At 71.8% G+C, this 57671-nt stretch carries 47 protein-coding genes and 1 pseudogene (2 of these 48 cut by a window edge); 15 read left to right on the top strand and 33 right to left on the bottom strand.

Annotation, left to right across the window (positions count from 1 at the left end):
- From eccE to ACIQM3_RS07120, 9 genes are all read left to right on the top strand, one after another.
- A protein-coding gene (gene eccE / locus ACIQM3_RS07160; RefSeq protein WP_401619813.1) for a type VII secretion protein EccE crosses the window boundary here: on the top strand, positions 1–146 show its end. Its footprint begins 1195 nt before the window's first position; 146 of the gene's 1341 nt are visible here — the last part of the coding sequence; its start codon lies beyond the left edge, outside the window; its stop codon occupies positions 144–146.
- Positions 143–853, top strand: a complete 711-nt coding sequence (locus ACIQM3_RS07155) for a hypothetical protein (RefSeq protein ID WP_401514930.1) — start codon at positions 143–145, stop codon at positions 851–853. Before eccE ends, ACIQM3_RS07155 begins: the two co-directional genes overlap by 4 nt.
- A gap of 82 nt (positions 854–935) precedes the next feature.
- Complete coding sequence (locus ACIQM3_RS07150) at positions 936–1169, top strand: DUF397 domain-containing protein (protein ID WP_104791893.1); 234 nt, start codon at positions 936–938, stop codon at positions 1167–1169.
- A 353-nt stretch (positions 1170–1522) separates the two neighbouring features.
- Positions 1523–4546, top strand: a complete 3024-nt coding sequence (locus ACIQM3_RS07145; protein ID WP_401619809.1) for an SCO5717 family growth-regulating ATPase — start codon at positions 1523–1525, stop codon at positions 4544–4546.
- A gap of 197 nt (positions 4547–4743) precedes the next feature.
- Entirely contained in the window at positions 4744–6618 is a 1875-nt protein-coding gene (locus tag ACIQM3_RS07140; protein WP_401619806.1) for an ABC transporter substrate-binding protein, read from the top strand.
- Positions 6619–6621: 3 nt separating this feature from the next.
- Positions 6622–7713, top strand: coding sequence for an ABC transporter permease (locus tag ACIQM3_RS07135; RefSeq protein ID WP_401619804.1), 1092 nt, complete (start codon positions 6622–6624; stop codon positions 7711–7713).
- On the top strand, positions 7710–8630 hold the full coding sequence (locus tag ACIQM3_RS07130) for an ABC transporter permease (protein WP_401619801.1): 921 nt from the start codon (positions 7710–7712) through the stop codon (positions 8628–8630). Before ACIQM3_RS07135 ends, ACIQM3_RS07130 begins: the two co-directional genes overlap by 4 nt.
- Positions 8627–9688 carry an ABC transporter ATP-binding protein gene (locus ACIQM3_RS07125; RefSeq protein WP_401619799.1) on the top strand — a complete coding sequence of 354 codons (1062 nt, stop codon included), beginning with the start codon at positions 8627–8629 and terminating at the stop codon, positions 9686–9688. Before ACIQM3_RS07130 ends, ACIQM3_RS07125 begins: the two co-directional genes overlap by 4 nt.
- Positions 9685–10686 (top strand): oligopeptide/dipeptide ABC transporter ATP-binding protein, encoded by a 1002-nt coding sequence (locus ACIQM3_RS07120; RefSeq protein WP_401619796.1) that lies wholly within the window; start codon positions 9685–9687, stop codon positions 10684–10686. The genes ACIQM3_RS07125 and ACIQM3_RS07120 overlap by 4 nt, the downstream gene beginning before the upstream one ends.
- On the opposite strand, the gene ACIQM3_RS07115 is transcribed toward ACIQM3_RS07120, so the two are convergent.
- From ACIQM3_RS07115 to rimP, 10 genes are all read right to left on the bottom strand, one after another.
- Positions 10683–11795: an XdhC family protein gene (locus ACIQM3_RS07115; RefSeq protein WP_401619793.1), complete on the bottom strand. Its 1113-nt coding sequence runs from the start codon at positions 11793–11795 to the stop codon at positions 10683–10685. The two genes, ACIQM3_RS07120 and ACIQM3_RS07115, sit on opposite strands and share 4 nt — an antisense overlap.
- Positions 11796–11874: 79 nt before the next feature.
- The gene (locus ACIQM3_RS07110; protein ID WP_401619790.1) at positions 11875–12828 is read right to left on the bottom strand and encodes a bifunctional riboflavin kinase/FAD synthetase; all 954 of its coding nucleotides are present in this window, start codon (positions 12826–12828) and stop codon (positions 11875–11877) included.
- Positions 12829–12871: 43 nt separating this feature from the next.
- A complete protein-coding gene (locus tag ACIQM3_RS07105; protein WP_401619787.1) occupies positions 12872–16429 on the bottom strand; it encodes a trypsin-like peptidase domain-containing protein in 3558 nt (1185 codons plus the stop codon).
- Between the two features lie 271 nt (positions 16430–16700).
- Positions 16701–17597, bottom strand: a complete 897-nt coding sequence (gene truB / locus ACIQM3_RS07100; RefSeq protein ID WP_401619785.1) for a tRNA pseudouridine(55) synthase TruB — start codon at positions 17595–17597, stop codon at positions 16701–16703.
- A complete protein-coding gene (gene rbfA, locus ACIQM3_RS07095) occupies positions 17594–18052 on the bottom strand; it encodes a 30S ribosome-binding factor RbfA (RefSeq protein ID WP_104789492.1) in 459 nt (152 codons plus the stop codon). Before rbfA ends, truB begins: the two co-directional genes overlap by 4 nt.
- 25 nt (positions 18053–18077) lie before the next feature.
- Complete coding sequence (locus tag ACIQM3_RS07090; protein WP_401619781.1) at positions 18078–18374, bottom strand: DUF503 domain-containing protein; 297 nt, start codon at positions 18372–18374, stop codon at positions 18078–18080.
- A 201-nt stretch (positions 18375–18575) separates the two neighbouring features.
- Positions 18576–21707 (bottom strand): translation initiation factor IF-2, encoded by a 3132-nt coding sequence (gene infB, locus ACIQM3_RS07085; protein WP_401619778.1) that lies wholly within the window; start codon positions 21705–21707, stop codon positions 18576–18578.
- 148 nt (positions 21708–21855) lie between these two features.
- Positions 21856–22134 (bottom strand): YlxR family protein, encoded by a 279-nt coding sequence (locus ACIQM3_RS07080; RefSeq protein WP_078598304.1) that lies wholly within the window; start codon positions 22132–22134, stop codon positions 21856–21858.
- A 199-nt stretch (positions 22135–22333) separates the two neighbouring features.
- Positions 22334–23374: a transcription termination factor NusA gene (gene nusA / locus ACIQM3_RS07075; protein WP_362937801.1), complete on the bottom strand. Its 1041-nt coding sequence runs from the start codon at positions 23372–23374 to the stop codon at positions 22334–22336.
- A 2-nt stretch (positions 23375–23376) separates the two neighbouring features.
- Positions 23377–23874, bottom strand: a complete 498-nt coding sequence (gene rimP, locus ACIQM3_RS07070; protein ID WP_401619774.1) for a ribosome maturation factor RimP — start codon at positions 23872–23874, stop codon at positions 23377–23379.
- 171 nt (positions 23875–24045) lie between these two features.
- Between rimP and ACIQM3_RS07065 the strand changes: the two genes are divergently transcribed.
- Genes ACIQM3_RS07065 through ACIQM3_RS07055 form a run of 3 tightly spaced genes read left to right on the top strand, consistent with a single transcriptional unit; the run spans position 24046 to position 26021 of the window.
- Positions 24046–24570, top strand: a complete 525-nt coding sequence (locus ACIQM3_RS07065; RefSeq protein ID WP_401619771.1) for a hypothetical protein — start codon at positions 24046–24048, stop codon at positions 24568–24570.
- A gap of 5 nt (positions 24571–24575) precedes the next feature.
- Complete coding sequence (locus tag ACIQM3_RS07060; protein ID WP_401620054.1) at positions 24576–25070, top strand: ferritin-like domain-containing protein; 495 nt, start codon at positions 24576–24578, stop codon at positions 25068–25070.
- Between the two features lie 36 nt (positions 25071–25106).
- Positions 25107–26021 (top strand): aminoglycoside phosphotransferase family protein, encoded by a 915-nt coding sequence (locus ACIQM3_RS07055; protein ID WP_401619768.1) that lies wholly within the window; start codon positions 25107–25109, stop codon positions 26019–26021.
- 130 nt (positions 26022–26151) lie between these two features.
- Here ACIQM3_RS07055 and ACIQM3_RS07050 read toward each other — a convergent pair whose 3' ends face one another.
- The 15 genes and pseudogenes from ACIQM3_RS07050 to ACIQM3_RS06980 form a co-directional block, all read right to left on the bottom strand.
- Positions 26152–27852, bottom strand: coding sequence for a proline--tRNA ligase (locus ACIQM3_RS07050; RefSeq protein ID WP_401619765.1), 1701 nt, complete (start codon positions 27850–27852; stop codon positions 26152–26154).
- Positions 27853–27924: 72 nt separating this feature from the next.
- Entirely contained in the window at positions 27925–28500 is a 576-nt protein-coding gene (locus ACIQM3_RS07045; protein ID WP_401619763.1) for a GNAT family N-acetyltransferase, read from the bottom strand.
- A gap of 29 nt (positions 28501–28529) precedes the next feature.
- Positions 28530–29375, bottom strand: a complete 846-nt coding sequence (locus tag ACIQM3_RS07040; protein ID WP_401619760.1) for a GNAT family N-acetyltransferase — start codon at positions 29373–29375, stop codon at positions 28530–28532.
- A gap of 142 nt (positions 29376–29517) precedes the next feature.
- A complete protein-coding gene (gene ispG, locus ACIQM3_RS07035) occupies positions 29518–30675 on the bottom strand; it encodes a flavodoxin-dependent (E)-4-hydroxy-3-methylbut-2-enyl-diphosphate synthase (protein ID WP_401619757.1) in 1158 nt (385 codons plus the stop codon).
- 181 nt (positions 30676–30856) lie between these two features.
- On the bottom strand, positions 30857–32167 hold the full coding sequence (locus tag ACIQM3_RS07030) for a M50 family metallopeptidase (RefSeq protein ID WP_401619754.1): 1311 nt from the start codon (positions 32165–32167) through the stop codon (positions 30857–30859).
- Complete coding sequence (dxr, locus tag ACIQM3_RS07025; protein WP_401619751.1) at positions 32164–33426, bottom strand: 1-deoxy-D-xylulose-5-phosphate reductoisomerase; 1263 nt, start codon at positions 33424–33426, stop codon at positions 32164–32166. The genes ACIQM3_RS07030 and dxr overlap by 4 nt, the downstream gene beginning before the upstream one ends.
- Positions 33427–33478: 52 nt before the next feature.
- The gene (locus ACIQM3_RS07020) at positions 33479–34240 is read right to left on the bottom strand and encodes a hypothetical protein (RefSeq protein WP_401619748.1); all 762 of its coding nucleotides are present in this window, start codon (positions 34238–34240) and stop codon (positions 33479–33481) included.
- A 78-nt stretch (positions 34241–34318) separates the two neighbouring features.
- Complete coding sequence (locus ACIQM3_RS07015) at positions 34319–34813, bottom strand: nucleotidyltransferase domain-containing protein (protein ID WP_401619746.1); 495 nt, start codon at positions 34811–34813, stop codon at positions 34319–34321.
- A gap of 41 nt (positions 34814–34854) precedes the next feature.
- Entirely contained in the window at positions 34855–36093 is a 1239-nt protein-coding gene (aroA, locus tag ACIQM3_RS07010; RefSeq protein WP_401619743.1) for a 3-phosphoshikimate 1-carboxyvinyltransferase, read from the bottom strand.
- A gap of 79 nt (positions 36094–36172) precedes the next feature.
- Positions 36173–38155: an acyl-CoA dehydrogenase family protein gene (locus ACIQM3_RS07005; RefSeq protein ID WP_401619740.1), complete on the bottom strand. Its 1983-nt coding sequence runs from the start codon at positions 38153–38155 to the stop codon at positions 36173–36175.
- 347 nt (positions 38156–38502) lie between these two features.
- Positions 38503–38667, bottom strand: a complete 165-nt coding sequence (locus ACIQM3_RS07000; RefSeq protein WP_401619738.1) for a hypothetical protein — start codon at positions 38665–38667, stop codon at positions 38503–38505.
- Between the two features lie 164 nt (positions 38668–38831).
- Positions 38832–39227: pseudogene (locus ACIQM3_RS06995) on the bottom strand (HNH endonuclease); the annotation flags it as partial.
- Positions 39228–39446: 219 nt separating this feature from the next.
- Positions 39447–40892, bottom strand: a complete 1446-nt coding sequence (locus tag ACIQM3_RS06990; protein ID WP_401619735.1) for an aldehyde dehydrogenase family protein — start codon at positions 40890–40892, stop codon at positions 39447–39449.
- A 156-nt stretch (positions 40893–41048) separates the two neighbouring features.
- Complete coding sequence (locus ACIQM3_RS06985; protein WP_401619732.1) at positions 41049–42626, bottom strand: PucR family transcriptional regulator; 1578 nt, start codon at positions 42624–42626, stop codon at positions 41049–41051.
- A gap of 154 nt (positions 42627–42780) precedes the next feature.
- Complete coding sequence (locus ACIQM3_RS06980; RefSeq protein WP_401619729.1) at positions 42781–45150, bottom strand: ATP/GTP-binding protein; 2370 nt, start codon at positions 45148–45150, stop codon at positions 42781–42783.
- A 243-nt stretch (positions 45151–45393) separates the two neighbouring features.
- Between ACIQM3_RS06980 and gabT the strand changes: the two genes are divergently transcribed.
- Positions 45394–46734 (top strand): 4-aminobutyrate--2-oxoglutarate transaminase, encoded by a 1341-nt coding sequence (gene gabT, locus ACIQM3_RS06975; protein ID WP_401619726.1) that lies wholly within the window; start codon positions 45394–45396, stop codon positions 46732–46734.
- A 399-nt stretch (positions 46735–47133) separates the two neighbouring features.
- Complete coding sequence (locus tag ACIQM3_RS06970; protein ID WP_401619723.1) at positions 47134–47670, top strand: phosphatase PAP2 family protein; 537 nt, start codon at positions 47134–47136, stop codon at positions 47668–47670.
- On the opposite strand, the gene ACIQM3_RS06965 is transcribed toward ACIQM3_RS06970, so the two are convergent.
- From ACIQM3_RS06965 to ACIQM3_RS06930, 8 genes are all read right to left on the bottom strand, one after another.
- Positions 47655–49487, bottom strand: coding sequence for a chitinase (locus ACIQM3_RS06965; RefSeq protein ID WP_401619720.1), 1833 nt, complete (start codon positions 49485–49487; stop codon positions 47655–47657). The genes ACIQM3_RS06970 and ACIQM3_RS06965 overlap by 16 nt on opposite strands.
- A gap of 81 nt (positions 49488–49568) precedes the next feature.
- Positions 49569–50030, bottom strand: coding sequence for a hypothetical protein (locus ACIQM3_RS06960; RefSeq protein ID WP_401619717.1), 462 nt, complete (start codon positions 50028–50030; stop codon positions 49569–49571).
- A 176-nt stretch (positions 50031–50206) separates the two neighbouring features.
- Positions 50207–51622, bottom strand: coding sequence for an NAD(P)/FAD-dependent oxidoreductase (locus ACIQM3_RS06955; RefSeq protein WP_401619715.1), 1416 nt, complete (start codon positions 51620–51622; stop codon positions 50207–50209).
- 20 nt (positions 51623–51642) lie between these two features.
- Entirely contained in the window at positions 51643–52446 is an 804-nt protein-coding gene (locus tag ACIQM3_RS06950; RefSeq protein WP_401619712.1) for an ABC transporter permease, read from the bottom strand.
- On the bottom strand, positions 52446–53369 hold the full coding sequence (locus tag ACIQM3_RS06945; RefSeq protein ID WP_401619709.1) for an ABC transporter permease: 924 nt from the start codon (positions 53367–53369) through the stop codon (positions 52446–52448). Before ACIQM3_RS06945 ends, ACIQM3_RS06950 begins: the two co-directional genes overlap by 1 nt.
- Positions 53366–54517, bottom strand: coding sequence for an ABC transporter ATP-binding protein (locus ACIQM3_RS06940; RefSeq protein WP_401619706.1), 1152 nt, complete (start codon positions 54515–54517; stop codon positions 53366–53368). Before ACIQM3_RS06940 ends, ACIQM3_RS06945 begins: the two co-directional genes overlap by 4 nt.
- Positions 54518–54567: 50 nt before the next feature.
- Complete coding sequence (locus ACIQM3_RS06935; protein WP_401619703.1) at positions 54568–55815, bottom strand: spermidine/putrescine ABC transporter substrate-binding protein; 1248 nt, start codon at positions 55813–55815, stop codon at positions 54568–54570.
- Between the two features lie 48 nt (positions 55816–55863).
- Positions 55864–57378 (bottom strand): gamma-aminobutyraldehyde dehydrogenase, encoded by a 1515-nt coding sequence (locus tag ACIQM3_RS06930; protein WP_401619700.1) that lies wholly within the window; start codon positions 57376–57378, stop codon positions 55864–55866.
- 217 nt (positions 57379–57595) lie between these two features.
- Here ACIQM3_RS06930 and ACIQM3_RS06925 point away from each other — a divergent pair, with 217 nt between their 5' ends.
- Positions 57596–57671, top strand: partial view of an NADAR family protein gene (locus tag ACIQM3_RS06925; RefSeq protein ID WP_401620051.1) — the 5' end (the start) only. Its footprint extends 464 nt past the window's final position; only the first 76 of its 540 coding nucleotides appear in the window; the start codon lies at positions 57596–57598; its stop codon lies beyond the right edge, outside the window.

The following is a 57671-nucleotide window of genomic DNA, read 5'->3' as shown; positions in this document are numbered from 1 at the left end:
TCACCGGCGGCTCCGACACCGAACTGGTCGGGGTACGACGGACATTGGAGCAAGCCGCCCGGCACGCGGAGGTCGGTCTCGTACGGCTGGACCGCGAGCAGCTGCCGGGTGTCCTGGCCACGCTCCCGCTGGGAGGCGCGCAGTGACGAAGCACATCGCTCCGAGGCGAGGGCTGCTGGGGCCGCGCCATGCCGGTCACACCCTGGCCGCGGACCATCTGGGCGCGCTGTCGTTGCCGGTGGGGGACGACGGCGTGATCATCGGGGACGACGCCGAGGGGCGCCCGCAGATGATCGGGTTCCACCGGCCGGCGCCTTACGACGTCCTGCTGATCGGCGGTCTGTGGACCGCGCAGGTCCTGGCGCTGCGCGCGGCCGGTACGGGTGCACGCGTGGCGGTCGAGACGGGCCGCACCCAGGCGTGGACCACACTGGCGCAGGCCGCGGGTGCCGGTCTCGAGTGCGTCTCGCTCCATGACGTGGGGCGGGTCCCGCCGACCGGTGCGACCGTGGGCAGCCCTGTGGTGGTGGTGCGCGACTGCGGAATGCGTCCGCCCCGCGGCCGGGTGGTGTCCTCGCCGTGGCAGTCGGTGCTGACGCTGCTGCCCTATCTGAGCCCCGTGGCACCCCGGTTGATGCGGGCGGCGACCCTGGTGGGTGTTCAGCGGGTGTCGCCGGAAGAGGCACAGCAGATCGGCCGGATCCTGGGGCTCGCGCGGGCCGAGAGCGAGGCACTGCCCACCCTGGCGGACGGTGTCACCCTCTGGGTGGCGGGCCGTGAGCGCCACTGGGTGATGACCAGCGCGACGGACGTGGAGACCGGATTGCTGGGCACCGCTCGCAGGATGGACTGAATCCCTCCCGTTCGCGCCCCGGACCGGCCGCTTTTCAGGATCATGGCGGGGAACCAGACAGTTCGACCGAAGGGACGTGCGCATGGGCACCCAGCAGGAAAAGGACGAGCTCTACGCTCTCGACATCTCGGATGTGGAGTGGCTGAGCGCACCCGGTACCGAGAACGTCGAGGAACGGGTCGAGATCGCCCACCTCCCGGGGGGCGCGGTCGCGATGCGGTCGTCGCTGGACCCGGGGACCGTACTGCGCTACACGGAGGCCGAGTGGCGCGCGTTCGTGCTGGGCGCCCGGGACGGCGAGTTCGACCTCAAGTAGGCGACCGCGAGGTGAGGGGGCGGCGGTCGGGACCGCCGCCCCCTCACCGTGGCCGCCCCGCCCGCTCCGCCCTGTCCGCCCCGCCCCGATGCGCGGGACCTGGCCCGTTCCTCCGTGTTCTGCCACGCTCGTTCCGTGCGGGAGCCACGCGTGACCTACGGGACAGCGGTCGCGAGCGGTACGGCCTGCCGTACCGCGCCCCATGGCGATTAGGGTGGGTGGGGGCGCGGCAGAGGAACCTGCGGGCAGGCACTGCGCGTCGCAAGGGGGAGAGCCGGGCGGACCGGACATAACGGGAACGGTCGCCCCCACCCACCACGGCACAAGGGTGCTCGACCACACCAGGAGGCAAAGTGAACGGCGATCGGGACGAGATCAGCGGGGGATGGAACACGCCCGTCGACGAGTCGTCCGACGCGGATCCCGCCGAGATGACGGGTGAGTTCACCATCGACTACACCCCGCCCGCCTGGTACACACAGAACGCGCCGGGTGACTCTTCGGGAGGAGCGGGGTCGCACCTGGCGCCGCCTCCGCCGCCGCAGGGGGCGCCCTTGTCCGTACCGGGGCTGCCCGCTTCCGGCGGATTCGAGCCCGGCTGGCCGCCGGTTCCGGCCGCGCCGTCCGAAGCGTCGTCGGCCGCCTCGTCCGAGCCGCCCTCACCTTCCTACGAGCCCGCTCCTCCGGCGCCGGCTTCCCCCGCGGCGGGCTCCGAGGAGCCTGACTCCGGGAGCGGCGCGGACGGCCCCTTCGGTGGCGGTGATGTGGAGAGCGGCGCCACCATGCGCTTCTCGCCCGCCGCTCTGAAGCAGGAGATCGCCGAGCGCGAGGCGGCCAGGGCCAAGACGGAGACGCAGGCGGAGGCCGGGTCCACGGCCCCGACTTCCGCCGGGCCCACGCCTCCTGCCGCCCCGTCGGAGCCCGAAGGCGCGGGCCCGGCCGGCCCGGTGGGTGAGCAGGAATCCGCAGGATCCGGGGAAGACGCTGCGGAGACGGGCGCCCCGGAGCCGGACGCGTCGAAGGCCTCCGTACGGGAAACCGACGGCGAGCCCGGGACGGGCGAGGAGCGAGCCGACGGGCAGACCGATGAGCCGGCGGACTCCGTGACGGATGCCGGCCCCCAGGACACACCGCCGGCCGGTACACCGTCGGACGGCACACCGCCCGGAGGCGCGTCGCCCACCGCCGCATCGCCCACCGCCGCATCGCCCACCGACGCGCCACCCGCCGACGCATCGCCCACCGACGCTCCGCCCACGAACGCGCCGTCCGTCGACGGGCCTCAGGGTGCCGTGCCGCCGAACGCACCGGCCCCGTGGTCGCCCGCGCCACCCGCGCAGGGCGCCCTCCCGCCGCTGCCGCCCGCCTTCCAGCCGGCCGCACCGCAGCCGAGCGCGCCTCAGCCCGCGCCGCAGTGGCCCGCACAGCAGCCGCCCGCTCCGGCCGCCGGGCCGGCGGGTGGCTACGGCTTCCCACAGGCTCCTCCGCCGCCCCCGCCCGCACAGTCGGCCCCGCCGGCTCCCCAGCAGCACGCTCAGCCCAACACGCCCGCGCCCCAGGGTGGTTACGGTTTCCCGCAGGCACCGCAGCAGGGCGGTTACGGGTTCCCCCAGGCACCGCAGCAGGGCGGTTACGGCTTCCCCCAGGCACCGCAGCAGCAGTATCCCGCCCAGGGCGCGCCCCAACTGCCCCCGGGCGCGCAGCCCCAGGGCGGCTACGGCTTCCCGGCTCCGCAGGGCGGCCAGCCCCCGCAGTTCCCCGCGCAGGGTGCTCCGCTCCCCCCGCAGGCCCCTCAGCAACCGGCGCAAGGCACGCCGAACCTGCCTGCACAGCAGCAGCAGCAGCCCGAGGCCTACCAGCCCCAGCCTCCCGCTCCCCAGGCCCCGCCGGTCGACCCGCGCACCGGCGCCGCCTGGCCGACGCCGGTCACGCATGACCAGCGCGAGCGCTCCGTGCCGGGCGCCCCGCTCGGCTACACGGCCGCGGTGGAGCTGTCGTCGGACCGGCTGGTCCGGGGCAAGCAGAAGGCGAAGAGCAGCCGCACGCCGTCCGCCGCCTCCCGCTTCAAGCTGGGCGGGAAGAAGGAGGAGATCGAGCGGCAGCGCAAGCTGGAGCTGATCCGTACGCCGGTGCTGTCGTGCTACCGGATCGCGGTCATCAGCCTCAAGGGCGGCGTGGGCAAGACCACGACGACCACCGCGCTCGGCTCGACCCTGGCCACCGAGCGGCAGGACAAGATCCTCGCCATCGACGCCAACCCGGACGCCGGCACACTCGGGCGGCGGGTGCGCCGGGAGACCGGGGCGACCATCCGCGACCTGGTCCAGGCGATCCCGTACCTCAACTCGTACATGGACATCCGCCGCTTCACCTCGCAGGCCCCCTCCGGCCTGGAGATCCTCGCCAACGACGTGGACCCGGCGGTCTCCACGACCTTCAACGACGAGGACTACCGCCGGGCGATCGACGTCCTGGGCAAGCAGTACCCGATCATCCTCACCGACTCGGGCACGGGCCTGCTCTACAGCGCGATGCGCGGTGTACTGGACCTCGCCGACCAGCTGATCATCATCTCGACGCCGTCCGTCGACGGCGCATCGAGCGCGTCGACCACGCTGGACTGGCTGTCGGCGCACGGCTACGCGGAACTGGTGCAGCGCTCCCTGACGGTCATCTCCGGTGTCCGCGAGACCGGCAAGATGATCAAGGTCGACGACATCGTGCAGCACTTCGAGACGCGCTGCCGCGGCGTCGTGGTCGTACCGTTCGACGAACACCTGTCGGCGGGCGCCGAGGTGGACCTCGACATGATGCGGCCGAAGACCCGGGAGGCCTACTTCAACCTCTCCGCGCTCGTCGCCGAGGACTTCCAGCGCGCCCAGCAGCAGCAGGGGCTGTGGACGGCCGACGGCAGCGCTCCGCCGCCGCAGTTCGCCCCGCCCATGCCCGGCTGGCAGACGCCCGGTCAGCAGGTGCCCGGCCAGCAGCCGTACGCACCCCAGCCCGGTCAGCCGTACCCGGGGCAGCAGCAGTACCCCGGACAGCCGTACCCCGGGCAGCCGCAGCAGCCGTATCCACCCCAGCAGCCGTACGGCGGGCAGCAGCCGTACGGAGGACAGCAGCCTCCGCCCCAGCAGGCCGCCGCGCCGCCGCAGGCGTACCCGCCGCACGCCGGCCCGGGTGCGCAGAACAACAGCTGGCAGCAGGCGCTGCCCCCGCAGGCGCAGCCCGGTGCGGGGCAGGCCGGACCGCCTCCGCCGCCCGCGCAAGACGATGGCCAGGCACATCAGTCCGGACAGCCCGAACTGCAAGGCCCCGTTCCGCCCGCGGGCTGGCAGCAGCACCCCCCGCAGCCGCCGCCGGCCCCTCAGCAGTAAGGCAGTAGAGGTCTAAACCAATGAGGGCCCGCACCGTTCACACGGTGCGGGCCCTCATCGCATTCCCGCAGACCACACGCGGTTTGGCGGACCGTTGACGCGACTCGACCGCCGCTGATAAACCTTCGCTTCACCAGCTGGCGAACCAGAGATCTGCCCGCCTTCACCGTGCGAGTCATGACGCGAGGTCCACGTCCATGGTCACAAGATTCCCACCACGCCCGTCCCGCCCACGCGGCCGACTGCGTATCCTCCTCGCCTCCGGAGCCGCCGCCCTGGCGCTGGCCGCCGGATCGGTCGTCCCCGGAAACCCGCTCGCCCCCGCCCCGCAGCAGGCGCAGGCCGCCGAAGGCAAGTCGACGCTCACGGTCGCGGTCGCGCAGAGCGTCGACTCCCTGAGCCCGTTCCTCGCTCAGCGGCTCGTCTCCACGAGCATCAGCCGGCTGATGTACGACTTCCTGACCAACTACGACGCCAAGGACAACCACACGATCCCCGGGCTCGCCACCGAGTGGGAGTCGTCGGCGGACAAGCTGACGTGGACGTACACCATCCGGAACGACTCGAAGTGGTCGGACGGCGAGAAGGCCACCGCCGAGGACGCGGCGTGGACCTTCAACAAGATGATGACGGACGAGGGTGCCGCGACCTCGAACGGCAGCTTCGTCTCCAACTTCAAAAAGGTGACCGCGCCCAGCCCGGACAAGCTGGTCATAGAGCTGAAGCAGCCTCAGGCCACGATGACGGCGCTGGACGTGCCCATCGTTCCCAAGCACGTCTGGGAGAAGGTCGGCGACTTCTCGAAGTTCAACAACGACACGAAGTTCCCGATCGTCGGCAACGGGCCGTTCATCCTGACGGACTACAAGGTCGACAGCTATGTGAAGCTCAAGGCCAACAAGGACTTCTGGCGAGGCTCACCCAAGTTCGACGAGCTCGTCTTCCGGTACTACAAGGACCAGGACGCAGCGGTCGCCGCCCTCCGAAAGGGTGAAGTTTCCTTCGTCGCCGGAAGCCCGAGTCTGACCCCCGCGCAGGCCGCGTCGCTGAAGTCCGCCGACAACATCAAGGTGAACGACGCCCCCGGCCGGCGCTTCTACGCACTGGCCACCAACCCCGGCGCGCAGACGAAGGACGGCAAGAAGTTCGGCGACGGGCACGCGGCGCTCCAGGACCAGAAGGTCCGTCAGGCGCTCTTCATGTCCGTGGACCGCACGGCCATCATCGACAAGGTCTTCCAGGGCTACGCCGTGGAGGGCGAGGGCTACATCCCGCCCCGCTTCGGCTCCTACTTCTGGAAGCCGACGGCCGAGCAGAAGCTCGCCTACGACCCGGCGAAGGCGGGCGCCCTCCTCGACGAGGCGGGCTACAGGAAGAACAGCGCGGGCAAGCGGACCGGCAAGGACGGCAAGCCGCTCGACTTCCGCATCCTGTGCCACGCCACGGACCCGAACGACAAGGCGATCGGCAAGTACCTCCAGGAGTGGTGGGGCGAGCTCGGCGTCGGTCTGAAGGTCGACTGCCGGGACAACGTCTCCGACCCCTGGTACGCCGGTGAGTACGACCTCGCCTTCGACGGCTGGTCCGTCAACCCGGACCCCGACTTCGTCATGTCGATCCACACCTGCGCCGCGCTGCCGGCCAAGGCGAAGGAAACCGCGCAGACCGACAACTTCATCTGCGACAAGCAGTACGACGAGCTCTACGCGAAGCAGACGGCGGAGTACGACCCCGCCAAACGGGCCGACCTCGTGAAGCAGATGGAGTCGCGGCTGTACGACACGGGGTACATGAATGTCATGGCGTACCCGAATGCCGTCGAGGCCTACCGCACCGACCAGATCAAGTCCATCACGACCATGCCCTCGGACGCGGGCAACATCTACGGTCAGGACGGTTACTGGAGCTGGTGGTCGGCGGTCCCGGCCGCCGGTGCGTCGGGCGACTCGTCCGGCGACAGCGGCAGCTCCACCGGAGTTCTCGTCGGTGTCGGTATCGCTGTAGTCGTCCTCGCCGGTGGCGGGCTGCTGTTCGCCATGCGTCGTCGTTCCACCGCGGAAGACCGTGAATAGTCCATGAGCACAGAAAGCACTCCCGCGCTCGTGAAGGGCGCGGCGGGCGTGGACGCTGTGCAGACCGACGGCCCGGCTCCGGCCGGGCCGTCGGCCCGCAGTCCACGCGCCCGCAGCACGACCGCCTATCTCCGCTATGCGGCGGGCAAGCTGGCCGGTGCGGCCGTCTCGCTGTTCGCCGTGCTCGTCACCAGCTTCTTCCTGTTCCGTCTGATCCCCGGCGACCCGGTCAAGCAGATGACCGGCGGCCGGCAGGTGTCGACCGAACAGATCGCCGCGATGCGCAAGGAATTCGGCCTGGACCTGCCGCTGTGGCAGCAGTTCACCGAATACTGCGGCAACGCCCTGACCGGGGACTTCGGCACGTCGTACCAGTTCCGTGCTCCCGTCATGGACAAGATCAGCGAGGCGCTCCCCGCGACGCTGCTGCTCACCGGCACCGCCTTCGTGATCTACACGGCGATCGGCATCTGGCTGGGCGCCAGGTCCGCCTGGCGCAACGGCTCGGCCGGCGACCGCTTCCACACCGCCTTCGCGCTGACGCTGTACTCGGTGCCCTCGTTCTGGCTCGGGCTGCTCCTGATCATCACCCTGTCGGTCGGCATCGGGCCCATTCCCGGCATGTTCCCGACCGGGGGCATGGAGTCCGGCAGTGAGAGCGGCTTCGCGTACGTCCTCGACGTGGCCCACCACCTCGTGCTGCCGGTCATCACCCTCGTCGCCGTCGAGTACGCGCGCACCCTGCTGGTGATGCGCTCCTCGCTGCTCGACGAGATGGGCAGCGACTATCTGACGACGGCCCGCGCGAAGGGGCTCCGCGACGACCTCGTGCGCCGCCGGCACGCCGTCCCGAACGCGATGCTGCCGACGGTGACCCTGCTCTTCGTCAACCTGGGCAACACGGTGGCGGGCGCCATCCTGGTGGAGACGGTGTTCTCCTGGCCCGGCCTGGGCGGCCTCTTCTACCAGGCGCTGAGCGTGCCCGATCTGCCGCTGGTGCAGGCGCTGTTCTTCATCTTCGCCGCCGCGGTGATCCTGATGAACACGCTCGCCGATGTGATCTATCCGCTCCTCGATCCCCGGGTGGGCCGATGACGACCACGACCGACGCCGCGCCGACCCTCGGCCCGCGCGCGCTGACCTGGACCCGCCGGCGCCATGCGGCGGCCCGCTTCTGGCGGCAGTACCGGAGCCACCGTGCGGGCCTGGCCGGCCTCGCCGTGCTCGCGCTGATCGCCCTGACCGCGCTGGCTGCCCCGCTGCTGGTCGGCACGGACTCGCTGAGCGTGACTGCCGCGCCGGGCGGACCGCTGGAGGCACCGAGCGCGGAGTTCCCCCTCGGCACCGACCAGTTCGGCCGCAGTCTGCTCGCCCTGCTGGTGTGGGGGACGCGGGTCTCGCTGACCGTCGGCCTGCTCGCCGCCTTCCTCTCGGTGGCCATCGGGACCCTGGTGGGCATCACGGCCGGCCACTTCAAGGGCTGGTACGGCAACGTCGTCATGCGGATCACGGACTGGTTCCTCGTGATGCCGACCCTGGTGCTCGCCATCGCGCTCGCCACCGTGCTCTCGCGGTCCCTCTGGACGACGGTCCTCGCCATCGGCGTGACGACCTGGCCGACGACCGCGCGGCTCGTGCGGGCGCAGACGCTGTCCGTGGAGTCCCGTCCGTACATCGAGCGCTCCAAGGCGCTCGGGGGCGGGCACGGCCACATCATGTCCCGCCATGTGCTGCCCAATGTGATGCCGCTGGTGCTCGCACAGACCACGCTGGTGATCTCCACCGCCATCCTCACCGAGGCGACCCTCGCCTTCCTCGGGCTCGGCGATCCCACGATCGTCTCCTGGGGCGGGCTGCTCCAGGACGCCCGTGAGGCCGGAGCGGTCAGCTCCGGCAACTGGTGGTACCTCGCTCCGCCCGGACTCGCCATCGCGGTCGTCGCCCTCGCGTTCACGCTGTGCGGCCGCACCATCGAGACCGTGCTCAACCCCAAGCTGGGGGTGTCCCGTTGACCGCCGTGAAGACCGAGAGCGTTCCGAAGCCGGAGACCGGGCAGCCGCTGCTCGACGTCCGGAACCTGCATGTCACCTACGGCTCCGGGGCCTCGGCCGTCCCCGCCGTACGGGGAGTCGACCTGCGGGTCGAGGCGGGCCAGAAGCTGGGCATCGCCGGGGAGTCCGGCTGCGGGAAGTCGACGCTCGCGCTGGCGCTCCTGCGGCTGCTACCCGCCTCCGCGACCCTGAGCGGCGAGATCCTGCTGGACGGCGAGGACATCCTCACCATGAAGTGGGGGCGGCTGCGCGCCGTGCGCTGGGCGGGGGCGTCGATCGTCTTCCAGGGCGCGATGCACTCGCTGAACGCCGTGCACCGCATCGGGGACCAGATCGCCGAACCGATCCTGCTGCACGGCAAGGGAACCCCGGCTGCCGCACACAGGCGCGCAGGTGAGCTGCTGGAACAGGTGGGACTCCCGGCCGCACGCGCGGACGCCTACCCGCACGAGCTGTCCGGCGGTCAGCGCCAGCGCGTGATGATCGCCATGGCGCTGGCCTGCGACCCGCGGCTGATCATCGCCGACGAGCCCACCACGGCCCTCGACGTGATGATCCAGGCGCAGATCCTGCGGCTGATCGAACAGCTCGTCAGCGACCAGGACCTGGGTCTGATCATGATCAGCCACGATCTGGCGGTGCTCTCCGACACCTGCGACCGGCTGTCGGTGATGTACGCGGGCCGGGTGGTCGAGGAGGGCCCCGCCAAGAAGGTCTACGAGAACGCCCGTCACCCCTACAGCAGCGCCCTGTCGGCCGCCTTCCCGCGGATCGGCGACCTCTCGTCGCGGCACGCGCCGCGCGGCCTGCCGGGAGATCCGCCGGACCCGTCGGCGCTGCCCTCCGGCTGTACGTTCCATCCGCGCTGCGCTGCCGCTCTGGACTCCTGTGCCACCGAGGACCAGGAGCTGCGGCCGGCCGGCCCGTCCCGGCGGGCGGCCTGTGTGCTGGTGGAAGCGGAAGCCACCGCGACGCCCGGTCCGCACGGCGGTACCGAGGAAGCAAGGAGCACCTCATGACGACCACTCCCCCGGCTCCCCTGCTCAGCGCGCAGGCGCTGAAGGTCGCGTTCCCCGGGCGGCGCGGGGCGGCGACCGCGCGGGCGGTCGACGGGGTGGACCTCGACATCCGTCCCGGTGAGATCGTCGCCCTGGTCGGCGAATCGGGCTGCGGGAAGACGACGCTGGCCCGGTCGTTGCTCGGCCTGGTGCCGCCCACGGCGGGCCGCGTCACGTTCGGCGGCGAGCCGCTCGACTACGGGGGCCGGGCGCTCAAGGCGTACCGCAAGCGGGTGCAGCTGGTGCTCCAGGACCCCAGCGGTTCCCTCAACCCCCGCCACACGGTGTACGACGCGGTGGCGGAGGGCCTGCGCATCCACGGCTACGCGGGCGACGAGCGGGAGGCCGTGTCCGGGGCGCTGGCGCGGGCGGGGCTGCGGCCCCCGGAGCGGTTCTTCCTGCGCTATCCGCACGAGCTGTCCGGCGGTCAGCGCCAGCGCGTCGTGATCGCGGGCGCACTGGTCCTGGAGCCGGAGCTGATCGTCGCGGACGAGCCCGTGGCCTCGCTGGACGCCTCCGTACGCGGCGAGATCCTCGCGCTCCTGCTGCGGCTGCGCGACGAACTGGGACTCTCCGCGCTGGTGGTGACGCATGATCTGGGGCTGGCGTGGAACATCGCGGACCGCGTGGCGGTCATGTATCTCGGCCGGATCGTGGAGACGGGTGACGTCGAGCAGATCCTCACGGCTCCCCGGCACCCGTACACCCAGGCGCTGCTGTCGGTACTGCCGGAGGCGGACGGTGAGCCGGTGCTGCTGACGGGTGAACCCCCGGACCCCTCGAAGGTCCCGTCCGGCTGCCGCTTCCACGCCCGGTGCCAGATCCTCGCCTCGGGCGAGGCGGCACGCGCCGGCGTCGCGGACGCGTGCCGCACGAAGGATCTGCCGGTGCTGGAGGGAGACGGCAGGACCCAGGTGGCCTGCCACTGGGCGGCCGCGGGGGCGGGCGTCGTCTCCTAGGCGCCGCCGCGGTCGTGGTGGATCGCGCCGGCCAGCTCCCCCAGGGGACGGCCGGTGCCGCCCCAGCGGTGCTGGATGATCTCGGCGGCGATGGAGACGGCCGTCTCCTCGGGCGTACGGGCTCCGAGGTCGAGGCCGACGGGTGAGGCGAGGCGGGCCAGTTCCGCCTCGCCCACACCCGCCTCCCGCAGCCGGGCGATCCGGTCGGCGTGGGTGCGCCGGCTGCCCATCACACCGATGTACGCGGCGGGTGTGCGCAGCGCGGCGGCGAGCAGGGGCACGTCGAACTTCGGGTCGTGGGTCAGGACGCAGACGACGGTGCGCGCGTCCACCGGCGTCGACTCCAGGTAGGTGTGCGGCCAGGCGCAGACGACCTCGTCCGCCGTGGGGAAGCGCTCACGGGTGGCGAAGGCCGGACGGGCGTCGCACACCGTCACCCGGTAGCCGAGGAACGCCCCGATCCTCGCGGTGGCCGCCGCGTGGTCGATGGCCCCGAAGACGAGCATGCGGGGCGCGGGGGCGTACGTCTGGACGAAGACGGTGACGTCCTGCATCCGGCGCTCGCCGTGCGCGCCGTACAAGACGCTGCCGGTGGCTCCCTGGGCGAGCAGCCCTCGCGCGTCGTCGGTGACGGCGGCGTCGAGCCCTTCGTCGCCGAGCGAACCGCTGACACGGCCGGTCAGGACAACCCGGCGGGCGCCGGGCCGCGCCGCTCCTGACACCACGGTGGCGAGCGAGACGGGCTCCCCGGCGGCGACGGTGCCGACGAGTTCCCGCAGTCCGTCCCGGTCGGCCGCCGTGACGAAGGGCTGCACCAGGATGTCGATCGTGCCGCCGCAGGTCAGCCCGACGCCGAAGGCCTCGTCGTCGCTGATGCCGTAGGTCCGCAGCTCCGTCCGGCCGGTGGTGAGCGTCTCGGTGGCGACCTCGTACACATCGCTCTCCACGCACCCGCCGGAGACGCTGCCCGCCACCGCGCCCGTCGCGGACACCGCCATGAGGGCGCCGGGGGCCCGTGGCGCGCTGCCCCGCACCGCGACGACCGTGGCCAGGGCGAAGGGCGTACCGGCCGTGTGCCAGTCGCGCAGTTCCGACAGCAGTTCACGCATGGGCGGACGTCCTCCCGGGCTCGACGGGCTCCTGCCACCGACCATGCCCCGGTGCCGGCGTCCGCACCACAGGAAGGCGTCAGGCCCGCTCGTACGCCGCGATCAGCTCGCTGGAACGCTTCACGTCGGCGGCCATCGCCACGAGCAGGTCGTCGATCGACTCGAACTTCAGCATGCCGCGTACGTAGGCCAGGAAGTCCACCGCGACGTGCAGCCCGTACAGGTCGAGGCCGACGCGGTCGATCGCGTACGCCTCGACGGTCCGCTCCGTGCCGTCGAACTGCGGGTTCGTGCCCACGGAGATCGCGGCGGGCATCGCCTCGCCGTTCACCGTGAGCCAGCCGGCGTAGACGCCGTCGGCGGGGATCGCGGTGTGCGGCAGGGTCTCCACGTTCGCCGTGGGGAAGCCGAGCTCGCGGCCCCGCTGGGCGCCGCGCACCACGACGCCCTCGACGCGGTGCGGGCGGCCGAGGATCTCGGCGGCCCCCGCGACGTCGCCCTCGGCGACCAGGCGGCGGGTGAGCGTGGAGGAGAACGGCTCGCCGCCGCCCGCGTCACCGCTCACGTAGAGGTCGATGACCTCGACCTGGAAGTCGTACGTCGGACCGAGTTCGGCGAGGAAGGTGACGTTGCCCGCCGCCCGGTGTCCGAAGCGGAAGTTGGGGCCTTCGATGACCAGCTTCGCGTGCAGCTTGTCGACGAGCACCTTCACGACGAAGTCCGCGGGCGAGAGCTTGGAGAACTCGGAGGTGAACGGCAGGATCATCACCGCGTCCACCCCCAGCCCGGCCATGAGCTCGGCGCGCCGCTGGTGCGGTGCGAGCAGCGGCGGGTGCGTGCCGGGGCGGACGACCTCGCTGGGGTGCGGGTCGAAGGTGACGACGACGGAGGGCACACCGAGCTCGCGCGCCCGCTCCACGGCACGGCCGATGATCAGCTGGTGCCCGCGGTGCACCCCGTCGTAGGAGCCGATGGTGACGACGCTGCGCCCCCAGCCCTCAGGGATGTCCTCCAAGCCACGCCAGCAGTGCACTCTGACCGCTCCTCGCCCGAACCTGTGTACGTGTGTGTGTCCATTACGCAGGTCTAAGACTGCCATGCTCACGTCCCGCGGCCTGCATCGGCATAGGGATCCCGGGCCGCGAACCGTCCAGCGCCTCCATCGTGCGCCGGGCGCCGGGGCCCACGACGGCGGCCCACTCCTGCGGGGCGTCCGCCAGCCAGCGGCCGACGAGGGCCGCGAATCCGGGAACGTCCCGGGCGAGTTCGACCAGGCCGCGGTCGAAGCGGGCCGCGCCCTCGGGCGTCCGTACGAGGAGCATCCCGGTGCGGTGCACCAGCGCCCGTGTGCGGGCCTCGGGGCGGCGGCCGGAGCCGGCCGCCGCCGCCCTCAGCAGGGCGTCGAGGACCTCCGGGTCCCTCCCCTTCTCCTGTTCGAACTCCAGCAGGACCTCCAGCAGCTCCGCCCGCAGCGGCCTCGACGCGGCGCTGCCCGTGGCGGCGAGCACCCGGGCCAGCGCGGCGCGTACGGACGGGGGTACGGGGCGGTCCCGCAGCAGCCCGGCCATCAGGGGCAGCAGGAGTGCCCGGGCGGCAGGACTGTGCTCCAGCCGGAGATCCACATAGGCGGCGGCCTGCGCCCCGGAGTCCTCGCCGTCGCCCCGGCTGTCGATGTAACGGCGTACGAGACCCGGGGCGTGCAGCGCCAGGGCCGGGGTGTCCAGGGCGGCCAGTTCCCGCAGGACACCGTCGGCCGCCTCCCCGGGGAGCGACAGGCGGGCGCGCAGCGCGGCCAGGACCGGCTCGGGGTACTCGGGGAACGCCTCCGTGAGCAGGCCCACCGGCAGCCGGGGGTCTCCGGCGGCGAAGAGCCTCAGGGCCTGCGGCAGGTACCGCCCCCCTGTGCCCGGGTCCCGTACGAGGACGGTGAGCGCCTGGGCGTGCAGGGGTGTGTCGTCCGGCCGGGCCAGCAGGGTGAGCGCCGCCCCGCGCAGCAGGGTGCGGTCAGAGGCGGTCAGGGCGCGGGCGGCGGTGAGCGTGGCGTGGACCGCCGCGGCTGCGCGCCGCTCGGGCCGCTGTTCGTCGCGCGCCCACCGGTCGACGGCCCGGCAGAGGGCGGTCGGTTCGTCCTCGGCGAGAGCGGTGAGCAGTTCGGCGGCGCGCGGGTGCCGGGTGTCGACGAGCGCATCGGTCAGGTCGTCGACGGCGAGGTCCCGACGGGCGTAGAGGAGTGCCTGCGCGGCGGCGGCCACGGTGAGCCGCATCGGCAGGCCCTCCTCGGCGGACAGGGGGCTCTCGTCGGTGAACCAGCGGCACAGCAGTGCCTGCACGGTCCTGGGGTGGGCGGCCAGGCGCCGGGAGACGGCGTCCAGATACCGTTCGCCGCCGTCCGTGCGGGGGGCGCCGTCGGCGGGCAGGAGGCGGCGCAGGAGATCGATCCGGTCGGCTTCGGGCAGCCGGATCCGGCGCCAGAACCACGGCCCGAATTCCGCGTAGGGCCCGAGCGCGGCCGGACCGCCGCCGGACAGGGAGCGCCGGGTGATCCGTCCGGCGAGCACCCGCAGCACCCCGAGGCAGGGCCGGGCGTCGGGGACCCTGAGCAGGCTCTCCCGGAGCAGGTGCACGGCCCACCAGGCGGCGTCGGTGAGCCGCTCCTCCGCGCCCGGGCCGGACGGCAGGCGGTCCATCGCCTCGATCAGGTCGGCCATGCGGTGGGCCAGGGCCGCGTGCCCCTGCCGCCGTTCCAGCAGGAGCATCGCCTGGAGCACGGGGCCGATGCGATGGCGCGGCACAGGAAGGTTGTGGGGTTCCGCCGGGTCCTGCGGGGCGGGCGCGGGCTCTGTGGTGGCCCCGTCCGCGTGCCAGCGGTGGACCAGCGAGTGCAGCGCCGCGTCCAGGTCGAGGTGCGCGCCCTGCACCCAGTCGCCCAGCTCCTCGTGGGCGAAGCGGTACCCCGCGCCCGCCGGGACCAGCAGGCCCTCGGTGAGTACGGCCGAGGCCCAGCCCGTGCGCCAGGGGAAGATCTCCTCGAACGCCGCCCGGTCCAGCTCGCCCTGGCCCGGGCCGAGACAGCGTCTGGCCGCCTCGTGGACCTGGCCGGCCACCTTCGCCGCCAGTCTGCGGACCGCCGTGCCCCTGAGCCGCGGCTCGGCCTGGGCCCCGATCCGGACGGCGATCCGGACGCAGGCGAGGTCCAGATGGGCGGCGAAGACCTCCTCCGTGCCTGGCCTGCCGGGCACGTCGGGGGGCAGTGCCGCCCGCACCTCGGCGAGCAGGCGCAGCGTGAGCGGATGCCGGTCGTGGCCGGGAGCGATCGTGCCGGGCGGGATGCCGTACCGCTCCGCCGCCCGCTCGGCCTGTTCCGCCGTGAGGTCGCCGAGCCGGACCGCGGGCGGCAGGCCTCCGGCGGGCCGCTCCGGGCGGTGCAGTGCCCCCGGGGGGTAGAGCGCGCCTGCGGTCTCCCAGTGCTCGGGGCGGCAGGCGACGACCATCCGCACCTCGTGGGCCGGCAGCCACTCGGCCGTCGCCACGGCCCACCCGGCGAGCCGGTGGGCCAGCAGGGGCGGCATCTCCTCCGGGCCGTCCACGACGACCAGGAGCGGGTTCCCGGAGGCCGCGGCGAGGCGGGCCACCCGCTCGGGGGTGGCCGTCTCCATGTCGCCCCTGCCCCCGGCAGCGGTGATGATCCTGCCGGAGCGCTGCAGCGCCCTGGTCATGGCGTCGGTGACCGAGGTGTCGTCGGCCAGCAGATCGGCCCCGCGCAGCCAGAGCGTCAGCGCGGGCACGGGCCCGCGGGCACGGCGGTCGGCCAGGGCGGCGAGCTCCGTGGTGCGGCCGGTCCCGGGGGCGCCGACCACGCCGAGCACGGGTCCCGTGCCGGTCTCGAAGGCGGTGAACTCCGCCCTGATGTGGGGGCGTTCGACAATCTCTGTGTCGCAGGGCCGGCTGTCCGCGTGGCCGAGCGAGGTGGCGGTCAGCTGCAGCGCCCCCGCGAGGTTGAGGTCACGGCCGTACCCCGGAACGCTGTTCGCGTTGCGCCGGAGCACCTCGGCCAGCGGCGCCGGAGCGTCCTGGGGAGCCAGCGGCACCGCGAGCCCGGCGGTCTCACGCCCGGCGGTCAGCGCGGTCGAGAGCACACCGAGGACGGCCCCGGTACGCGGGTCCGTCACGGGCCCGCCGACGGCGGCGCCGCCGGAGCGCAGCGCGTCGCGCCCGTCCGTGCCGAGGGCGAGCTCCAGGGCGTCGCCCACGGGGTGGTCGCGTCCGCCCTCGGAGTACGTCGCGGGGGTGGTCCCGAGCACCCGTGCCTCGCGCCAGCCGTGGGCGGCGATCCGCACATAGGTACCCGTCCCGATCTGCTCCCGTACGGCGATGGGGAGCGGCTCCACCCCGAGCGTCCCGGGGCCGCCGGTGCGCAGCAGGGCGAGGCCCAGGGCGGGCAGCTCGGTGATGTCGTCGGGGCCGACGGGACAGCTGCGGCCGTCGGCGGAGTGCAGCGTCAGGGGCACGGAGCGTGCGACGGCCTGGTGGCTGGTGACGACTGTGCCCCGGTCGTCCGCGACGAATCCGGTCCCCCGCGGCCGGCCGGCCTGATCGCAGATCTTCACAAGTTTCGACCGGTCCCCGCTGCCCATGGTCCGACGGTAGGTCCCAGATGATCGGCACCGGAAACGCACGGGGCGAAAGCGCCCCCCTCGCACCCCCCTGTCACTCCGAGCGCCCGTCCATCGGGGTGAATCGGCGGGTTCCCGTGGACAGGGATGGGCGCGGGAGGGGGATCGTGGAGCGGGCACGCACCGGGGGGCTGCCCGCTCCACGACGGGCCGGACACGCACCGGAAGGCTGCCCGCTCCACGACGGGCCGACCCCATGGGGAGCCCGCGTGCCCTTCGTCGGACGCGGACGTCAGGCGAAGACGGCGAGGCTCTTGGCCTTGCCCTTCTGTTCCTCGACGAGCACGAGGAACGCCCCGTCGGGCCCGAAGACCCCGACCGGCCCCGGCGGATACGACGGCATGTCCAGCCGCACGCCGTTGAGCAGAAGCTTGGCGCGCTTCTCGTCCACGTCCCAGCGGGGGAAGGCCGATGCGGCCGCCTCCGCAACCGGCATCACGGTCAGCTCCTGCTGGTGCTGGTCGAGGGTGCGCGCCGCGTCGAGGCCGTACGGCCCGACGCGGGTGCGCCGCAGTGCGGTCAGGTGCCCGCCCACGCCGAGTCCCGCGCCGAGGTCGCGGGCGAGGGCGCGGATGTACGTCCCCGAGGAGCACACGACGGAGACGACCAGGTCGACGACCGGGGTGCCGTCCTCCGCGACGGCCTCACGGACGTCGTAGACCCGGAAGGACGAGATGGTGACCGGGCGGGCCGGGATCTCGAACTCCTCGCCGCCGCGCACCCGGGCGTAGGACCGCTTGCCGTCGATCTTGATGGCGCTGACCTTGGACGGCACCTGCATGATCGCGCCGGACAGTGCGGCGACCCCGGCGTCGATGCCCTCGCGGGTCACCCCCGAGGCATCGGTGGACGAGGTGATCTCGCCCTCCGCGTCGTCGGTGACGGTGTCCTGGCCGAGACGGATCGTCCCCAGGTACTCCTTCTCGGTCAGCGCGAGGTGCCCGAGCAGCTTGGTGGCTCTCTCGACGCCCAGTACGAGGACGCCGGTCGCCATCGGGTCCAGCGTGCCGGCGTGGCCGACCCGCCGGGTGCGGGCGATGCCGCGCATCTTGGCCACGACGTCGTGCGAAGTGAAGCCGGACGGCTTGTCGACGATGACAAGTCCGTCCGGCGTTTTGTTCTGCGTCATGCGGAAGGTGAGCCCTCGCCGTTCTCGTCCTCGTCCTCCGGCTTGCGGTACGGGTCCGCGTCTCCGGCGTACGTGGCACCCGAGGACGCCTCGCGGACCTTGGCGTCCGAGGCACGTGCCCGGTCGAGCAGGTCCTCGATCGCCTTGGCGTTGTCCGGCAGGGCGTCGGCCACGAAGGCCAGCGTCGGGGTGAACTTCGTCCCCGCCGCCGCACCGACCGCCGAGCGCAGGATGCCCTTGGCGCTCTCCAGACCGGCGGCCGCGCTGGCCCGCTCCTCGTCGTCGCCGTAGACCGTGTAGAAGACCGTGGCCTCCCGCAGGTCGCCGGTGACACGGGTGTCCGTGATGGTCACGTGCGTGCCCAGACGCGGGTCCTTGATACCGCGCTGCAGTTTCTCGGCGACCACCACCTGGATGAGGTCCGCCAGCTTCTTTGCCCGCGCGTTGTCGGCCACTGGTCCTTCTCCTTCTGATACGTGCTCAGTCTTCTTCGTCGTTGTGCAGCCGCCGTCGTACGGACAGCAGCTCCACCTCCGGCCGGCCGGCGATCATGCGCTCGCACCGGTCGAGTACGTCTGTGAGGTGCCCGGTGTCCCCGGAGACCACGGCAAGACCGATCTGGGCCCTGCGGTAGAGGTCCTGGCCGCCCGTCTCCGCGACGCTCACCGCGAACTTGCGGTGGATCTCGGCGACGATCGGGCGGACGACGGAGCGCTTCTCCTTCAACGACCGTACGTCGCCGAGGAGCAGATCGAAGGACAGTGTCCCCACATACATGTATGTCCGGATGTCCCGCCGGTTCGGGTTCGGGGTCCGGGGTCGTCCCCCGGACTGGCACAGCCACGCCCCGCCTTCACCCGGCGGGGACATCCGAACCGTACACGGAACGGCCGGGGCCGATCGACGGAAATACGACCCGTCGACCGGCCCCGACCGTGCAGGAGAGCCCGGGGGTCACCCCCCGGGGTTCCCCGTGGATCAGCCTCGCGGCTTCTCGCGCATCTCGTACGTCGCGATGACGTCGTCGATCTTGATGTCGTTGAAGTTTCCGAGGTTGATACCACCCTCGAAGCCTTCGCGGATCTCGGTGACGTCGTCCTTGAAGCGGCGCAGACCGGAGATGTTGAGGCTCTCCGCGATGACCTTGCCATCACGCAGCAGGCGCGCCTTGGTGTTGCGCTTGACCTCGCCGGAGCGGACCAGCACACCGGCGATGTTGCCCAGCTTGGACGAGCGGAAGATCTCGCGGATCTCCGCCGTGCCGAGCTCGACCTCTTCGTACTCCGGCTTGAGCATGCCCTTGAGGGCCGCTTCGATCTCTTCGATCGCCTGGTAGATGACCGAGTAGTACCGGACGTCCACGCCCTCGCGCTCGGCCATCTGCTCGGCACGCCCTGCGGCGCGCACGTTGAAGCCGATCACGATGGCGTCGGAGCCGGTCGCCAGGTTGATGTCCGACTCGGTGACCGCACCCACACCGCGGTGCAGGATCCGGATGTCGACCTCTTCACCGACGTCGAGCTGGAGCAGCGAGGACTCGAGAGCCTCCACCGAACCGGACGCGTCGCCCTTGATGATGAGGTTGAGCTCCTGGACCAGACCGGCCTTGAGCGCCTCGTCCAGGTTCTCCAGGGAGAACCTGACACCCTTGCGGGCGAAGTTGGCGTTGCGCTCACGGGCGGCACGCTTCTCGGCGATCTGACGGGCCGTACGGTCCTCGTCGACGACCAGGAGGTTGTCGCCGGCACCCGGGACGTTCGTGAGACCCAGGACCAGGACGGGGGTCGAGGGACCCGCTTCCTGGACGTTCTGACCGTTGTCGTCGAGCATCGCCCGGACACGGCCGTATGCGTCGCCGACGACCACCGTGTCACCGATGCGCAGCGTTCCGCGCTGGACGAGGACGGTCGAGACGGCACCGCGGCCGCGGTCGAGGTGGGACTCGATCGCAATACCCTGCGCGTCCTGCTCCGGGTTGGCCCGCAGGTCGAGCGAGGCGTCGGCGGTGAGGACGACGGCCTCCAGCAGTGCCTCGATGTTGAGGCTCTGCTTGGCGGAGATGTCGACGAACATCGTGTCGCCGCCGTACTCCTCCGCCACCAGACCGAACTCGGTGAGCTGACCGCGCACCTTGGTCGGGTCGGCACCCTCGACGTCGATCTTGTTGACCGCGACCACGATCGGCACCTCGGCCGCCTTGGCGTGGTTCAGCGCCTCGATCGTCTGGGGCATCACACCGTCGTTCGCCGCCACCACGAGGATCGCGATGTCGGTCGACTTCGCACCACGTGCACGCATGGCGGTGAACGCCTCGTGACCCGGGGTGTCGATGAAGGTGATACGGCGGTCCTCGCCGTTGACCTCGGCGCCGACCTGGTAGGCACCGATGTGCTGCGTGATGCCGCCGGCCTCGCCCGCGACGACGTTCGTCTTGCGGATCGCGTCCAGCAGTCGGGTCTTACCGTGGTCGACGTGACCCATGACGGTCACGACCGGCGGACGGGAGACCAGGGCCTCTTCGCCACCCTCGTCCTCGCCGAACTCGATGTCGAAGGACTCGAGCAGCTCGCGGTCCTCCTCCTCCGGGCTGACGATCTCGAGGACGAAGTTCATCTCGTCCGCGAGCATCCGCAGCGTGTCGTCGGGGACGGACTGCGTGGCGGTGACCATCTCGCCGAGGTTCATCATCACGCCGACGAGCGACGCCGGGTTCGCGTTGATCTTCTCCGCGAAGTCCGTGAGCGAAGCACCGCGGGACAGCCGCACAGCCTGCCCGTTGCCGCGGGGCAGCATGACGCCGCCCACCGACGGGGCCTGCATCGACTCGTACTCCTGGCGCCTCTGCCTCTTCGACTTGCGGCCACGACGCGCGGGACCGCCGGGACGGCCGAACGCACCCTGTGTGCCACCACGGGCACCCGGGCCGCCGGGACGTCCACCGAAGCCGGGACGACCGCCGAAGCCGCCGCCACCACCGGGACGGCCTGCGCCGCCACCACCGGGACCGCCGGGACGGCCTGCGAAGCCGCCGCCACCGCCACCGGGACCGGCCGGACGGCCTGCGAAGCCGCCGCCACCGGGACGACCGCCGCCGCCACCCGGGCGACCGCCGCCGCCACCGGGACCACGGCCACCGCCGGGGCCACCGCCGGGACGCGGGCCCGCAGCGGGACGCTGCGGCATCATGCCGGGGTTCGGACGGTTACCCGAGGGGGCACCGCCCGGACGGGGAGCCTGCGGACGGGGCATGCCGCCCGGAGAGGGGCGTGCGCCACCCTGGCCCTGGGGACGCGGGGCGCCACCGGGACCACCCTGGGGGCGCGGGGCGCCGGGGCGCTCCTGACCGCCGCCGGGGCGCGGGGCACCGCCGGGACGGGGCGCCTGGGGGCGCGCCATGCCGGTGGAACCGCCGGAGGTGAAGGGGTTGTTGCCCGGACGGGGACCGGCCGGACGGGCGCCACCGGGGCGCGGGGCGCCCTGGCCCGCGGGACGCGCGGGGCGGTCGCCGCCACGCTCGCCACCACGGCCGCCGTCACGCTGGCCACCGTCGCGGCCACCGTCACGCTGACCGCCGGCCGGAGCCGGACGGGCGGGACGGGGACCCGGGGTGGCACCCGCGGGACGCGGGGCCTGCTGCGGTGCGGCAGGCTGCTGCGGCGCGGCCGGCTGCTGGGCCGGAGCCGGTGCCGAGAACTCCGCGGCGGGCACCGGGGTGACCGGGGCGGGCTTCGGCGCGGGCTTGGGGCCCGGACGGGGGCCCGCAGACGGCGCGGAGGGCGCTGCGGGGGTGCTGCTCGCCGGGGTCTCCGCGGCGGCCGGCTTGGGGGCCGGGGCGCCGGGCTTCGGGGCAGCGGGACGTGCCGCAGCGGCCGGGGAGGGCGCTGCGGGCTTCGAGGGGGCGGCCTTGCGGGGCGCGCCAGGCTTTGCAGCGGACTTGCCGGCGTTGCCACCGGGACCCTGCAGTGCGTCAGTCAACTTGCGTACGACCGGCGCCTCGATCGTCGAGGACGCCGAACGGACGAATTCACCGAGTTCTTGGAGCTTGGCCATGACGACCTTGCTCTCCACTCCGAACTCCTTGGCGAGTTCGTATACCCGGACCTTAGCCACTTCGCTCCTTTTAGGTCCGGGTTACCGCCGGACCGTCGCTACTTCATGGGCGTACTCATCGCGTACTCATCGAGTGCTCATCGCAATCTCGACCTACTTCCAACTCGCGAGGTACCTGACCGCACGGGGACCCGTGCCGTTCACTTTCTTACGGTGTCACCCGCTCGACGAACCGCTGCAGTGCCGCGGAGTCGAACGGCCCCTTGGCCTTGAAGGCCCGGGGGAATGCCCGGCGGCGGACCGCCAGGTCGAGACAGACAGAGGCGGGGTGTACATACGCACCCCGGCCGGGCAGCGTACCGCGTGGATCAGGGACAACATCTCCCTCGTCCACCACGATGCGCAGCAGCTCGCTCTTGGCCGCTCGCTCCCGGCATCCCACACAGGTTCGCTCGGGGCAAGCGCGGGCGTGCGTCCGGCCAGACACGTTTAAGTCTACCTCCCCGCACCGACCTCACCCCTTGGGGGCAAAAATCGAACGGATGTTGTCGTGATCTCAGCGGCCTGGCGCCTCGATCTATTCCTTCGGAGACCCGTCCGGAGACCCGTCCGGAGACCGTCCAGGGCCTGTCCGGGGGCCCGGACGGACCCGCACCCGGGGCAGGCTCCGGGCGCGGGTCCGCGGGTCAGCCGCGCTCGGAACGCTCCCGGGCGCGCTCGGCACGCTCACGGTCCGCGACGTCGCGCTCCTCGTCGGTCTCGGTGTCCGGGCGGATGTCGATGCGCCAGCCGGTGAGACGGGCGGCCAGGCGGGCGTTCTGCCCCTCCTTGCCGATCGCCAGCGACAGCTGGTAGTCCGGCACGGTCACCCGGGCGGAGCGCGTCCCGAGGTCCACGACCTCGACCTTGCTCACCCGTGCGGGTGACAGAGCGTTGGCGACCATCTCGGCGGGGTCGTCCGACCAGTCCACGATGTCGATCTTCTCGCCGTGCAGCTCGGCCATGACGTTGCGCACACGGCTGCCCATCGGGCCGATACAGGCACCCTTCGGGTTGAGGCCGGCCCGGGTGGAGCGTACGGCGATCTTGGTGCGGTGACCCGCCTCGCGGGCGATGGCCTCGATGACGACCGAGCCGTCCGCGATCTCCGGAACCTCCAGCGCGAAGAGCTTCTTCACCAGGTTCGGGTGGGTGCGCGAGAGCGTCACGGACGGGCCGCGCACACCCTTGGCCACCCGTACGACGTACGTACGCAGCCGCAGGCCGTGGGTGTACTCCTCGCCCGGGACCTGCTCCTGGACCGGCAGGATCGCTTCCAGCTTGCCGATGTCGACCAGGACGTTCTTCGGGTCCTTGCCCTGCTGGACCAGGCCCGTGACGACGTCACCCTCGTGGCCCGCGTACTCCCCGAACGTCCTGTCGTCCTCGGCGTCGCGCAGACGCTGCAGGATGACCTGCTTGGCGGTGGTCGCGGCGATACGGCCGAAACCGGACGGCGTGTCGTCGAACTCCTTGGGCTCCTGGCCCTCTTCGAGCTCGGCCGGGTCGTCCTTGGCCCACACCGTGACATGGCCGCCGGCGTCCAGCTCGACGCGCGCACGGCGGTGGCTGCCGTCGGTGCGGTGGTACGCGATGAGGAGGGCCGACTCGATCGCCCCGACGAGCACGTCGAAGGGGATCTCCTTGTCCTGCGCCAAGCCCTTCAGAAGCTTCACATCGATGTCCACGGCTACGCCTCCTCTTCCTTCTTGTCCTTGCGGTTGAATTCGATCTCCACGCGCGCCTTGGCGATCTCGTCGAAGGTGACACGGCGCGACGTGGGCTTGCGGCCCTTGACGCCCGGTACTTCCAGATCGAGTCCCTCGTCGTCCACCCCGAGGATGCGGGCCACCAGCTCGCCGCCCTCACTCAGGGTGAGCCTGGCCAGCCGGCCGGTGGCACGTACGTAGTGGCGGTGCTCGGTCAACGGGCGGTCGGCGCCCGGAGAGCTCACTTCGAGGACGTACTCGCCCTCACCCATGGCGTCGGTCTCGTCCAGCGTCTGCGAGATGCCGCGGCTGAGCTCCGCGCAGGTGTCGAGCTCCACGCCGTCCTCGGAGTCCACGATGACCCGCAGCACCCGGCGGCGGCCCGCCTGGGACACCTCGATCTCCTCGAGGTCCAGCTCCTTCGCGCTGACGAGCGGCTCCAGCAATTCGCGCAGCCTGTCGCTCTGGGTGGTGCTCATCCGGGTGACTCCTCGGCCGCGTGTGCTGTTGTGGGGATCGTCGCGTGTCAGGTCAAAGGGTATCCGGTCCGCAGGGGTGTTGCCGTCCGCCTCTCGTCCGGCCGCGGGTACGCTCACGTCCGGTGATCACTTCAGGTCAGAAACTGACAAAAACCAGGCTGAAGGAGACAAGTGCACCGCACGGGGACGACGCGCAGGAGTGCGCTCACCGCTACGGGAGCCCTGGCCCTGGGTGCGGTTCTGACAGGTTGCGGGGACGGGGCGGAGACACCGAGCGCTTCGGGGGGCGCGGACGCCAGGGCCGCCTCGCTCCGGGCGGGCACCGCGCTGCGTGCGTCGGCGGCCCGTGACAGTGCCTCGCTGCTCTCCCGTTACGAACAGCTCGCGGCCGCCCACCCGGTGACGGAGCCCGGGCTCGCGCCGATGGGGGCCGCGGTGCGGGAGCACCTCGCGGCCCTGGGCGGACCGCCGAAGGCCGCGAGCGGCTCCCCCGCCCCCGCCCCGCCGGCGGCCGCCACCGACGCGCGTGCGGCCCTCAGGGAGCTGGCGGGCGAGGAGCGCAGAGTGGCCGACGGCCGCGCCGCGGCCCTGCTGACCGCCGAACCGGAACTGGCCAGGCTGCTGGCCTCGATCGCCGCGGCAGGCGCGGCCCACGCGTATCTGCTGACCGAGCTGGCCAAGGAGCCCCCGGCATGAACGGCATGACACAGGAGGCCGGCACGGACGACCCGGAGGGCGTGCTGCGTGCCGCACAGGCCGCACTCGCCGCCGAGCACGCCGCCGTGTACGGATACGGGGTGCTGGGCGGCCGGCTGGACGGCGGCCGCCGCAACGACGCCACGGCGGCCTGTGACGCCCACCGGGCCCGGCGGGACGCCCTCACCCGCAGGGTGCGCGACCTGGGCGGTACGCCCGTGGCGGCGCACGCGGCGTACACGCTGCCCTTCGCGGTGCGGGACCCCGCGACCGCGACGCGGCTCGCCGCCGTGCTGGAGGACCGGGTGGCCGGCGTGTACTCCGATCTCGTACGGGCTGCCCGGGGGCCGTTGCGGCAGGACGCGGCGGGCGCGCTCCGGGAGGCCGCGGTGCGTGCGGTGCGCTGGCGCGGCACCGGCGTAGCCTTTCCTGGGCTCACCGAGAAGGCCGCCCCGCCGGAGAACACGGCGGAGGCAGGCGCCACGGGTGTCACGCACTGAGCAACTGAGCACGCTCTGAAAGGGAACAAGGCACGTATGGGTTTCGAACCGCCGCAGCGTCTGGTGCGAGCGCTCGGCGAGACGTACGGGGACGCGGCCGCCGCCGAGTGGCTCGGGCGGCTCCCCGCACTCACCGGCGACGCGCTGTCCGCGCACTCGGTCTCCCTCGACCGGGTCTGCGCCCCCGGCGGGCGGAGCGCTCTCGTCCTTCTGGTGCACCGGGGCGACGGCACGCCTGCCGTGCTGAAGATCGCGCCTCCCGGGGCCGCTCCCGCGCAGGAGAGGGCCGCGCTGGCGCACTGGAAGGGCTGGGGGGCCGTCGAGCTCCTGGCCGCTCCGGACGCGGCTGGGCCCGAGGACGCCCTTCTGCTGGAGCGGCTGCACCACGAGGTGTCCCTGCGCTCCCTGCCCGAGGCGAAGGCGCTGCTGGAGGCGGCGGGCACGGTGCGTCGGCTGTGGGTCGAGCCTCCGGCCGGCCACGTCTTCGAGACCGTCGAGGAGCGCACCGCCCGGCAGGCGGGGCCCGTACGGGCCGCCGCCGAGCAGGACCCCGCGCTCGAACCGCTTGTCTCGGCGGCCCTCGCGGCCCGCGAGGAGCTGGTCCGGGACTCCCCCGAGGCCTTCCTGCTGCACGGCAACTTCCGGCAGAGCAAGGTCCTGGCCGGTGAGCGTGCCCCGTGGCTGGCGGTCGGCCCCGAGCCGGTGACCGGGGAGCGTGCGTACGACCTGGCGCGGCTGGTGCGTGACCGGGTGGAGGATTTGATCGCCTCGCCCGGCGGTGCCGTGACGGCCCGCCGCAGGGTCAAGAAGCTCGCCGAATCGCTGGAGGTCGACCAGGCGCGGCTGCGTGGCTGGACGCTGTTCCGTGCCGTCGAGTCCGGCACGCGGGCGCTGGCGGCGGGGCGCACGCAGGACGGCGAGATGTCACTGGAGTTCGCGGCCTGGCTGTAGGGCCTTTCGTCTGGATCATGCCGGGCTCGCGTACCCCGGCACCGCACCTCGCGGCGTTGTCGTCGGTCAGCCGCACGCATGGGAGAGGGCCCCGCGCGGTGCGCGGGGCCCTCTCCGTGGCCGGGTCGGATCAGCCCTGGTCGGTCAGGCGGGCGATCGCCTCGTCGACGGTGAGCTCCTCGCGCTCGCCCGTGCGACGGTCCTTCAGCTCCAGGACGCCCTCGGCCGAACGGCGGCCGGCGACAAGGATCTTCGGGACGCCGATGAGCTCGGAGTCGGTGAACTTCACGCCCGGCGAGACACCGGGGCGGTCGTCGACCAGGACGCGCAGGCCCGCGGCGTTGAGCTTCTCGGAGACCTCGAGGGCGAGCTCGGTCTGGAGCGCCTTGCCGGCGGCGACGACATGCACGTCGGCCGGGGCGATCTCGCGGGGCCAGCACAGCCCCTTGTCGTCGGCGGTCTGCTCGGCGAGGGCGGCCACCGCGCGGGAGACGCCGATGCCGTACGAGCCCATCGTGACGCGGACCGGCTTGCCCTGCTGGCCGAGGACGTCGAGGGAGAAGATGTCGGCGTACTTGCGGCCGAGCTGGAAGATGTGGCCGATCTCGATGGCGCGGTCCACCTGGAGGCCGGTGCCGCACTCGGGGCAGGGGTCGCCCGCCTCGACGACGACGACGTCGAGGTAGTCGTCGACCTCGAAGTCGCGGCCCGCGACGACGTTCCTCGCGTGCTTGCCCTCCTTGTTGGCACCCGTGATCCAGGCGGTGCCGGCGGCGACGCGGGGGTCGGCGATGTAGCGGACCTTCTCCAGGCCCTGCGGGCCGACGTAGCCGCGCACCAGGTCGGGGCGGCCCACGAAGTCCTCGGCGGTGACGAGCTCGACGACGGCGGGGGCGAGGTGCTCACCGAGCTTGCCGAGGTCGACCTCGCGGTCGCCGGGCACACCCACGGCCACGATCTCGCCGTCGACCTTGACCAGGAGGTTCTTCAGGGTGGCGGAGGCCTCGACGCCGAGGTGGGCGGCGAGGGTCTCGATGGTCGGGGTGTCGGGGGTGTCCAGCTCCTCGACCGGGCCGGTCGCCGAGGCGTCGACGGCGGTGGCCTTGAAGGTCACGGCCTCGGTGTTGGCGGCGTAGTCGCAGTTCGGGCAGTCGACGAAGGTGTCCTCGCCGGCGGCCGCGGGTGCGAGGAACTCCTCGGAGGCGGAGCCGCCCATGGCGCCGGAGACGGCGGAGACGATGCGGTGGTCGAGGCCGAGGCGCTCGAAGATCCGGATGTACGCGGCGCGGTGCAGCTGGTACGCCTCGGCCAGGCCCTCGTCGGTGGTGTCGAAGGAGTACGAGTCCTTCATCTGGAACTCGCGGCCGCGCAGCACACCGGCGCGGGGGCGGGCCTCGTCGCGGTACTTGGTCTGGATCTGGTAGAGGATCACGGGCAGGTCCTTGTAGGACGAGCACATGTCCTTGACGACCTGGGTGAAGATCTCCTCGTGGGTCGGGCCGAGGAGGTAGTCGGCGCCCTTGCGGTCCTTCAGCCTGAACAGCAGGTCGCCGTACTCGTCGTACCGGCCGCTCGCCTCGTACGCCTCCTTGGGGAGCAGCGCGGGGAGCAGGACCTCCTGGCCGCCGATGGCGTCCATCTCCTCGCGGACGACGCGGGTGATGTTCTCCAGGACCTTCTTGCCGAGCGGCAGCCAGGACCAGATGCCGGCCGCGGTGCGGCGCACGTAACCGGCGCGGACGAGGAGCTTGTGGTTGAGCGTCTCGGCGTCCGCCGGGTCGTCGCGCAGTGTCTTGATCATCAATCGGGACATGCGCTGGACCTGGGCCATGATGAACTCCTGCTCGGAAGGGTGGTGAGCCCGAGGTTAGCCGGGGGGCCCGCGCGGGCGGAAATCCATTCCTCAGCCGCGGAGCAGCGGAAGGGGCGCGCCCATCACCGCGTACGGCTTGGGCGCGCTGGGGAAGAGCACCTGCCGGGCCAGGTCCTGGTAGCCCAGGGCGCGGTAGAGGCCGCGGGCGGGGCTCTCGGTGTCGATCGCGGAGAGGATGGAACGAGGCAGGTCGACGGCGTCCGTGATGGTGGTGATCAGACTCCGGCCGATGCCGCGCTGCTGGAACTCCGGGTGGACGTGGAGCTCGGTGATCACGAACGAGTCGTCGAGCCAGCTCTCGGATCCGGTGGCGCGCAGATACGGTTCCACGACGGTGGACCACCAGTGGGTCCGGTTGTTCGGCAGCCCGTAGACGAATCCGGCGAGCCGTCCGTCGGCGGTGGTGGCGCCGAGGGCGCTTGCCTGCGGATGGTCGAGGTGCCGCAGCACGATGTGGCGGCGTACGTCGATCTCGTCCTGGGTGAGGCCGAAGGCGAGGGCCTGCACGGCGAGGGCCTCGTCGACGCGTTCGGCGAGGTCGAGCGGTCCGACCACGATGTCGGGGGTCCCGGAGCCCCTGGGGGACGTGGGGGTTGCTGCTGCCATGCGCGAACCCTACTGGCCGTACCGCCCGGTCAGAACAGCACGCTCATGAAGGAGCCCGTCTCGCGGAAGCCGACACGGCTGTAGGCCCTGCGCGCGGCGGTGTTGTAGTCGTTCACGTACAGGCTGACGACGGGGGCCACATCGCTGAGCGCGTAGCGCAGGACGGCCGCCATGCCCGTCTCGGAGAGTCCCCGGCCGCGGGCCTCGGGGGCGACCCAGACGCCCTGGATCTGGCAGGCGTGGGGGGTGGCCGCGCCGATCTCCGCCTTGAAGAGGACCTTGCCGTCCTCTATGCGTGCGAAGGAGCGGCGGGTGGTGATCAGTTCGGCGACCCGGGCCTGGTAGAGGAGCCCGCCGTCGCCGGCCAGCGGGGAGACGCCGACCTCCTCGGTGAACATGGCCACGCAGGCCGGCATGAGGACGTCCATCTCCTCCTTCTGGACCCTGCGGACGAGCGGGTCGGGCGCCACCTCGGCCGAGGGGCGGTCGGTCACCATGAGGGGCTGGTTGGGCCGGACCTCACGGGCGGGGGCCCAGCTCGGTTCGAGGAGGCGCCACAGCTGGGCCGTGGGGCCGGCGGGGCCGACGATCGAGGAGCAGCGGCGGCCGGCCCGCCGGGCACGGTCGGCGAAGGCCCTGACGGCCTCGGGGGTGGCGCAGATGGGCACGAGGTTGGCCCCGGAGTAGCAGAGCGAGCGCAGTCGGCCGTCGGCGTACCAGCCCCACATCTCGCCGCCGAGACGCCATGGATCGAGCCCGGCGACCTGGACGCGGGAGGTGACGAACGCGTTGTCCACGGGTTCGCTCTCGAGGATGGCGAGCGCGTCGGGGAGCTCGCCGGGGTCGAGGACCCGGGTAGTGGTCTGCGTCAACACTGGGGCCTCACCAAACGGTCTACTGATGTCCGCACTGTACCCAACAAGGCTGTGGGGTGCGCCCCAGGTGGGGAAGGCCGATGGCCGAGGACATGGCTGTGCCCCGCAGGACACGGCCTGCGGGGCACGGAGGGGTGGGAGGTCAGCCGGCGATGGAGATCTGGGGTTCGCCCGAGGCGATGCCGTCCTTCTCCATCTGCTCCGCGATCTTCATGGCTTCCTCGATGAGGGTCTCCACGATCTTCGACTCGGGGACGGTCTTGATGACCTCGCCCTTCACGAAGATCTGGCCCTTGCCGTTGCCGGAGGCCACACCCAGATCGGCCTCACGGGCCTCACCCGGACCGTTCACGACGCAGCCCATGACCGCGACCCGCAGCGGAACCTCCATGCCCTCCAGACCCGCACTGACCTGGTCCGCGAGCTTGTACACATCCACCTGCGCGCGCCCGCACGACGGACACGACACGATCTCCAGCCGGCGCTGCTTCAGATTCAGCGCCTCCAGGATCTGCAGACCCACCTTGACCTCCTCCGCCGGCGGCGCCGACAGCGAGACCCGGATCGTGTCCCCGATCCCCTCCGAGAGCAGCGCCCCGAACGCCACCGCGGACTTGATCGTCCCCTGGAACGCCGGACCCGCCTCGGTCACACCCAGGTGCAGCGGGTAGTCCGACTGCGCGGCCAGCTGACGGTAGGCGTTCACCATCACGACCGGGTCGTTGTGCTTCACCGAGATCTTGATGTCCCGGAAACCGTGCTCCTCGAAGAGCGAGGCCTCCCACAGCGCCGACTCCACCAGAGCCTCCGGCGTCGCCTTGCCGTACTTCTTCAGCAGCCGCGCGTCCAGCGAACCCGCGTTCACCCCGATACGGATCGGAGTGCCCGCGTCCCCCGCCGCCTTCGCGATCTCCTTGACCTTGTCGTCGAACTGCTTGATGTTGCCCGGGTTCACCCGGACCGCCGCGCAGCCCGCGTCGATCGCCGCGAACACGTACTTCGGCTGGAAGTGGATGTCCGCGATCACCGGAATCTGCGACTTCTTCGCGATCGTCGCCAACGCGTCCGCGTCGTCCTGCGTGGGACACGCCACCCGCACGATCTGGCAGCCCGAAGCCGTCAGCTCCGCGATCTGCTGCAACGTCGCACCGATGTCCGACGTACGCGTCGTCGTCATCGACTGCACCGACACCGGTGCGTCCCCGCCGACCGCCACCGTCCCGACCTGGATCTGGCGGCTGACCCGCCGGTCGGCGAGCTTGGTCGGAACGTCCGGCATTCCGAGAGAAATCGCAGTCATGCGCTGAGCATCCCCAAGGTGTGGATCAGTGTGGATCGAGGTCCCGAGAACGGCGGGCTCCAGGCTTCGAGGTTACGGCACCGGAGGGGAACGGGGCGCACCCGTGCCGTCAAACCGCCCGATAGGTGGCGGCCGGACACCACCTGTGTGGCCGGCCGTCACCCATGTGACAGGTGGGACGTCAGGTGATCTTCACGGGGTTCACGATGTCGGCGACCAGCACCAGCAGCGTGAAGCAGATGAAGATCCCGGCGACCACGTAGGCGACCGGCATGAGCTTCGCCACGTCGAACGGGCCGGGGTCGGGCCGCTTGAAGACCTTGGCCACATTTCGGCGCAGGGCTTCCCAGAGGGCGCCCGCGATGTGCCCGCCGTCCAGCGGGAGCAGGGGCAGCATGTTGAAGAGGAAGAGCGAGAGGTTGAAGCCGGCCAGCAGGAACAGCATCATCGCGATCTGGTTCTGGGCCGGGACGTCGAGGTTCATCACCTCGCCGCCGATCCTGGCCGCTCCGAGCACGCCGACCGGTGAGTCGTCGGCGCGCTCGCCGTCGCCGAACGCCGCGTTCCACAGGTCGGGGATCTTGGAGGGCAGCGCGATGATCGAATCGACGCCGTTCTCGATCATGTCGCCCATGCGGACGACCGAGTCGCCGAAGGAGAGCGGCAGGATCTCCGTCTTGGCGGCGAAACCGAGGTAACCGGCGTCGACGAACTTGCCGGGTACGACCTCGCCGTCACCGTCCTTCTGCGCGACGGCGTTCTTCTTCAGCACGGCGTTCAGGGTCTGTTCCCTGCCGTCCCGCTGCACGGTGACGGTGGCGGGGCCGATGGTCTTCCGGATCTCGTCCGAGAGGGTGGCCCAGTCGTCGATCTTCTTCCCGTTGAAGGCGACGATCTTGTCGCCCTCCAGCAGACCGGCGGCCTTGGCCGGTGAGACCGGGTCGGACGCCTCGCACGTGTCACGCTTCTCACTCTGCGCGATCGTGCACTTCTGGACGCCCGCGACCTCGGTGGTCTGGGTCTGGAAGCCGAAGGTCATGGCCACGCCCATGAAGATCGCGACGGCCAGGACCAGGTTCATGAAGGGGCCGGCGAACATCACGATCACGCGCTTCCACGGCTTGCGCGTGTAGAAGAGGCGCGTCTCGTCGCCCGGCTCGAGCTCTTCGAAGGCGGCGGACCTGGCGTCCTCGATCATGCCGCGCCACGGCGAGGTGGAGCGCGCTTCGATCCGGCCGTCGGGCCCCGGGGGGAACATGCCGATCATGCGGATGTAGCCGCCCGCGGGGATGGCCTTGATGCCGTACTCGGTGTCGCCCTTCTTGCGCGACCAGACGGTCGGCCCGAAGCCGACCATGTACTGCGGCACCCTGATGCCGAAGAGCTTGGCCGTCGACAGGTGGCCCAGTTCGTGCCAGGCGATCGAGAACAGCAGACCCACGGCGAAGATGGCGATACCGAGGATCGTCATCAGGATCGTCGTCATGCTCATGCGTGCGCCTCCGCTGTCGCTGCCGCCGAGAGTTCGCGGGCCCTGGACCGGGCCCAGGTCTCCGCTTCGAGGACGTCCGCGACCGTCAGTGAAGTTCCCGGTACGGGGGTGCCGTGTTCGGCCACCACCGCTGTGACCGTATCCATGATGCCGTTGAAGGGGAGCCGTCCCGCCAGGAACGCCTCCACGCACTCCTCGTTGGCCGCGTTGAAGACCGCGGGGGCGGTGCCGCCCAGGGTCCCCACGTGCCGGGCGAGCCCGACGGACGGGAACGCCTCCGTGTCGAGCGGGAAGAACTCCCAGCTGGAGGCCTTCGTCCAGTCGAAGGCGGGAGCCGCGTCCGGAACCCGTTCGGGCCAGCCGAGACCGATGGCGATGGGACCCCGCATGTCGGGCGGGGTCGCCTGCGCGAGGGTGGAGCCGTCGGTGAACTCCACCATCGAGTGAACGTACGACTGGGGGTGGACCACGACCTCGATCCGGTCGAACGGGATGTCGTAGAGGAGATGCGCCTCGATGACCTCCAGCCCCTTGTTGACCAGGGTCGCGGAGTTGACCGTGATGACCGGGCCCATGGCCCAGGTGGGGTGCGCGAGGGCCTGCTCCCGCGTGACGTCGGCCAGCTCCGCGCGCGTACGCCCGCGGAACGGGCCGCCGGACGCGGTCACGACGAGCTTGCGGACGTCGGCCCGCTTCCCCGCGGCGAGGGCCTGGAAGAGCGCGGCGTGCTCGGAGTCGACCGGGATGATCTGGCCGGGGGCCGCCAGGGCCTTCACCAGCGGGCCGCCGACGATCAGCGACTCCTTGTTCGCCAGGGCGAGCGTGCGGCCCGCCTTCAGCGCGGCGAGCGTGGGGGCGAGACCGATCGAGCCGGTGATCCCGTTCAGCACGGTGTGGCATGCGCTCGCCGCGAGTTCCGTGGCGGCGTCGGGGCCGGCCAGGACCTCCGGGAGCTGCTCCCCCGCTCCGTAGACCTCGCCCAGGGCCTCGCGGAGCGCCGGCACCTTGTCCCCGTCGGCCACCGCGACCGTACGTACGCGAAGCTGCCGCGCCTGCTCGGCGAGGAGCCGGACCCTGCCGCCCGCGGCGGAGAGCGCGGTGACGCGGAACCGGGCGGGGTTGCGCAGGACCAGGTCGATGGCCTGGGTACCGATGGACCCGGTGGAGCCGAGGATCACCAGATCCCGGCGGCCTTCCGCCGCGTCGAAGACGAGATGCGGATCGGCGAGGGGTGCGGGGCTGTCGCTCATGGCCCCCATTGTTGCCGCTTCCGCTGTGCGTCGTGACAGCGCGCCCCCGTCGGCACGCGCCTCAGGCCCGCGCGGCACGGAATTTCTTCCACTGGGCGGCCATGACGTCCTCCGGGACCCCGCCGATGTCCTGGGTGCCCAGGATCTCGGCGCGGAAGGCGAGCGTGGTGGAGCCGGAGCGCAGGACCGTGAGGTACTCGTACAGTTTCAGCTTCCCCTTCACGTCGAGGACGGTGAAGCGGTAGGCCTTCGCCTCGTCGGCCTCGTCCGCGAAGGCGGGCAGCGCGGCGGGTTCGACCTTCTCGTAGGCGGCGCGCGCGACCGCCCGTTCCTCGGTGAGGCCCCCGGCGCACTCCCGGCCTGCCCGGTCCAGCGACTCCATGACCTTCGCGGCCTCGCCGTCGCCGTACGAGCGCAGGGTCACGTCGACGGTGACCCCGAGCATCTCCTCGGGCTTGTCGGCCTTGCGCTGCACCTGGGCGACGGGGTCGGGGTCGCTGACGTCACCGGCGAGGCTGACGAGCGGCTGGCAGACGGCGGGGTCGGCGGTGTAGGCGTCCCCGAGCGGCCCGTCCAGGGTGTACTCGGACGCGGTGAGGCCGCCGGCCCGCTCCCCGTCGGTGAACGCCGCGGCGGTGAGCTGCGCCTCGGTGAGCCCTTCGGCCGTCGCAGCCGGGCGCGAGGGGGCGGGGCTCTTCCCGGCACGGCCCTTGCCGTCGCCGTCGTCCCCGCCGCCGCATCCGGTGAGCCCCATGAGGGCCACCACCGCGCATCCCGCCGCCACGGCGCCCCGCCGGCCGCCCGCCCCGTACACCCCGAACATCCCCGCCCCTGTCTCCTGTTGACGCGCCGGGATCCGTACCCGATCGCGGCCGAGGCTCGATTGTGCGGCATCCGGGGGTCAGAAGTGCGTATCGATGCCGAACTTCTCCCCCAGCCGCCGCATGTCCGCCACATCGTGCCCGGCCGGTTCGTAGCCCTGGTGGAACAGCGCCTGCTGCTCGGCCGAGATGCAGCGGACGGTGGTCGTCCCGATGGTCCCGGTGACGAAGCAGGCGGCCGGGTAGCGGAAGGGCTCCTCGGGGTCGAGCGATGACTGGACGGCCGACCCGTCGGCGGCGAACTCCAGCGGGTGCAGGTCGATCTCGAGCCCGGAGGGGTGGCTGAGCACGAAGCGGGCGGGACGCCAGTCCAGCGTCTCGGTGTATCCGGCGGACTCCAGGGCGGCCACGACCGCGGTCTCCTGCTCACGGCGGTGCAGGAGGTCGAGATCGCGGTGCTCACGGGTCTCCTCGCCGAGCAGGGCGTCGATGCCCCAGCCTCCGGCGACCACCACGTCGGTGCCGGCTTCGCGCAGCAGGGCGAGGACGGCCAGGGCGTCGTTCCGGGTCATCATGCGGGCGACCGTAGTCCGTCCCGCACCGGGGCGCACCGCGATCACGGCCGCGCGGTCCTCGCCACGAAGTCCGCGAACTCCTCGTGGAACCGGGGGAACGTCTTCCGTACGCAGCCGGGGTCGTCGTAGCTGATTCCGGGCGTGCGCAGTCCGGCGACGGCGAACGACATCACGATGCGGTGGTCGCCGTGGGTGACGATCTCGGTGGCGCGGGGGGTGCCGGGGTGAATCTCGATCCAGTCGGGTCCGGTGTGAACGGTGATGCCCATGTTCCGCAGGTTCTCGGCGCACGCCTCCAGCCGGTCGCACTCCTTCACCCGGGTGTTGGCGACGTCCTCGATCCGTACGGGCGAGCCGGCGAACGGCGCGATCGCGGCGAGGGTCGGCATGGTGTCCGAGATGTCGCGCATGTTGACCGTCAGGCCGGAGAGCCGCCGGGAGGACCGTACGGTCGTGGCCTCGGCCGTGGTGGTGACCTCGGCTCCCATGCGGCGCAGCACGTCGGTGAAGCGCAGGTCGCCCTGGAGCGCGCCGGTCCCGAGGCCGGGGACGGTGACCTCGTGGCCGGTGAGGGCCGCCGCGGCGAAGAAGTACGAGGCGGTGGACGCGTCGGGCTCGACGGCGTAGGTGGTGGCGCGGTAGCCCCCGGGAGGAACGGTGAAGGTGTTCCCCTCCCGGACGACCTCGGCACCGAAGCTGCGCATCATCGCGAGGGTGATCTCGATGTACGGCGCCGAGACGAGGTCCGTGACGTCGATCCGGAGGCCCTCGGTGGTGAGCGGGCCGAGCATGAGCAGCGCGGTGAGGTACTGGGACGACTCCCCCGCGTCGAGGGTCAGTTCGCCGCCCTTGACGCCGGATGCCTCGATGGTGAGCGGGTGGTGGCCCTCCGCTCCTCCGTGGCGCAGGTCGACGCCGAGGGCGCGGAGGGCCTGGGTGAGGGGCGCGAGGGGGCGGCGGCGCATCTGCGCGGAGGCGTCGAAGCGGTACGTGCCGGAGGCCGCGGCGGCGGCGAGCGTCGGCAGGAACCGCGCGGTGGTGGCCCCGTCGCGGCAGTGGACCTCGGCATCCGACGCGGGTCCCGAGGGGCGCCCCTCGATGTGCCAACGGTCCGGCTCGCGGCTGACCCCGTATCCGAGGCGGGTCAGCCCCTCGGTGAATCCCTCGGTGTCGTCCGAGTGCAGGGGGCGCAGGAGGGTCGTGGTGCCGTCCGCGGCGGCGGCCAGGAAGAGGGCGCGGGCGGTGACGGACTTGGAGCCGGGGATGTCGATGACGGTCACGGACGTCCATTTTGCCGTGCGGCGGGCGTGCCCGCGGGGCGCGTCCAGGCAGTGGACGCGCCCCGCGGGTGTGCCGGGTTCAGCGGATGGGGCGGTGGACGTTGTCCCCGGTCGCCGGTCCGGGGGTGGCGTCGGCGATCCAGGGGCCGTCGCCGCTGGGGTCGATGACCCCCTCCTCCAGCCAGGTGTAGGTCCCGGAGAGGACTCCGTCGACGACTCGCCTGTCGATGTCGTCGGTGTTGGACCACAGCCGGTTGAAGAGCTCCTCCACCCGGATACGGGCCTGCCGGCAGAACACGTCGGCGAGCTGGTACGCCTCACGGCCGTGGTCGTCGTCGGCCCGCAGGTGCTCGGCCCGGACGCAGGCCGCGCTCATCGCGAAGAGTTCGGCGCCGATGTCGACGATCCTGCCGAGGAAGCCCTGCTTGGTCTCCATGCGTCCCTGCCAGCGGGACATCGCGTAGAAGGTGGAGCGGGCCAGCTTGCGGGACGAGCGCTCGACGTACCGCAGGTGCGCGGAGAGGTCGGGGTGGCCGGGGATGCGGAACTCTCCGTAGGCGTTGGGCAGCTGACCGGGCCCGCTGACCAGCTTGGGGAGCCAGCGTGCGTAGAAGCCCGCGGCGTTGGCGCCCGCCTTCGCCTTGTCGGAGAGCGGCTTGTCGGGGTCGATGATGTCGCCGGCGACCTTGAGGTGGGCGTCGACGGCCTCGCGGGCGATCAGCAGGTGCATGATCTCCGTGGAACCCTCGAAGATCCGGTTGATCCGCATGTCGCGGAGCATCTGCTCGGCGGGTACGGCGCGTTCGCCGCGGGCGGCGAGCGAGGCCGCTGTCTCGAAGCCGCGACCGCCTCGGATCTGGACGAGCTCGTCGGAGATCAGCCAGCCCATCTCGGAGCCGTACAGCTTGGCCAGCGCGGCCTCGATGCGGATGTCGTTGCGGCTCTCGTCGGCCATCTGCGAGGAGAGGTCGACGACCGCTTCGAGGGCGAAGGTGGTGGCGGCGATGAAGGAGATCTTCGCGCCCACCGCCTCGTGCCGGGCGACGGGCCTGCCCCACTGCTCGCGGACCGCCGACCACTCCCGGGCGATCTTCAGGGACCACTTGCCGACGCCGACGCACATGGCGGGCAGCGAGAGGCGGCCGGTGTTGAGCGTGGTGAGGGCGATCTTGAGCCCTGCGCCCTCGGGGCCGATCCGGTTCGCCGCGGGGACCCGGACCTGGTGGAAGCGGGTGACGCCGTTCTCGATGCCGCGCAGCCCCATGAAGGCGTTGCGGTGCTCCACGGTGATGCCCGGGGAGTCGGCCTCGACGACGAAGGCGGTGATGCCGCCCTTGTGGCCGTCGGACTCGGGGACCCGGGCCATGACGACGAGCAGGTCGGCGACGACGCCGTTCGTCGTCCAGAGCTTCACGCCGTCCAGGACGTATTCTCCCCCGCTCTCGGCTTCGCTCGAGCGGGAGGTGCCCCCATCGTCGGGCACGGCCGTGGTGGCGAGCCGTGCCGGGTCGGAGCCGACGTCGGGTTCGGTGAGGAGGAAGGCCGAGATGTCCGTCCGCGCGAGGCGGGGCAGGAAGGCGTCCTTCTGCTCCTGCGTGCCGAACATCTTCAGCGGCTGCGGTACGCCGATCGACTGGTGGGCGGAGAGCAGCGCGCCGATCGAGGGGCTCGCCGAACCGGCCAGCGCGAGCGCCTTGTTGTAGTAGACCTGGGTCAGTCCGAGACCGCCGTACTTGGTCTCGATCTTCATGCCGAGGGCGCCGAGCTCCTTGAGGCCGTTGATGACCTCGTCGGGGATCCTGGCCTCGCGCTCGATGAGGGCGCCGTCGACGTGGGCCTCGCAGAATTCGCGCAGCCGGGCGAGGAAGGCCTCGCCGCGCCGTACGTCGTCCGGGGCCGGCAGGGGGTGGGGGTGGATCAGGTCCAGCCGGAAGCGTCCGAGGAAGAGTTCCTTGGCGAAGCTCGGCTTGCGCCAGTCCTGTTCACGGGCGGCCTCGGCCACCTGCCGTGCTTCGCGCTCGGTGACTTTGGGGGCCTGGGGAATGTCGGATGGGGCGGACATGAGGAGCTCACCTCGCCGCGAGTCGGGATATGGGTCGGGCCGTACGCGTGCCGATCGGTACCACTCGTCCGTATCTACCCGATCTGCGTCGGCCCCACCACCCCTGCGCCGGGCCCCCGGTGGCCTGCGGAAGCGGCCGGAGCCCCCGCGCAGCGGGCCGCCGGCTCCACCCGGGCCTGCGTCCCTCCCCGGGACGTGCGAACCGCCGGGGGCTCGAAGTCGGCCGGGACCCGCTCCGCTGGTCGGGCGACCTCGTCCTCCTCGTCCGGCTGCCGGCCGGGGCCGTGGCGGGTACGCACCGGAGGACGGCCCGAGGACCGTCCGCACGGCAGGTTCCGGAAGGTCGCTCAGTCGAAGACGTACGTGGTGCCCAGGATCGCCGCGTGCTCCAGCACGTCCTCCAGGGGGTCGTCGATCTGCCCGGTCTGGATGAGAGCCACGTGGGGCGCGTTGTGCGAGTGGGTGTGCGTCTCGTCGGCGTACGCCGCCCCGGCGGACAGTCCGACGGCCATCAGAGCGGCACCGCACCCGAAGGCCCCTCGGAGCAGTGACCGCGTCCGGTGTGATTTCACGTGGTGACCTCGTCTTCTCTTCATCGGATGTGTCCACCCGCTCATCGCCTTAACCGCTGGATCCGCCCGAGGTAACGCAAGATCATCCGTCAGAGGGCCGGGGGCCTGCGGTGCGCTTCCGGCACCGGCGGGAGCCACTCGGCCGGGTCCTGGTCGGCCTTCTGCCTGTTCACGCGCGTCGTGACGGCGACCAGCGACGCCGACGCGCCCTGGTCGTTCGCGTACGCCTCACGCCGGGCAGCGCTCCACGCGGCGGCGCCGGGGTCCCAGGCCTCCGCGAGCGGCACCGTATGGGCCGCGTCCAGGGCGTCGGGGCCGGACACCTCCTGGCCGTCGTAGTACGACCTGCCAGGTGCCGCCGGTCAGCTTGCACCCCCGGCCGCCGCGGCAGGGACCGTGACCGCCTCGGCGAGCAGCACCTCGTTGCGGGTGTCGCAGCCGTCGGAGGGGAGATCGCCCGCGTTCCAGTGCTTGAAGTGCGAGGGGGCGTAGCCGGCCCGGCAGGAGGTTCTTGATCACCCCCGCGTTCTACCGGCCACCTCGGCCCGGGCAGACACCCGACAGTCGTCTCCCACCCGCACGGGCGTGGCCGTTCACCGCAGGAACGATTCGCGGATGCGCCCGGCCGGCCGTGGGCCCGTCGTCGGACCGGCCGGAACGGACGGACCGGCCGGAGCCCCCGCACAGTGGGCTCCGGCCGGTCCGCCGCGGGTGTCCGGCTACAGGGCCAAGCCGGTGAGCACCAGCACCCGCTCGTAGGTGTAGTCGTCCATGGCGTAACGCACGCCCTCGCGGCCCACTCCGGACTGCTTGGCGCCGCCGTACGGCATCTGGTCGGCGCGGTAGGAGGGCACGTCGCCGATGACCACGCCACCCACCTCCAGGGCTCGGTGGGCGCGGAAGGCGGTCTGCAGGTCGTGGGTGAAGACGCCCGCCTGCAGCCCGTACTTGGAGGCGTTGACGGCGGCGAAGGCCTCGGCCTCGCCCTCGGTCCTCTGGACGTACAGCACCGGGCCGAAGATCTCCTCGGAGGCGATCGTCGTGGTGTCCGGAAGGTCGGTGAGGACCGTCGGGGCGTACGTGGCGCCGTCGCGCTTGCCGCCGGTCAGCAGCGTGGCGCCGGCGCTGACGGCCTCGTCGACCCAGGACTCGACCCGGAGGGCGGCGTCCTCGCTGACCAGCGGGCCGACGTCGGTGGCCGCGTCGGAGGGGTCGCCGGTCACCAGTGCCTCGACGGCCGCGACGATCTTCGGGACGAGCCGGTCGTACACCGTGGCGTCGGCGATGACACGCTGCACCGAGATGCAGGACTGGCCGCCCTGGTAGTTGGAGAAGGTCGCGATGCGGCTCGCGGCGTGGTCCAGGTCCTCCTCGGAGGACCAGTCGCCGAGGACGACGGCCGCGCCGTTGCCGCCCAGCTCCAGGGTGCAGTGCTTGCGCGGCACCGACTCCATGATCGCGTAGCCGACCGGGCCGGATCCGGTGAAGGAGATCACCGGCAGCCGCTCGTCCTGGACCAGGGCGGGCATCTTGTCGTTGGGCACGGTCAGCACGGACCAGGACCCTGCCGGGAGGTCCGTCTCGGCCAGCAGCTCGCCCAGGATCAGGGACGAGATCGGGGTGGCCGGGGCCGGCTTGAGGATGATCGGCGCACCGACGGCGATGGCCGGGGCGACCTTGTGGGCGCTGAGGTTGAGCGGGAAGTTGAAGGGCGCGATGCCCAGGACGGGGCCGCGCGGGAAGCGCCGGGTCAGTCCGAGACGGCCGGTCCCGCCGGCGTCCGTGTCCAGCCGCTGGGCGTCGCCGCCGTTGAAGCGGCGCGCCTCCTCGGCGGCGAACCGGAAGACGGAGACGGCGCGGCCGACCTCGCCGCGGGCCCACTTGATCGGCTTGCCGTTCTCGGCGGAGATCAGCTGGGCGATCTCCTCGGTGCGCTCGGTGAGGCGGCGTACGACGTGGTCGAGGGCGGCGGCCCGTACGTGCGCCGGGGTCGCGGCGAACTCCTCGCGCACGGCGTACGCGGCGGCGACGGCCTCCTCGACCTGGGCGTCGTTCGGCACGGCGACCGTGCCGACGAGACGGCCGTCCCAGGGGTTGGTGACGTCGAAGCTGTCCTCGCCGGTGGCCTGGCGGCCGGCCAGCCAGAAGGCGTGGGTGGAAGTCATGGCGGTACCGGCCCTTCGGGGTGGTGAACGACGATCGCCGGGCGCCACGAGGGGCGCCCGTCGGCCCCACCGTAGGACGGTCGGGCGCGGATGAGGCTTGTCCGCGGTGGAGTGGAGCGGAAGGCCGGTACGCCGGTTTGTCGGAGCCGGACGGAGTTACTGCGTCCCCGAGGAGGCGGCCGTCGCCTTGAGGGCCAGCCAGAGCTCCATCCGGACGTCCGGGTCGTCGAGCGAACGGCCCAGGATCTCCTCCACCCGGCGCATGCGGTAGCGCAGGGTGTGGCGGTGGACGCCCAGGTCGGCTGCGGCGGCGTCCCACTGGCCGTGCCGGGAGAGCCAGGCGCGAAGGGAGGCGACCAGATCGCCGCGGCCCTTCGCGTCGTGTTCCTGCAGCGGCCGGAGCATCCCGTCGGCGAAGGCCCGTACGGCGTCGTCGGCGAGGAGCGGCAGGACGGAGCCGGCCGCGAGCTCCTCGTGCTCGACGATGGTCCTGCCGCGGCGGCGGGCGACCGAGAGCGCCTGTTCGGCCTGTTTGTACGCGGCGGAGACGGCGATCGGGCCGGAGGGCGCGGACATGCCGACGACCACGTCGGTGTCCTCGGCGCCAGGTTCGCGGACCGGCGGGTCGCCCGCGGCCCTGGCGTGGGCCGCGCCGGCTTCGACCGCCGCACCGCCGTCCGCGGCCAGCACCACGAGGCGTTCACCCTCGGGCACCATCAGGAGGGTCTCGCCGGACCGGGATGCGGCGGCTTCCATCGACTCGGCGAGCAGATCCGTCCCGGCGGGCGCCTGCGACTCCGCGATCAGGAGCCGGAAGGGGGCGTCGAGCAGCCCGCCGTACAGATCCCCGGCGACGGCGCGGGCGTGGTCCGACTCCCCCGCCAGCAGCATGCGCAGGATCGCGGCGCCGAGGCGCTGCTCCGCGCCCTGGAGTGCGCGGGAGCGGGCCGTGGTCAGGGTCAGCAGGGCGACCGCGGAGTGCACCGCGTAGCGCTCGGCCGTGCCGAGCGCCGCCCCCGTGCCGACGGCCAGCGCACCGCGGTTCCGGCGGCCGGCGCCCAGGGACTGGAGTTCGACCCGGTCGTCGCTCTCGCTGTCGCCGACGACCACGCTGGCCGGGGCGGGGCGGTCCCTCAGCCGCTCCACCTCGGGGGTGAGCCGGGCGGCGCGGCGTGCCGCCCAGTCGGGAGCGGCGGCGACGACGGCGCCCGAGGAGTCGTACAGGGCGGCCCACCCGTCGACGTGCGCGGCGAGGCGGGTGAGCAGCTCCGCGGGTCCGTCCCCGGCGACCGCGGCCCGGGTCAGTTCCCGCTGGGCGTCGAAGCCGGCCGTGACCGACCGGTACTGGTCCGCGGCGATCGCGGCGGACACCGCCTTGCTGATGGCGAGGAACGGTGTGCGCCGGGGGACCTCCAGGAGCGGCAGCCCGGCCTCCTCGGCGGCGTCCACGAGCGCCGGCGGAATCTCGTCGTAGGTGACCCCCACGGCGAAACCGAGGCCCGCGATCCCCGCACCGGCCAGCCGCTGTACGTACCGGCGCATCGTCCCCGGGTCCCGGGCGTCGAGGTTGGTCGCGGTGACGAGGAGCAGCTCGCCGCCGTCCATGTACGGGACCGGGTCGGCGAGCTCACTCGCGTGCGCCCAGCGCACGGGGGTGGCGAGCCGGTCGGCGCCGGCCCGGACGGTGAGCTTGAGCGCCGAGTGCTGGACGAGGGAGGCGAGAGTGGGTGGCATGGGACCGCCGGACCTCTGGAGTCGATGGCACCGCCCGGGCGGGCGGCTCGATGGCGCCGCTCTGCGCGAGCGGCTCGAATGCGCCGCCCCGTACAGACGGACGATGCCAATTCTGCCAGGGCGGCAGGGTCCCCGTAACCTCGCGGCCGCCCGCTCAGCCGCCCAGCTCCACCAGGAGCGGCGGCGCGTGCTCGCCGTCCACCGACGTCAGGGACAGGACCGCGTGGCCCGCGGGCAGCTCGTAGGCCAGCTCCGAGGCGGACCAGCGCTCCCGTTCGACCCGCCGCACGGTCACGGCGTCCCTGGTCACGGCCTTGCCGGTGACGAGCTTGCGCAGCCCGTGCAGGGCGCGGGTGAACGGCTGGTCCGCGAAGACCGCGTGCTGGGCGACCTCACGGGTCTCCACCCACTCCTTGCCCCAGGCCTCGGAGAAGCGCTTGCCGTCCCAGGTGGTGACCCCGCTGAAGGCCATGCAGCAGCCGACCGCGCCGAGGAGCGCGGTGTGCAGCCCCTCGGGGACGTCGTCGACGGTGCGCAGGGTCAGGACCGCTCCGGCGTTGACCGACCGCAGCCGCCGGATCCCCCGGACGGTCTCCGCGGTGACGGCCTGCGTGGCGTCGTCCAGCACCAGACAGACGAAGAGCGACCGGTCGGTGCGGGCGGCGGCGATCGCGGTGAACTGGGCGAGGACCAGCCGCGCGAGCAACCGTGACGCCTCGGCGTGCGCCCGCTCCGGAAGGTCGATCCTGACCCGGAGCGGCAGGTGTTCGAGTGACCGCAGCGAGAAGGGCCGGGCCCCCGCCCCGGTGGCGAAGAACGGTGCGAACGCGGGCCGGTCGAGGAGCGCGATCCGGTCGGCGAGCACCGGCCCGGGATCCCCCGCCCCACCCCTCTGCCGGGTGCGGGCCTCCAGCTCGCGCAGCATGGCCTGGTGGCCGCCTGACCCGAGCGTCTCCCGCAGCGCGTCGATCGCGGCGGCGTCGCCGTCCAGGAGCTCGCGGAGCGCCGGTACCCCGGGGAAGTGCCCGTGGACCGCGCGGTAGGGGCCGAGCAGCTGGGCGAGCACGGTGGCGGCACGCCTGCTGTCCAGGTGGGTCACGTCGCCGACCAGCCCTTCCGCGAGCACACTCGCGGCCTCGTCGGGGTCGGTCGTGCCGCCGTACAGGTCGAAGTCGTGCGCGGAGGCCGGGTCACCGATCCGCACCACGACGTCGAACGCGTCGTCCGGGCCGAGCTCGGCCCCGGCCGCTCCTACGGCGAGCACCGCTGCCCGGCCGGCGAGTGCCTGCAGGGCGAGCGATTCCACGACCGGCCGCACCAGCCGGGCGGACTTGCCCGCTCCGGGCGGCCCGACCGCGAGCAGCGAGGTGCCGAGCAGCGCGGGTTCCAGGGCGAGTCCGGAGCCTCGCCGGGCGTACGGGTTGTGCGGGTCGTCGGCGCAGCTGCCGAGCCGCACCTGACCGGTCAGCAGATCGTGCCGGGCGGTGCGACGCGGCAGGTCCCGGGCGCCCGAGGGATGGAGCGCGGCGGCGCCGCCGGTGCGCAGGACGGCCTCGGTGAGCGCGGCGAGACGCTCCGGGTGCCCCCGGCCGACGGTCCAGGCGTGGCGCAGGCGTGCGATGTCGACGTCGTTCATGCGGCCGGTGCGCACCTCGGCCGTGAGGGCGTCGGCGGCGTCCGTCCGGCCTGCCGCGCGGAGCTCGGGCCACTGCTCGGGGGTGGGTGCGTCGGGCGGCCCGGCAGGGGCCTCGGGTGCCGTGGGGGCGCCCTTCCCGAACCGGCCGGCGATCAGCGCGCGCCACTGGCCCAGGCGGGCGAACGGCCAGAGCACCCCGAGCGCGATCAGGGTGTAGATCACATTGACCACGGCCTGGCTCTGGTAGATCTCACCGCCCGCGACCGAGGCGACGAGGATCAGCACCGGCCGGACGAGCGGCACGGCGTCCTTCCACACGAGGAGCTGGGCGAGGGCCCCTCCGGCGGCGGTGGCCAGCCCGAGGAAGGGCTGCCCCCGGCCCGCGACGTGGCGCCGGAAGATCTCGGACCAGTTGCCCAGCCGCGCGCAGCCGTAGACCAGCAGTCCGAAGAGCACGGCCTCGTAGACCGTGAGGGCGTCGGCGCCCTCGATCGTCCGGGGGCCGCCGAACGTACCGGCGTACCACCAGTCGCCGGGCGTGAACAGCTTCAGCGGGACGAGCCGGTAGGGGATGTACCCGTTGCGCCAGAGGGACCAGACAAGCAGCCCGCTGAGTACGGAGATGAGCACCCCGACCAGCAGCGAGCGGTCGGACACCCCCTCGGGCTTCTCGGGCGGGCGCGGGGTGTGCCCGTAACGCCATACGCCCGGTTCCCGGACGGGGCGTGGGGTGCGCAGCCATTCCTCGACACCCGCCTCCGCCGTGGGCGGGCGCCTGGGGTGCGGGGCATACGCGGGGGGCGGCGGCGCCGCGGGTGGTGGCCCAGCCGGACGGGGCACCCGGTCCGCGCCCGTGCCGCGTGCGTCGTACGTGCCTTCGGTGTCCATGAACCGCTGCCCCCTGACCAGCCAGGTCCCGCCTCTGCACGGCCAATCTAGTGCCCGGGCACGGGGAGTTCAGCCATGCGGCCGGATGACCCGGCGGGGGCGCCGCCGGTGACGCCGCCGGAGCATCTGTCCGTCACGGACAAGGACACGCCCCCACCACTCCCGATCGGAGCATGACCGCTGCCCGCACCCGCCCCTAGCCTGCAGAAACAGAAGCGTCCGAAACACCCCCAGGAGCCCCGCATGTCCGACATCCCGCAGGAGCGCCGCGTCGTCACCGCCATCCCCGGCCCGAAGTCGGCCGAGCTGCAGGCCCGCCGTGTCGCGGCGGTCGCCGCAGGTGTGGGTTCCACGCTGCCGGTCTTCACCGCTCGGGCGGGCGGCGGAATCATCGAGGACGTGGACGGCAACCGGCTGATCGACTTCGGTTCCGGTATCGCCGTGACCTCGGTGGGCGCCTCCGCCGAGGCCGTCGTACGCCGCGCCTCGGCGCAGCTCGCCGACTTCACCCACACCTGTTTCATGGTCACGCCGTACGAGGGGTACGTCGAGGTCTGCGAGCAGCTCGCGGAGCTGACTCCGGGCGACCACGCCAAGAAGTCGGCACTGTTCAACTCGGGCGCCGAGGCCGTCGAGAACGCCGTGAAGATCGCCCGTGCGTACACCAAGCGCACCGCGGTCGTCGTCTTCGACCACGGCTACCACGGCCGGACGAACCTCACGATGGCGCTGACGGCGAAGAACATGCCGTACAAGCAGGGCTTCGGTCCCTTCGCACCCGAGGTGTACCGCGTGCCGGTGGCGTACGGCTACCGCTGGCCGACCGGCGCCGAGAACGCCGGCGCCGAGGCGTCCGCGCAGGCCATCGACGAGATCACCAAGCAGATCGGCGCCGACAACGTCGCCGCGATCATCATCGAGCCGGTCCTCGGCGAGGGCGGCTTCATCGAGCCGGCCAAGGGCTTCCTCCCGGCGATCGCGCAGTTCGCGAAGGAGAACGGCATCGTCTTCGTCGCGGACGAGATCCAGTCGGGCTTCTGCCGCACCGGCCAGTGGTTCGCCTGCGAGGACGAGGGCATCGTGCCCGACCTGATCACCACGGCCAAGGGCATCGCGGGCGGCCTCCCGCTCTCCGCGGTGACCGGCCGCGCCGAGATCATGGACGCGGCCCACGCCGGCGGCCTCGGCGGGACGTACGGCGGCAACCCGGTGGCCTGCGCGGGTGCGCTCGGCGCCATCGAGACGATGCGCGAGCTGGACCTGAACGGGAAGGCCAGGCGCATCGAGGAGGTCATGAAGGGCCGCCTCGCCGAGATGCGGTCCAAGCTCCCGAACGGCGACATCATCGGGGACATCCGCGGCCGTGGGGCCATGATCGCGATCGAGCTGGTGAAGTCCGGCACGAAGGAGCCCGACGCGGCCGCCGCGGGGGCTCTGGCCAAGGCCTGCCACGCGGAGGGCCTGCTGGTGCTGACGTGTGGCACCTACGGCAACGTGCTCCGCTTCCTGCCTCCGCTCGTCATCGGCGAGGACCTCCTGAACGAGGGCCTGGACATCATCGAGCAGGCGTTCGCGACCCTCTGAGCCGTACGAAGCAACCGGGCGCCTGGGCGGTGACGACCGGGGCCCGGGTGAGGGCGTGTGAAGAAGGTGTGCGGGGGCGATGGCGGGATACCGTTGTCACTTCCGGTGCCTCCTTCCTCTGACGTACGGTTTCCCCAGATGAGAGAAACACCCCGCCCGCAGGGGACTGCGGGTGATGCCGGGCCGGGGCTCCCCCAGCGCCGTACCGGCCGTGCCATCGCGCACACCGCTGGAGCTTCGGGCTCCGGGACTCCTCACCGATCGGATGGCCGCCCGCCCCACACCCCCCGGGGCGCGCGGCAACCCGATCCGACCGGCCACCTCGGAACAATCCCCCCTGTTCCCCGGTGGCCGGTTCTTCTCGTTCCCGCTGCCGGTGCCCTGCTGGCGCTCTTCCTCGTGATCACCTGGCAGGTGCTGGCCGACGGCCCGCTGCTGGATCCCGACGAGCGCCTCGGCCTGGAGCTGGCCGGGCGGGGCCCCGCACCGCTCGCGGACCTCTTCGCCGACCTCGGCAACATGCAGGTCGCCCTTCCCGTGCTGGCGTGCGCGGTCCTCCTCGCCTGGTTCCGCCGCGCCAGGCGTGCGGCGGTGTACGCCGTCGTGACCATGGCGGCCGTCCCGGCGCTCGTCGTCCCGCTCAAGCTGTGGACGGACCGTCAGGGGCCGCTGACCGAGGCGACGGGCTACTACCCCTCGGGTCACACGACCACGGCGATGGTGGCGTACGGGGCCGCGGCCCTGCTGCTGGCCCCGCACCTGAAGCGGCCCTGGGTGACGCCCGTCGCCGCCGTCCTGCTCACGGCGGCGACGAGCGTCGGTCTGGTGCTGCGCGGCTACCACTGGCCGCTGGACGTGGTGGCCGCCTGGTGCGTCGGCGGAATGCTGCTGCTCGCCCTGCGGGCGGGCACGAGGAACGGTCAGCCGCCGAAGTAGGCGTCGAAGTTCTTCGAGAACTCCCAGTTGTTGAAGCGGTCCCAGTTGATGGACCACGTCATGAGCCCTCGCAGCCCCGACCAGGTGCCGTGGGTCGGGTACGAGCCGCAGTCGGTCTTCTTCGTCAGGCAGTTCAGCGCCTTGGTGACCTCGGCCGGTGAGGTGTGGCCGTTGCCCGCCGGGGTGGAGGCCGGAAGGCCGAAGGCGACCTGTTCGGGACGGAGCGCCGGGAAGACCTTGGCCTGGTCACCCGCGACCGGGAAGCCGGTGAGCAGCATGTCGGTCATGGCGATGTGGAAGTCGGCGCCGCCCATGGAGTGGTACTGGTTGTCCAGACCCATGATCGAACCCGAGTTGTAGTCCTGGACGTGCAGCAGGGTGAGGTCGTCCCGCAGGGCGTGGATGACGGGCAGGTAGGCGCCGGCGCGCGGGTCCTGGCCGCCCCAGGGGCCGGAGCCGTAGTACTGGTAGCCGAGCTGCACGAAGAAGGTCTCGGGGGCCATGGTGAGGACGAAGTCGTCGCCGTACTTGGCCTTGAGGGACTTCACCGCGGAGATGAGGTTCACGATCACCGGGGTCGTGGGGCTGCGGAAGTCGGTGTCGCCGGTGTTCAGCGAGAGCGAGTGGCCCTCGAAGTCGATGTCCAGGCCGTCCAGACCGTAGGTGTCGATGATCTTGGACACCGAGGAGACGAAGGCGTCACGGGCGGCGGTCGAGCTGAGCTGGACCTGGCCGTTCTGGCCGCCGATGGAGATCAGGACCTTCTTGCCCGCGGCCTGCTTGGCCTTGATGGCGGCCTTGAACTCCGCCTCGCTCTCCACGTTCGGGCACTCGGCCACGGGGCAGAGCGAGAAGCGGATGTCGCCGGACGTCACGGACGTCGGCTCGCCGAAGGCGAGGTTGATGACGTCCCACGAGCCGGGGACGTCGGCCATCCGCGTGTATCCGGAGCCGTTGGCGAAGCTGGAGTGCAGATAGCCGACGAGGGCGTGGGCCGGGAGACCGGCGTCGCCCCCTCCCCCGCCGCCCGTGGCGGTGGTGACGCCCACGGCCGCCGACTTCGCCGACTCACCGGCGGCGTTGACCGCACTGACCTGGAAGCTGTACGCGGACGAGGCGGTCAGCCCGGTGACGGTCGCCGAGGTTCCGGTGGTGTCCAGGATCTTCGTACCGCCGCGGTAGACGCGGTAGCCGGTGGCTCCGGCGGACGCCGACCAGGACAGCGGGACGGAGGACGCGGTGGCCGTGCCGGCCCGCAGTCCGGTGGGGGTGGCGGGCACGGCGACGGGGTCACCGCCCGGGCCGGTCAGGGTGAGGTCGTCGGCGTAGTAGGCGGGGGTGCCGTACCAGCCGTGGGTGTAGACCGTCACCGACGTGGTCGCGGGGCCGGTCCGGAAGCTGGTGGTGAGCTGCTTGTACGCCCCGGCCGACTGGGTCCAGGTGGAGACATCGGTGGTCCCGGTGCCGGACGCCCCGAGATAGACGTAGCTGCCCTGCACCCACGCGCCCAGCGTGTAGGTGGAGTCGGGCTTCACGGTCACCGTCTGGGAGCAGCGGGCATTGTCGCTGCCCGCCGGTGTCGCCTTGAGGGCCGAGGTGCCGCTGTGCACGGGCGTGCTGACGGCCGCACCGCTGCCGGCGGTGCAGCTCCAGCCGTCCAGTCCCGCTTCGAAGCCGCCGTTGCTCGCCAGATCCACGTCGGCCGCTCCGGCGGCCGGCGCCGTGGCGACCAGGGCGCCGACGGCGAGCAGGGCGGCCGAGAGGACCGCGATGGGTCCGGAGAGACGGACGGGTGGTCTGGATCCGGTGCGTTCCACAACAGCCTCCACGCAGGGGGGAATTGAGTGGTGCACAACATGGTCCAGACCAATCAGGTTGTCAAGACCTCTGGCGGTGCCTCACCCTCCGCCGTCGCGCGAGCCCCTGGCCGCCGCGGCCTCGTGCAGGGCCAGTTCCAGAAGGGTCGCGTCGGTGAGCGTGCCCGAGCCGTCCGGCGGGATCAGCCATCGCACCCCGCCCACGGTGCTGCCCGGCCGGGGGACGACGATCCACGTCCCCTCGCCGACCCCGCGGATGCCCGTCCCGACCCAGCGGGCCGCCGTCCCCGGGGGCACGAAGAAACCCATCCGGGCCTCGCCGAAGTCCGCGAGGACGGGCCCCGGCCTGTCGAGGAGCCGGGTCAGCACGTCGAGCGTGGGATAGCCCAGCTCCCCCGGAACGAGCAGCACGTCCCAGCGCCTTCCGGCGGGAAGCAGCGCCATCCCCTGGGGGTTGCGCTCCCACTCCCTCCGGCAGGCCCTCGGATCCGGCGCCACCGATGCGAGCCAGACGACCGCGGCCTCCGCCCCCGTGCGGGTCATGGGCCACCTTCCCTTCCCGTGGGCACCGGCGGCCGATGCCGGTGCGTACGGGAGGGAGAGGGGGGCGGAGCCGGATCATGACGCGGGTCGGCCCCGCTGATGAGAGTGAGCCCGGTCACGTCGGCGAGGCTTCCGCGTCCCGGAGGGCCGCCCCCGCCGGCAGCCCCGGGCCGGGCTCAGCTGTCGAAGCCCAGCCCCAGCCGGTCCATGGTCCGCAGCCACAGGTTGCGGTGCCCGCCATGGCTGTCCGCCCGGGCCAGGGACCTCTTGGTGAGCTCGATCCCGGTCCAGGCGAACGGCTCCGGCGGGAAGGGCATCGGCTTGGAGCGGACCATGCCGAGCGCGGTCCGCCCGGTCTCCCGCCCCGAGAGGAGGTCGAGCATGACCTCGGCTCCGAAACGCGTGGCTCCGACGCCCAGTCCGGTGTATCCGGCGGCATACGCGACCCGGCCGCGGTGGGCCGTACCGAAGAAGGCGGAGAATCGGGAGCACGTGTCGATCGCACCGCCCCAGGCATGGCTGAATCGCACGCCCGTCAATTGGGGAAAGCACTCGAAGAACTGCCCGGCGAGTTTCAGGAAGGTCTCCGGCCGCTGGTCCAGCGACGCGTTCAGCCGGCCACCGTACGGATATACGGCGTCGTATCCACCCCACAGGATCCGGTTGTCCGCGGAGAGCCGGAAATAGTGGAACTGGTTGGCGCTGTCGCCGAGCCCCTGACGGTTGCGCCAGCCGACGGAGGCGAGCTGGTCCGCGCTCAGCGGCTCCGTCATCAGCGCGTAGTCGTACACCGGGACCGTGTACGGGCGCACCCGCCTCACCAGCGACGGGAAGACGTTCGTACCGAGCGCGACGTCCCGGGCGAACACCCTGCCGTACGGGGTGCGCACCGCCGTGCCCGCGCCCGACCGGGCGATTTCGAGGCCCGGGGTGTGCTCGTAGATCCGTACGCCGAGGCCGGTGCACGCCTCCTTCAGACCCCAGGCGAGCTTCGCCGGGTGCAGCATGGCGACGCCACGCCGGTCCAGCAGTCCGCCCAGGAATGTCGGTGAGTCGACTTCCGCGCGCACCTGGTCGCGGTCCAGGAATTCGAGGCCCCCGAGGCCGAGGCCCTCGGCCCGGAGGTGCCATTCCCGCAGCTCGTCGAGCTGGTGGGGCTGGGTCGCCACATCGATCTCACCGGTGCGCTCGAACTCGCAGTCGAGGGAGTAGCGGGCGACGGCCGCCTCGATGGCGTCGAGGTTCCGCGTGCCCAGCTCCTCCAGCTTCCCGATCTCGTCCGGCCAGCGCTCCAGACCGTTGGCCAGGCCGTGGGTCAGCGAGGCGGCGCAGAAACCGCCGTTGCGGCCCGAAGCGGCCCAGCCCACCTCATGGCCCTCGATGAGGACGACATCGCGCCCGGGGTCCCGTTCCTTGGCGATCAGCGCGGTCCACAGGCCGCTGTAACCGCCGCCGACGACCAGGAGATCGCACCGCTCGTCGCCGGTCAGGGTGGGGCGGGCTTCCGGCTTCCCCGGGTCGTCGAGCCAGTAGGACAGGGGGCGCGCTTCGGAGAGCGAGTGTGCGGCAGTACGCATGGCATCCGGCGCCATGGTTTCCAACTCCTTCGTTTTCACTTTCCCGCGTTGCTTCTGCGCCGGTTCGCAATGAGCTGTCCGACGAGAACGACCGCCACGGCGATGACGAACATCGCCGTGCCGATGACGTTGATCTGCACGGGTGTGCCTCGCTGCGCCGAGCCCCAGACGAACATGGGGAACGTCACCGTGGAGCCCGCGTTGAAATTGGTGATGATGAAATCGTCGAAGGAGAGCGCGAAGGCGAGCAGCGCTCCCGCGGCGATTCCTGGGGCGGCGATCGGGAGCGTCACCCGGACGAAGGTCTGCACGGGTCCCGCGTACAGATCGCGGGCGGCCTCCTCCAGCCTCGGGTCCATCGACATCACACGCGCCTTGACCGCCGTCACCACGAAGCTGAGACAGAACATGACGTGGGCGATGAGGACGGTCCAGAAGCCGAGCTCGGCGCCCATGTTGAGGAAGAGCGTCAGCAGCGACGCCGCCATGACGACCTCGGGCATCGCCATCGGCAGGAAGATCAGGGAGTTGATCGCGCCGCGCGCCCTGAAGCGGTAGCGGACCAGCGCGAAGGCGATCATCGTGCCGAGCACGGTGGCCCCGACGGTCGCCCAGACGGCGATCCGCAGCGAGAGCGAGAGCGAACCGCAGAGGTCGGCGACGCCGCAGGGGTCCTTCCACGCGTCCAGGGAGAACTCCTGCCAGGCGTAGTTGAAACGCCCCACCGGCCGGTTGAAGGAGAAGACCATCACGACGATGTTCGGCAGGATCATGTAGGCCAGGGTCAGCAGACCCGCGATCACGACCAGGTTCCGGCGGAGCATGCGGAGTACGGGCATCAGACCAGGTCCTCCGTCCCGGAGCGGCGGATGTAGACGGTGACCACGAGCAGGACGACCGCCATGAGGATGAACGAGAGCGCGGCCGCCGTCGGGTAGTCCAGGACCCGCAGGAACTGGGTCTGGATGACGCTGCCGACCATCTTGGTGTCGGTGGAGCCGAGGAGTTCCGCGTTGACGTAGTCACCGCTGGCCGGGATGAACGTCAGCAGGGTGCCGGAGACGACGCCGGGCATGGACAGCGGCAGCGTCACCTTGCGGAAGGTGGTGGCGGGGGTGGCGTACAGGTCGCCCGCGGCCTCGTGCAGCCGGCCGTCGATCCGTTCCAGCGAGGTGTAGAGCGGAAGGATCATGAACGGGAGGAAGTTGTACGTCAGACCGCAGACGACGGCCATGGGGGTGGCCAGGACCCGGTTGTTCTCGGTCCAGCCGAGCCAGGCGGTGACATCCAGGACGTGCAGGCTGTCGAGCACGTCGACGACCGCCCCGCCGTCCGCGAGGATCGTCTTCCAGGCCAGCGTCCGGATCAGGAAGCTGGTGAAGAACGGCGCGACGACCAGCACGAGCACCAGGTTGCGCCAGCGGCCGGCCTTGAACGCGATCAGATAGGCGAGCGGGTAGCCGAGCAGCAGGCACAGGAGCGTGGCCGTGCCGGCGTACAGCAGGGACCGGACGAACTGCGGGTAGTAGTCGGCCAGGGCGTCCCAGTACGTCCGGAAGTGCCAGGTGACCTCGAAGCCCTTCTCCAGGGATCCCGTCTGGACGGAGGTCGACGCCTGGTAGACCATCGGCAGCGCGAAGAACACGACCAGCCACAGGATGCCGGGAAGCAGCAGCCAGTAGGGGACGAGCCGCCTGCGGGTGGACGGCTTGCGGGCCACGGTCTCCGCGGGGGGCGCGGGTGGCGCCTTCGTGACGCTCACGCCACCTCCTCCAGGCCTTCCGTGCCGGCGTCGATGGACTGGTCCGCGTCGAGTCCGAAGGTGTGCTCGGGGTTCCAGTGCAGGACGACGTCGGCGCCGGGTACGAGCCGGCTGTCGCGCTCGATGTTCTGCTCGTAGACCTGGAGTGCCGTGCCGGCCGGGCTCTCGACGACGTACTGCGTGGAGACGCCGATGAAGCTGGAGTCGGTGATACGGCCGGTGACCCGGTTGCGGCCGTCGGGTATCGCGGCCGCGTCGGCGGTGTGGGTGAGGGAGATCTTCTCGGGGCGGACGCCCACGAGCAGCTTGCCCCCGCCCCGGGCGGGGGACGCGCACCGCCCGCCGGGCAGCCTGAGCTTCCCGCCGCCGGCCGTGACGACGACGTCCGTACCCGTGGAGACGATCTCCCCCTCGATGAGGTTGGAGGTGCCGAGGAAGTTCGCCACGAAGGTGGTCCGGGGGTTCTCGTAGAGGTCGGCGGGGGCGCCGAGCTGCTCGACGCGGCCGCCGTTCATCACCGCGACGGTGTCGGCCATGGTCATGGCCTCCTCCTGGTCGTGGGTGACGTGGATGAACGTGATGCCGACCTCGGTCTGGATCCGCTTGAGTTCGAGCTGCATCTGGCGGCGCAGTTTGAGGTCGAGGGCACCCAGGGGCTCGTCGAGGAGGAGGACCTGGGGGTGGTTGATGAGCGCGCGGGCCACGGCGACGCGCTGCTGCTGCCCGCCGGAGAGCTGGTGCGGCTTGCGTCGGGCGAAGTCGCCGAGCTGGACGAGGTCCAGCATCTCGCCGACCTGCTTCTTCACGGACTTGATGCCGCGGCGGCGCAGCCCGAAGGCGACGTTCTCGCTGACGTCGAGGTGCGGGAAGAGCGCGTAGCTCTGGAAGACGGTGTTGACGGGCCGCTTGTACGGGGGCAGGCCGGTGATGTCGCGGCCGCCCAGCGAGACCGTGCCGGTGGTTGCCTCCTCCAGGCCGGCGATCATGCGCAGGGTGGTGGTCTTGCCGCAGCCGGACGCGCCGAGCAGCGCGAAGAAGGAGCCCTGCGGGACGGTGAGGTCGAGGGGGTGCACTGCGGTGAAGGAGCCGTAGGTCTTGCTGATCCCGGTGAGACGGACGTCGCCGCCCTCTGTCTGCTGCTGTGTCATGGGTCGCGGTCCCAGTGGTGTCGGGGGAGAAAGGGAGGGGGACGGGCCGGTCAGGCGCCGATGAGCTTGGCGAACTTCTCCTCGTACGCCGTCTCTTCCTCGGAGCTGAGGGAGCGGAAGGCCCGCGACTTCGCGGCCATCGCCTTGTCGGGGAGGATCAGCGTGTTGGACGCCATCGATTCGTCGATCTTCGCCAGTTCGCCGGCGACCCCGTCCACGGGGCAGACGTAGTTGATGTAGGCGGCGAGCTGGGCCGCGACGGGGAGCTCGTAGTAGTAGTCCATGAGCTTCTCGGCGTTGGTCTTGTGCCGGGCGTGGGCCGGGACCAGCATGTTGTCGCTCGACGTGATGTAACCGGCGGGCGGGATGGAGAACTTGATCGCCGGGTTGTCCGCCTGGAGCTGGATGATGTCGCCCGCCCAGGCGACACAGGCCGCGATGTCACCCTTGCTCAGGTCCGCGGTGTAGTCGTTGCCGGTGAAGCGGCGTATCTGCTTCGTGTCGACGCCCTTCTGCATCCGGCCGATCGCCGCGTCGAAGTCGGCGTCGGTGAAGGTGCCCGGGTCCTTGCCCATGTCGAGGAGCGTCATGCCGACCGAGTCGCGCATCTCGGAGAGGAAGGAGACCTTGCCCTTGAGCGCCGGGTCGTCGAGCAGCTGGGTGACGGAGTCGACCTTCCGGCCGCCGGTCGCCTTCTCGTTGTAGGCGATGACGGTCGGGATGCCGGTCCATGGATAGGAGTAGGCGCGTCCCGGGTCCCAGTCGGGCCTGCGGAACTGGGCCGACAGGTTGGCGAAGGCGTGCGGGAGGTTCGCGTGGTCGAGCTTCTGCGCCCAGCCGAGCCGGATGATGCGTGCGGCCAGCCAGTCCGTCACGATGACGAGGTCGCGGCCGGTGTCCTGGCCCGCCGCGAGCTGCGGCTTGATCTTCCCGAAGAACTCGACGTTGTCGTTGATGTCCTCGGTGTACTTGACCTCGATCCCGGTGCGTTTCGTGAACGCGTCCAGGGTCGGACGGCTCTTCTCGTCCTCGCTGACGTCCATGTACTCGGTCCAGTTGGAGAAGTTGATCCGCTTCTCCGCTGCCGAGTGGTCGTCGGAGGCCGCGGCGTCCCCTTCCCGCTCGGCGGGCGGGATGCCGCACGCGCTCAGCGCCCCGAGGCCGCCGAGCGCGAGGGCGGCCGTGCCCGACGCCCTCAGAAGGGAACGGCGGGTGAGGGCGCCCCTGCCGTTCGTGAGGCTCCGCCTCATGGCGGCCAGCTGGGGCGCGGAGAGGCGCTCGGGCTCGTACTGCTCCATACGCGTGTGCCCTTCCGGGTGGGTGGGGCCGCCGGGCGGCGGCCGCTGCTATCGGTCCCCGAAGACGGTGCGGTGCCAGTCCTTCCTGGCCACCGCGGTGTTGTCGTACATGACGTGCTTGACCTGCGTGTACTCCTCGAAGGAGTACGACGACATGTCCTTGCCGAAGCCGCTGGCGCGGTATCCGCCGTGCGGCATCTCGCTGATGATCGGGATGTGGTCGTTGATCCACACGCAGCCCGCCCTGAGCTCACGGGTGGCGCGGTTGGCCCGGTACAGCCCGGTGCTCCAGGCGGAGGCGGCCAGTCCGTACGGGGTGTCGTTGGCGAGGCGGATTCCCTCGTCGTCGGTGTCGAAGGGCAGCACCACCAGGACGGGTCCGAAGATCTCCGAGCTGACGATCTCGCTGTCCTGGGCGGCGCCCGTGATCAGGGTCGGCCGGTAGTAGGCGCCGTCGGCGAGTTCGCCCCCAGGAGCCTCGCCGCCGGTGACGACGGTGGCGTAGGCGCGGGCCCGGTCGACGAATCCGGCTACACGGTCGCGCTGCTGATGGCTGATCAGCGGACCGAGGTCGGTCGAAGGGTCGAAGGGGTCACCGAGCCGCACGCTCTCCATCAGGGTGGCGACCCCGCTCACGAACGCGTCGTAGAGGGGGCGCTGGACGTAGGCGCGGGTGGCGGCCGTGCAGTCCTGGCCCGTGTTGATGAGGGCCCCGGCGACCGCTCCGTGTACCGCGGCTTCGAGATCGGCGTCGTCGAACACGAGGAAGGGCGCCTTGCCGCCGAGTTCCAGGTGCAGGCGCTTGACGGTGGAGGTGGCGAGCGCGGCGACCCGCTTGCCGACGGCGGTGGAGCCGGTGAAGGAGGTCATCACGACGTCGGGGTGGCTCACGAGGTGCTCACCCGCGTCCCGGCCGGCGCCGGAGACGATGTTGATCACGCCGTCGGGGATGCCTGCCTCCGTGGCGGCCTGCGCGAACATCAGCGAGGTCAGCGGCGTGATCTCGGCAGGCTTCAGCACGATGGTGTTGCCCGCCGCGACGGCCGGGAGGATCTTCCAGGCGGCCATCTGGAGCGGGTAGTTCCAGGGCGCGATCGAGCCGATGACGCCGAGGGCCTCGCGGCGTACGTAGGAGGTGTGGTCGCCGCTGTACTCCCCGGCCGACTTCCCTTCGAGGTGGCGGGCGGCCCCGGCGAAGAACGAGGTGTTGTCGACCGTGCCGGGGACGTCGAACTCGGTGGAGAGCTTGACCGGCTTCCCGCACTGCAGGGATTCGGCATGGGCGAAATCTTCCGCCTGCCCGTCGAGTACGGCGGCGAAGCGGTGCAGTGCCTCCGACCGTTCGCCAGGGGTCAGCCCTGACCAGCCGGGGAACGCCTCCCTGGCGGCGGCCACTGCCGCGTCGACGTCGTCGGTACCCGCGAGCTCGTAGCGCAGGACCGTGCTGCCCGTCGCGGGGTCCACCACGTCCTGATGGCGTCCCGATGTTCCGGGACGCAGCTGTCCGCCGATGTACTGCGCACCCTCGGCGAAGCGGTCCCGCACCTGGAAAGCGTTGCCCATGACGTTCTCCTCCGCTGCCCCGTGACCAGGGGCGGCGTAGCTTCTTGTCGAATTGAGTGCCGATCCTGACAGAGGGCACCTCTACCAACAAGTGATTCCGTTGTTTCCTTTTGGTTACGCGACGGAATCTGTCGACGATGTGTCTCGTGCGTACGGAAATCCCTGTACGGGCTGTCAGTGGCGGATGCCAGACTCGGCTGCCATGGGACAGGAACACATGGACGGCCTCCTGGCACGCGCGGCCCGCGGGGAGAACGTGAAGTACCTGCCGTTCTGGGGGCATCGGCCCCGCT

This window comes from Streptomyces sp. NPDC091271, from assembly GCF_044757505.1.
Classification (GTDB): Bacteria; Actinomycetota; Actinomycetes; order Streptomycetales; family Streptomycetaceae; genus Streptomyces.
The sequence above is the reverse complement of the archived record's forward strand: the minus strand, read 5'-3'. Positions and strand labels throughout refer to the sequence as shown.

What these genes read in the sequence shown, in the direction of transcription:
- ACIQM3_RS07130 (WP_401619801.1), top strand. Translation starts at nt 7,710, where the DNA reads ATGACGACCACGACCGACGCCGCGCCGACCCTCGGCCCGCGCGCGCTG.
- ACIQM3_RS06990 (WP_401619735.1), bottom strand. Translation starts at nt 40,892, where the DNA reads ATGACTTCCACCCACGCCTTCTGGCTGGCCGGCCGCCAGGCCACCGGC.
- ACIQM3_RS07020 (WP_401619748.1), bottom strand. Translation starts at nt 34,240, where the DNA reads ATGTTCGGGGTGTACGGGGCGGGCGGCCGGCGGGGCGCCGTGGCGGCG.
- ACIQM3_RS06955 (WP_401619715.1), bottom strand. Translation starts at nt 51,622, where the DNA reads ATGGCGCCGGATGCCATGCGTACTGCCGCACACTCGCTCTCCGAAGCG.
- ACIQM3_RS07015 (WP_401619746.1), bottom strand. Translation starts at nt 34,813, where the DNA reads ATGATGACCCGGAACGACGCCCTGGCCGTCCTCGCCCTGCTGCGCGAA.
- ACIQM3_RS07140 (WP_401619806.1), top strand. Translation starts at nt 4,744, where the DNA reads ATGGTCACAAGATTCCCACCACGCCCGTCCCGCCCACGCGGCCGACTG.
- ACIQM3_RS07105 (WP_401619787.1), bottom strand. Translation starts at nt 16,429, where the DNA reads ATGGGCAGCGGGGACCGGTCGAAACTTGTGAAGATCTGCGATCAGGCC.
- ACIQM3_RS07120 (WP_401619796.1), top strand. Translation starts at nt 9,685, where the DNA reads ATGACGACCACTCCCCCGGCTCCCCTGCTCAGCGCGCAGGCGCTGAAG.
- ACIQM3_RS07000 (WP_401619738.1), bottom strand. Translation starts at nt 38,667, where the DNA reads ATGGCCGTCGGACTGTCCGCCGGGGCGGCGTACGCCGACGAGACGCAC.
- gabT (WP_401619726.1), top strand. Translation starts at nt 45,394, where the DNA reads ATGTCCGACATCCCGCAGGAGCGCCGCGTCGTCACCGCCATCCCCGGC.
- ispG (WP_401619757.1), bottom strand. Translation starts at nt 30,675, where the DNA reads ATGACTGCGATTTCTCTCGGAATGCCGGACGTTCCGACCAAGCTCGCC.
- ACIQM3_RS07150 (WP_104791893.1), top strand. Translation starts at nt 936, where the DNA reads ATGGGCACCCAGCAGGAAAAGGACGAGCTCTACGCTCTCGACATCTCG.
- ACIQM3_RS06980 (WP_401619729.1), bottom strand. Translation starts at nt 45,150, where the DNA reads ATGGACACCGAAGGCACGTACGACGCACGCGGCACGGGCGCGGACCGG.
- ACIQM3_RS06985 (WP_401619732.1), bottom strand. Translation starts at nt 42,626, where the DNA reads ATGCCACCCACTCTCGCCTCCCTCGTCCAGCACTCGGCGCTCAAGCTC.
- ACIQM3_RS06960 (WP_401619717.1), bottom strand. Translation starts at nt 50,030, where the DNA reads ATGACCCGCACGGGGGCGGAGGCCGCGGTCGTCTGGCTCGCATCGGTG.
- ACIQM3_RS07135 (WP_401619804.1), top strand. Translation starts at nt 6,622, where the DNA reads ATGAGCACAGAAAGCACTCCCGCGCTCGTGAAGGGCGCGGCGGGCGTG.
- ACIQM3_RS07115 (WP_401619793.1), bottom strand. Translation starts at nt 11,795, where the DNA reads ATGCGTGAACTGCTGTCGGAACTGCGCGACTGGCACACGGCCGGTACG.
- ACIQM3_RS07005 (WP_401619740.1), bottom strand. Translation starts at nt 38,155, where the DNA reads ATGTCCGCCCCATCCGACATTCCCCAGGCCCCCAAAGTCACCGAGCGC.
- ACIQM3_RS07045 (WP_401619763.1), bottom strand. Translation starts at nt 28,500, where the DNA reads ATGGCAGCAGCAACCCCCACGTCCCCCAGGGGCTCCGGGACCCCCGAC.
- ACIQM3_RS07055 (WP_401619768.1), top strand. Translation starts at nt 25,107, where the DNA reads ATGGGTTTCGAACCGCCGCAGCGTCTGGTGCGAGCGCTCGGCGAGACG.
- truB (WP_401619785.1), bottom strand. Translation starts at nt 17,597, where the DNA reads ATGACGCAGAACAAAACGCCGGACGGACTTGTCATCGTCGACAAGCCG.
- dxr (WP_401619751.1), bottom strand. Translation starts at nt 33,426, where the DNA reads ATGGGGGCCATGAGCGACAGCCCCGCACCCCTCGCCGATCCGCATCTC.
- ACIQM3_RS07050 (WP_401619765.1), bottom strand. Translation starts at nt 27,852, where the DNA reads ATGGCCCAGGTCCAGCGCATGTCCCGATTGATGATCAAGACACTGCGC.
- rimP (WP_401619774.1), bottom strand. Translation starts at nt 23,874, where the DNA reads ATGAGCACCACCCAGAGCGACAGGCTGCGCGAATTGCTGGAGCCGCTC.
- ACIQM3_RS06930 (WP_401619700.1), bottom strand. Translation starts at nt 57,378, where the DNA reads ATGGGCAACGCTTTCCAGGTGCGGGACCGCTTCGCCGAGGGTGCGCAG.
- ACIQM3_RS06940 (WP_401619706.1), bottom strand. Translation starts at nt 54,517, where the DNA reads ATGACACAGCAGCAGACAGAGGGCGGCGACGTCCGTCTCACCGGGATC.
- ACIQM3_RS07060 (WP_401620054.1), top strand. Translation starts at nt 24,576, where the DNA reads ATGACACAGGAGGCCGGCACGGACGACCCGGAGGGCGTGCTGCGTGCC.
- ACIQM3_RS06935 (WP_401619703.1), bottom strand. Translation starts at nt 55,815, where the DNA reads ATGGAGCAGTACGAGCCCGAGCGCCTCTCCGCGCCCCAGCTGGCCGCC.
- ACIQM3_RS06950 (WP_401619712.1), bottom strand. Translation starts at nt 52,446, where the DNA reads ATGCCCGTACTCCGCATGCTCCGCCGGAACCTGGTCGTGATCGCGGGT.
- ACIQM3_RS07090 (WP_401619781.1), bottom strand. Translation starts at nt 18,374, where the DNA reads ATGTATGTGGGGACACTGTCCTTCGATCTGCTCCTCGGCGACGTACGG.
- ACIQM3_RS07030 (WP_401619754.1), bottom strand. Translation starts at nt 32,167, where the DNA reads ATGAGCATGACGACGATCCTGATGACGATCCTCGGTATCGCCATCTTC.